Genomic DNA, 42,040 nt, shown 5'->3' with positions numbered 1-42,040 from the left:
AGTGAAGAAGGACTAGTATACGATGAATCACAATGTGATTTCGTTGGTGCTTGTGTCCAGGCATGTCCAAACGACGCAATTCGAGTGGTTACCAAAACTGGTATGAAACTCCCTCAGCAGGAAAAAGTGGACGAAGATCCATCCTTCGCCATGTGCACTCGATGTGGTGCATGTACCATGACTTGCCCAAAAGGTGCGCTATCTCTAGTGGAAATAGATAAAGTCATTGGGGAGGAAACGGTAAAGAGAAATAGGGTGGAATATAATCCTTCAATATGTGATGAGTGTGGTGACTGTGTAGATGTATGTCCGTATAATATGTTGAAAATCACTGAAGAGAAGGTACCACTCAAAGGGTTCTGCATCCTCTGTGATAAGTGCATACCAGTATGTCCTACCCATGCATTAAGTTTAAAATAAGTTTTGGTGGATTAAATCACCATTTCCTAACTTTTTTTTTAGATAGTATTTTTAATAAGTATCAATTTAAAAAATTTTTTATAATAATGATCCGTCTTTTTTCCAGTATTTCACGCGTAGTACATAGCCAATTACCAGAATTACTAACCCTATTATAACCAAATTTTCATATACTGCTATTTGATCTGCAATCTGTTCATAGAACCTTCCAAATTGCCAGCCTATAAATCCTAATATGAATGCACGGACCAGACTTCCTAAAAATGTTATCAGAATATAATTTTTGATTTTATATCTAACAATACCACAAAATGTGCTGATGGCGATACTGGGGATAATGGGGATGGCCCTTAAAGTTAATAATACCATATCGTCACTTTTACTTTCTTCAAATTTTTTCTGAGTTTTTTCCACATCATCCCAGGAAAAACCAAGATAATGACCCCACCGGTTAATGAATGGTTTGCCAATAGAATATCCAATCCCATAGAGGAATAGTGAGCCAAGGGTAAGACCTAAAGAAGCAGGAATACAAACATAAAAAAATAGTTGGAGTACTGTAATGGCATTAACTGGGGCGCCATGCATCATGAAAAAGCTACTTCCCATGATTATTAAAGTGGAGGGTATAGGGGCAATAATTTCTTCTATAAAACTTCCTAAAAATACACCTAATGATCCATAGATTGTGAAAAAATTTTGAAGAGATAACATTAGCTCGTTCAACACAGTCACACCATTAGATAAGAAAAAAAGTTTTAAAATTAGTTAATTTTTATATATATTTTATGGGCGTCTAGGTCTATTTCAACTATTGTGCCTTTTAAGTCCTTTCTTTGGTTTAATATGTCCACCATATGAATGTCCTCGCCTTCAATTTTGATGGATATTACATCTTCCATTAGAATGGAACCATCAGTAGAATAAGCATTAGATTCGCACATTTTATCACCGACTGCTTGTTTTGTACTTTCTATTTAAATAATGTTTTCATGGAATTAAAATTATTTTTCAAACTTATTGTTTTGTGACTATTCTATCATATATAAATAATTTTTTTATTTTTTAGTGAATATATTCCCAAAAATTAGATGCCTATATTTTAATAACGGAAATGTCAGTTTATACTACTTTATTGTAATATTTGTTCGTATAATTCATGTCACCTTGCGAAATAATGCGAACAAAATTAATCTATTTATAATAGGAATACTAATTAATAATTTGCATACTAATAAGCGAAAAAGGAGGTGAAAATATACGAGAAGATATGCAAAAATCATTAATTGCCATCATATTTACTTTATTATTCGCATTACTTATTTCTGGAACAGTAACAGCTGCAGATAATACTACAAACAACATATTGGACTTAAACAATGAAAGCTCGGTTTTTGAACAGCAAAATATGAGTTTAAATACCATTAATCACACTAATTCATCGAATACTAACACATCTTATGATGAACTCCTTTATAAGAAAAATAATAATTCTAATTCCAAAAATATTATTTCTGGAATAGTTTTAGATTGCATAACCTATAAACCATTCCCTAATGCCACGATAACAGTCAAAACAGTTAACAGCGTAAAAGTTGCAGAGACAACTACAGATGAAAATGGTCTGTACTACTTAATGTTTTACAGTAATGAAACCACATTTAATGTAATTGCCAGTGCTTTGGGGCACGTTTCACCTTCTAAACAGATTAATCTGAGTTTTAATCCAGATAATCAGATTTATCAGGGAACTGCCAACTTTACTTTAGGACAACCTGCAGTAACCATCTCTGTGCCTGAAGAGGTTTTCATAAATGAACTATTCACCCTCAACTTAACCTTCAATAACACTGGAACTAGCACGGGATTTGCTCCAGTGGTTGAGTTATTCTTACCGCCGGGTGTGAGTTTTGATTTTGCTACGTTCCTAGGTTCGGGTGTCACGGCAACAGATGTTGGGGTTTTTCCTGTGTCTGGCCAATTATATGATCCTGTACTCCGTCAAACCATAAATGGTCCTGTAGGATACAGATTAATTGTTTTAGAGTACCCTCTGGGAAGTTTCACTCCAGATCAAACACCAGTAACAATCAATGCTGCATTAAGGATGGGTACAGTTTCAATTGGAACTCCATTATCTATATATGCACAGCCATGGTTCAGATTAGGTAATACTCCCATAGATGATCCGTCTATAGATCCGCCAATTTCTGGTGTCAGGATAAATGATACTGTAACTCCAATAGTTATGAAATTGACGAAAAATGCGATTATCCATGAGGATGAAACAGCCACGGGACTAAATTATCCTGTAACATATGAACTATATCTGGATATAGCTAATGGGACAACAGTGACCAATATCAATGTCACGGATATTTTATCTGGTAACCTGCAGTTTTTAAATTTGATAACTGCTGATGGGGGATCTGTCATTGCACAGCCTTCCACATCCACTCCTGGTGGAAACTTAATAATTAATTTTGCTTCTGTTTTAGGATTATTTGGAGGACCAGAGAAAACCATAAGATATACCGTTTTTGCTCCAGAATTTAATAGTACTTCCAATGCAGTTTTGGATCCTATAACTGGTTACAGCCCAGATGGTGGAGTAAGAAATGCCATAAACAATGCTACAGCTAGTGGGACATATTTGGGAAACACTATAATTTCTGATGGCCCAGAATCTGATTATATTATCAGATTACTGTCATTGGCAACACAAAAAGGTGTAACTCTTCAAAATGACCCACAAGGCAATGGATACAGTCCCGGTGACTCTTTAGAGTACACTATAAATTTCCAGATTTCAGACTACTTTGCATTTAAGAACCTGGTCATTACTGATGTAGTGGGCGATGGTCAAACATTTAATAGTTCATTCGTACCTGTTTTACGCATTGTGGAAAACGGGACGGTGATAAATATTATTTTTGACCCCGCATATTATTCAGTAAACCATAACTCTGCTACTGGGGAGACTACCATAGTCTTTAATGTTTCAGGACAACTGGCAGCAAGAGGTATAGATAGTGTTTTAACTGGAGGATTATATGATAACCGGACAGATAATCGCGGTGCAACCACGGGTTATGTCGTATTCCGGACCATAATAGACACTATGTATGAAGGCCCTGTCCCTGGAGATAACCATATTGGTATGAGGGATACGACTTCCAATAATGTGGAAATAACAGGAGATATACTGGAAAGTGATTCTCAAGTTTCTGATGGGAGTGGTACCACAGTCACCATGACTGGACCATCCATCCTCAAGACAATCTACGCTATTGATGGGAACACAGCTTTTACAGACGTTAAAGTCAAAGCAGGGATGACGGTTACTTATTCTTTAGAGGCATATATTTACATATCCACTACAGAAGGTCTCTATATTGTTGATTATCTCCCAATTCCGTTCCTGAACGCTACTCAAGTTACAACTCAAATAGCTCAAGGAGATGGGGTGCCTGGTGCGGGACAATGGAGGCTGGCCGATGATGATACATTATCTGCATTTTTAGGGTCAGGTATACCGTGGTTAATGGTTAATGGTACTGAAAATTCCCTAATATTTTGTTATGGAAGTTTCAATGATACACTAAGTGAACCAAGAAAGATACATATTCTTTTCACGGTCACTGCTACCAATGAGCCATTCGCAGATTCACTTACTCTGGCCAATATGATGACTCAATGGTCCAATAACACTTTTGGTCAAATAGCCCAGCAGTCAGGAGTTGTTAATATAATAACTCAGACACCAAATCTGGTTATAACCAAAGGGGTGAATTCAACCACGGGGTCAGGAACTATCAACCCACCATCAACTGTTTTACCAGTTAATGGAAACCTTTCAGGTGCCGATGCAGGGGATGTAGTGACCTACATTATAACAGTGGAAAACCAGGGAAGTGCCGAAGCATACGATGTAAACATTAGAGATAGCTTACCTATCGGTCTTACCAATTTAGTACTGGTAAGTGTAAAAAATGGACTGGGGGCAGATCTATCATACACTGGAGATTTACTCTCTGGTTTAAGATTAACCAATCCATTAGCTGCTAATGATGGTAGTAAAGGATCTAATTTCTCTAATGACACAGCATTCATTATCTTCACCTGTACTATAGATAATACAGTTTATCCGAGACAGGTGATTAACAACCAGGCTAATATCACAAACTTCGCATCCACTCCAGGAGGTCCTAACTTTGTCCAGGACCAGAACCTGTTTACAGACAATGCAACAGTAACCATTGCCCCTCCAACAATAGTCAAAGCCTTAACTAATTCTTCAGACCCAAATACCTTAAATCGCAACCTCACCATAGGTGAAGTGGCAACTTTCAGGCTGAATATCACATTACCTGAAGGCCAAGTCACTAATCTCACGGTTAGAGATCTTTTACCTAATGGATTTGCCTATGTGCCGGGTAGTGTGGTGATAGATACTTCGGGGTTTGCAGGTACTTTAGCTACTTTAAATGTAGCTTACAATGATACAAGTAGAATTTTAACAGTTTTATTTGATGGATTAACTAATGTCAATCCAAACAACGACTTATCAGATAATTCTTTCTATGTGTACTTCAATGCAACAGTTCTAAACAGTACAGTCAATAACCGTGGGAACACTAAAAACAATAACGCCAACTTAACCTGGGTTAATAACCCTGATGGACAGGTTATATCAAACACAGTTAATATGCGAATCGTGGAACCAAATGTTACCATAACCAAATCATTCACTCCCAACCCTGCTGATGCAGGTGATACGGTAACTGTAACCTTTACAGTAAGGAATACGGGTAGTGATGTCTCATATGCTTATGATGTGTGCATTATAGATCCACTGGACAGCAATGTGTTTGATTTGAGTACAGTAAGTGAACTCTATACTCCTACAGGATTCACCTATAGTTTCACATCTCCAAATGTAATTTATATTGGAGGATCAATTGCCAACGGAGCAACTTTAACCTTTAATTTCACAGTTAAAGTTAGAGCAGACATAAGCCCCAACAGGATTTACCCAAACACGGCCTATGTAAATTCCACATCTATAAATGGAACGGATGCCAATGAGCGGAACTACACTACATCTGGAAGTTCCAACCTGCAGATAACTGTTCCAACCATAAATAAAATACTGGAAAGCTCATCTGAGCCAACAACCGCCGGTAATAATCTGACCATAGGTGAAGTTGCAACATTCAAGTTCAACATATACCTACCAGATGGTCAGACTACCAATCTAAAATTTATAGATATATTGCCTGTTGGATTCGCCTACATGGATAATACTGTAGTAGTAAATACCACAGGATTTAGTGGAACCTTAGGTTCTCCTATGGTAATTTTATATGATGCTGCAACAAGGACACTAAATATAACTTTCAATGGTACTACCATAGTACCTGAAGACTTTAACCCAAACAACAACAACTTCACCATAACATTCAATGCCACAGTACTAAATAACCCGGTTAATTCCTGGCTCAACCCATCCAAGACTAACCACGTAAATATGACCTGGGATGAAAATATCGCAGGCCCTATATCTGATAGTCTGAATCTAAATATAGTTGAACCACATTTAGTAATCACTAAAACACTCAACTCCTATGTGGTTGATGCTGGAGACCATATTACAGTTACAATGCGTGTTCAAAATACTGGAAACTCCACAGCATTTGATGTCAATGTAGTAGACATCTTAAACGGTGCACTATTTGACTTATCAAGTGTAAGTGAAGGAGCAACCCCTGCAGGATTCACATTTAACTATAATCCTGTTGGTGGAACAGTAAACTACACGGGTGGATCTGTAACTAATGGAACAAGTGTGGAATTCACATTCACCGTGAATATACGCTCTGATTTACATCCTGGTTTAAGCTACAACAATACGGCCAATGTAACTGGCTATTCACTACCTATCACCACTCTCCCTAATGACGAGAGACGCCAATACACCAACAACAGCACAGTAAATATAAACACAGTCCAAGCCACTATAGAAAAGACACTGGAGAGCTCTTCTGAGCCAACAACTACTAGTAATAATTTAACTATTGGCGAAGTTGGAACCTTCAAGTTTAATATAACCTTACCTGAAGGCCAACTAACCAATGTGGTACTGGTAGATTCACTACCAATCGGTTTTGAATACGTTCCAGGAAGTGTTACTGTAGATGTAACTGGATTTAATGGAACTTTGTCCACTTTAAACCCAACAATTAGCTATAATTCTGCTATAAGGATGCTTACAGTTGTATTCACTGGAGTTACAATAGTAAATCCTAATAATGACCCGCTAGACAACTCATTTGTCTTAAGACTTAATGCAACTGTACTAAACAGTACCAGTAATTCCTGGTTAACCCCACTCAAGGTCAACACTGTGAGCCTGGACTGGGATGAAAATGAAGGAAGCCCTGCTACTGACACTTTAAACCTCAATATAGTGGAACCGAGCCTAGTAGTCACAAAAACCATGACTCCAGACACAGTTCTAGCAGGAAACTATGTCAACATCAGATTTGATATTACCAATGTCGGAAACTCCACAGCATTTGACCTAATAGTTAAAGACATTCTAGATGGAAACATCTTTGATTTAACCACTGTAACTGAATTAAATACTCCAACAGGATTCACCTATGCCTTTACATCTCCAAGTGTAACTTACACAGGCGGATCACTGGCCAATGGATCAAGTATTTTCTTCACATTCACAGCCAAAATCAGACCAGATGTGGCAAACGGAGTAAACCATGAAAACACAGTCAATGTGACTTCATGCTCCATCCCACTCACCACAAACCCTAACAACGAAAGAAGAAGTTATGAAAATAACTCATCAGACATATTAAACATATTAACATCTGCGGATATTTATGTTCTTAAGTCTGGTGGTCCTGATCCGGTTGTTCCGGGTCGGAATGTGACTTATTCTATTGTTGTGGGTAATGTTGGTCCTTCTGATGCTCAGGATGTGACTTTGGTTGATGTGGTGCCTGGTGTGGTGTTGAGTCCGATGTTTTCGTTGGATGGTGGTGTTAGTTGGAGTTTGTGGAGTGGTTCGTATACTTGGTCTGGTGCTTTTGTGCCGGGTGCTAGTCGGACGGTTTTGATTACTGGTGTGGTTAATCCGTCTACTTTGAGTAGTTTTACCAATACTGCAACCGTTTCATCTACTACAACTGACCCATATCCTGAAAACAATACCAATTCTTCAACTATTGGTGTTGATCCACAAGCAGACATCTTTGTGATAAAATCAGATAGCCCCGACCCGGTTATTCCTGGAAGAAACATAACCTACACTATTGTTGTGGGTAATGTTGGTCCTTCTGATGCTCAGGATGTGACTTTAGTGGATGCAATACCTGGTGTGGTTGTGAATCCTTTGTATTCGTTGGATAATGGTATTAGCTGGAACTTTTGGACTGGGTTTTATCTTTGGTCTGGTGCATTTGCAGCAAATAGCAATGTAACCATTCTAATACAAGGTACCGTAGATCCAAGCGCTTCAGGATCCTTTACCAACACAGCAACAGTTTCCTCACAGACCATAGACCCTTATCCAGAAAACAACACATCCACTGCAGAAACCCTGATAAAAACAGCAGATATAGCAGTTACCAAATTGGTAAATCCAACCAAACCTAATTATTTAGGAAATGTAACCTACACCATAACTGTCACCAACAATGGTCCTGATAGTGCCACTGATGTAGAAATTACAGACATTTTACCTGTTGGATTAAAACTACTATCTATCAAAACTTCACAGGGAACCTACCACAATGGAGTATGGACCATTGGAACTATAGAAAACAAAAAATCTGCCACATTGACTATAATAGCTCAAGTGGTAAAATCAAATACAACTATTGAAAACACTGCAATAAAAACAGGTGAAAACGAATACGACCCTGACTTAACCAATAACAATGCAACAGCAAATATAACTGTTGCCAGCGCAGCTAATCTTTCTGTAGTTAAATCTGTAAACAACAAACGCCCAACGGTTGGTAAAATCATATACTTTACTATGATTGTGCAAAACCGCGGCCCGGATACAGCAACTAAAGTGAATGTTAGAGAAGTCATGCCAGATGGTTTGAGCTTCATATCATACACTGCTAACTACGGAACATACAATCCAAAAACAGGTATATGGACTATAGGTGATTTACCTGCAAACACTATTGCTAAATTAACTATAAAGTCCAAAGCCGTAAAATCTGGAAACTATGTAAACAAAGTACAGGTCGAATCATTAACCTATGATCCAATCATAGACGACAACACAGACAGCGTAAATATTACAGTCAAAGCAGCAGCTAACCACACAGTTCCAATGCAACAAACAGGAATGCCTGCCGCAGCAATGGTAATGGCATTATTAATGGTCTTTGCCGGTATGTTAATACCAAAATGGAAAAAATAAACCCTTTTTTCTTTTTTCTTTTTTTTTAAAATAATTAATTGTTTATTATTTAATCAAAGACGCAGTGGCCCTGATTTTTAAACACAATATTATCTTCCATAACCACATTCCCACGGACTATGGTCATTATAGGCATTCCTTTAACTTCAAATCCTTCGAATGGCGTGTATTCTGCTTTTGAATAGAAATTTTCAGGTTTTATTGTCCACTCTTTATCCATGTCCAGAACCACAAAATCAGCATCCATTCCTACACTAATTCTACCTTTATGGGCTAAATTAAATATCTGGGATGGTTTTTCGCATAATAACCATATTATGTCCTGAAAGCTCATTTGTCCATTATTTATCTGGTTTAAAAGTAGGGGGAGAGTGGTTTCTAGATTGGGTATCCCTGATGGTGCTTCCCAGAGATCCTTATTTTTTTCTTCCATAGAATGTGGTGCATGGTCAGTTCCAATAATATCAATTTTATTGAGGTAGCGCAGATCTAACCTATTGTTAATATCTCGTAGTGGGGGATTGGTTTTAACAAAGTTGCCGCAATTATCAAAGTAAGAATCACTTAAAAACAAATGATGGGGTGTTATCTCACAACTTACTGGATAATCATTAATTCGAGCCTGGTGGATTAGTTCCAAGGATTTTTTAGTACTCACGTGACATATATGAATTTTTTGATCATAATACTCTGAAAGGGCAATAGCTGCTGAGATAGAAACTACCTCTGCAATAGGTGGTCGTGCGTTAGCATAAATTTTAGGATCATTTTCATTTTTCAACTCTTCACTGCAGTGCTTTGTAATATGTTTATCTTCACAGTGTAGGGAAATAGTATATTGGTGGGGCAAATTAGCAAATCTCTTAAATACATCCACTAAAAAACTGTTTTCAAACAAATCCATAAATATCTTAAAAGAAGCAGGTTTTAAATCAGCAATCTTTTCAATTTCTTCTAAATCACTTACGCCGGCGTGCAGTCCAAAATCAACCACACTCTTTTTAGATGCAATATCCAATTTTTCCTTAAAAGCTTTAACTGTATTAGTAGGGGGAACTGTATTGGGCATGTCCAGCACGGTAGTGAACCCCCCATTAGCTGCAGCCTGTGATCCTGTTTTAAAATCTTCTTTATATGTTAATCCCGGGTCTCTAAAGTGGACGTGAGCATCAATTAATCCCGGTAGGATAATTTTATCATGGAGGTCAATGGTTTTTTCTGCAGTCATAGGGGATTTTTTTATTTCCACTATTTTTCCCTCATCCACTCCAATATAATAATTGTCATGTTTGGATGGAATTTTACAATTTGCAAGACATAGATCTATCATCATTAGCACCGATACTATACTTTCTCTTCTAGTACAATTTTTATGTAAAGATAAACAAATAATTTTTCATGGTGATGCCAGTTGTTGGTAAATAATTTACCACTACATTAAAATAATGATAGGATGACAGCAATGGAAAGTTTAGTTAGTGAGATTCTAAAACGCGACCGTAAAATCATCTTAAAAGATGCAACTATTAAACCTTCTTTTAAAGATAAAATTCTAGAAAAACCACCAATAATTGCCGATTTTACAGAATATTCTCCATTACACAATGGGCACTATCATTGCATGAGCGAGGCTAAAAAAAAGGTTCCGGATGGTATTTTTGTCGCCGTTGTGCCTGGTCCTTTGGAGAGAAGTGGCAGAGGCCTTCCTTATATCATGACTAGAGAAGCCAGAGCTGAATCAGCAGTTGCTGTAGGTGCCGATATTGTAGTGGAAGGGCCACCAATGGGGGTCATGGGTTCTGGCCAATATTCATTATGTTTGGCTAAGATGTTTCAAGCCCTTGGCGCGGACTTCATCCCAAGGGGATATAAACCAGTAAATGGGTTTAATCCTATAATGGACCGCATATCCCATGGCCATGGGGTAGCCCCTAAACCATACAAGATGGTGGATATGCAGACGAAGGAAGTTCTTTTAGAGGGGAAACTTGAAGAAGATAATTATGTCATTTCTTCACTTTCCAAATCACTTACAAAAATAGGTTTTGAATTTAAAGATAAATTCATCTTTATAAAACGAATCACTGGAGTAAGTGGAACTCTCATTAGACAGGCAGTCTTAGATGGAGATATTGCCATGGCAGAAGAAATGATTCCACCTGAAACTAGAATAATCTTAGAAGAAGAGATGGAAAATAGTAGGGCCCCTCTCCATGATGTTCGAGACGAAGATACTATATTAGAAACAGCAAATACCTATACTAAAGATGAACTCATGGCATTGTCACTTATAGATGAGAGGACTGCTGAAAATATAATTCAGGAGAGACCTTTCAGCGATTTAGTTCATCTTAAAAAATGCATCACCTGGGGTTTCAGCACCCATTACCAACAGAGGGTTTTATCTTCTCTGGAGGCAAAAGTTGATAAGGAAATAATTTATAAATATATAGAAAATTACCCTTCTCTTATTCGTGTATTAAATTATAATGATAAACACGTTTTACAAGAGTTTAAAAATAGAATACCTCACAGGAGGCTAGAGATATGGCAGTGAAAGAAGGAGATTTCATAAAATTAGAATTTACAGGACGAACCAAAGAGACCGGTGAGGTCTTTGACACTACTATTGAAGAAGTTGCTGAAGAAGCAGGAATCAAAGTAGAAAAGAAAACTTACGGTCCAATACCAGTTATTATTGGCGGAGGACACTTACTCAAAGGTTTAGACGAAGCAGTAGTGGGTATGGAAGAAGGTGAAAAGAAAACCGTAGAACTCTCACCAGAAGAAGCATTTGGGGAAAGAGATTCTAAATTAATCCAACTCATACCTATGAAAGAATTCAAAAAACAAGGCATCAAACCATACGTAGGTATGCCTTTAACAGTGGAAAACCACAACGGCCGAATCCAGAGCGTAACTGGTGGCCGAGTCAGAGTAGATTTCAACCACGAATTAGCTGGTAAAACTTTAGAATACGAAGTTGAACTGAAAGAAGTAACCATTGATGATCTAGAGAAGATCAAAAGCATGATCAAACTCCACTACCCTAACCCTAATCTTGATTTAGAAAAGACTGAAATCACCATTGAAGATGGTAAAGTAGTCATAGTCATGGATGAACTGGCACGATTTGACAACCAACCTTATATGGATGTCACTTTTGCCCGGTTCAGAATCGCCCGGGACATCTGGGAGAACATGGAAAACGTGGAAAAAGTAGAGTTTGCAGATATATTTGAGAAGAAAGAGGAAGAAGCTGCTCTTGCAGATGAAATAGCTGAAGAAGTTCTTCCAGAATCTTTAGAAGAAGAAAAAGAAGAATAATCTTCTAATTTTTTTTCTTTATTTTAATTATTTTTGATTTCTTAAATGGGATGGTTATATTAAATAACTAACCAACATTCGAGTTATAAAAACTATAAAACCCGCAACACCCATCCCTAAAAGAAAGCCTGTAACAATACGCAGCTCATTATCACTGTCTCTCCATTCCATAAACTGGGTTGTGGCATCTATGATGGATGGAGTAGATAATACTACGATATTTAGTAAGTTGGGCTGAATTAAACCTATGTGAAAAATCGGCAGGCTGAAAACACCAATTAAAACACCAGTACACCTTGCACAAAAGGGCAATGGCTTATTTTTAAAATAAATAGTTCTCTCTGGTAATTGGTGACATAAAGGAAAATAAAAAAAGGAATCTTTTTTGGGCAAAGTAACACACCTTTAATCTACTGTTGTGATAGATAGTCCAGAACCCTTTGAGGATCATTAAGTAGGATCTGTATGAGGTTCTGTATATCGCCGTATTGGGGTTCCAGGTAAATCACATATGCTGCATATAACACTATCCCAATAATTATGATGGCCACTACAAATGCTACACATAATAATAGGAATATATTGGTTCCCTTTTTAGATCGCCGCTGTGATTTTGATCTGGATCGTGAGGGTTCATATGGTTCCTCCATATATCTATCTGAAATTCGCTTAGATGCTAAAGGAGTGCCGGGCTCTTGAGTTTCAAATTCTTCCGACTTTCCACTTACCAGTTCATCGGCACATTCTTGACAGTAATTTTTCCCAGCCAGCTTTAAACGACAATCTTCACAGAGAACTTTACCGCAACTAACACATGCCGCTACTCCTTCTCTATCTGGATGGTTTTTGCAGTTCATAATAATGCACCTCAAAAAAATATGAAAAATATTTGAATTATGGCCAGGTCAATACCTGGGGCACATTCAATGATTCTATTCGTTCTTTAATTATGTCTGGCCACTTGTCCTGATTAAACCCTTTTTGAGCCAGAAAACCAATTATCCATCTGGAGACACCTATACCTGTACATCCAGTCCATATAGTATGTTTATGGGCTTCCTTAATGGAAAATCCTTCAGTAAAGTGAGTACCGTGCACATTTCCAGACACTACCGCCACACCTTTTTCCTGATTTGGAATTACCAGCCTCATTTCGTATTTAGGAATATCTGGAAACTCGATTCCGCGGTCTTCTATTTTACGACCTTCCAGGTAAAACGGATCATCCCCTACTTCAGTGTACCATTCCAATTCCATAGCATCAGCCAGTTTCTGGGATATTTCTACTGTAGCGTCCCTTATTTTTTCCACATCGTCTGGTTCGCCTAACCAGACCAGTTCCACACGTTGGAATTCATGGACTCTATCTAACCCTTTTGCGCCTCCTGCTTCCCAGCGGTAGGTCCATCCACTACGGTCAAAGAATTTTATAGGAAGTTCCTTTTCATCCACTACTTCATGGGAGAAGAATTCATAGAATGGTTCGCACTGTGCGGGGGCAAGTACATAGGAAGGGTCTTTTAGACCTTCTTTTAAACGATCGATAGGGACATCTTTTTTAATTACCAGTTCCTGTTTGAATTTTTCAAATACTTCTGGGTCTCTTTTAGGGGCGGAACAATAATACATGCCCTCAGGTAATCCTTCAAGGTATCTCATCTTGTTCATAACAGGTAGTGGAATAAGTTTTGGCCACATGCACTCCATAAAACCCAATTTATTGACCAATTCTTCAATGAATATGGATTCGATGACTCTTTGTAAATTGATGATTTGAGGACCATAGAACCACTGACCTTTGCCTGGGAACTTTTTAACCCATCCCAGTTTGGCTGCTTCCTCTGTGGGATCGCCTTCAAAGAAAATTTCCTGTTTTTGTCCCTGGGCTATGATGGTCCCGGGTTCTACCTTAGTGACCTGTCTGGTTAAAATATCAGTTGGAGTTTCAGCATCTATTTTATCCACAGCCATCTCCACTGCGGTGTTAACTTGTTTAACTACTCGATCCACCACGTGTTTTCTAAGGTCTGCTTCCTCCAGATCATGGAATTTAATGGTTATACCGTCTTCTCTGGAATCTATTTCACTTACAAATGGCATTTCACCCAGTTCCAACTTGCTGAATGTGGGGATGTCTATCTCGTAGAAATCCACAAGAATCTTCCTCACCCCCAAGTGGTATTTGCGGCCTAGTGCCTCACTTAATGGTTTTTTCATTCTTAAAAGCGCATCATGAGCTCTTGCTCGTCTTCCAGATGTGATAGTGAGTTTTAATTCGTTTCCTTCTAATTCCCAATTGGTAATTTTGGAAGCTTCATCTTTCTGGTCTTCTGGAACTCCCTTAACTAATAATTCATTGTTAGCATTTTCAATAAAACTTTTTATATCGTCAAGAGCTTCTGGAGCTTCTTTACTGAATATTATTCGTCCTTTTAATGTGAATTTCATTTAATCACCGGTTATTAATGTTTTCAAGGTAATGATTTAATTAAATTTATTATAATATGAGTCAAATTATCTTATTTTTAATAAGTTATTTACTCGACGGGGGCTTTTTGAGCTGACTTCGCGACAATTTTTCTATATTTTCCACGGTAATTTCTGAAAATAGTAAATCATCAGCAGTTGCCAAAATAGTCCGGAGTGATTCGCCTTGAATTTTGCAAATTAATTTATTGTCTTCTAGTTTGGTCTTCACAAAACCCATGTTATCTGGATTTAAAGATTCAGAAGCAATTTTGGCCTGATTTTTATCATGGTATTCCAGAGTGATTCTAGTTTTAATATGCATATTAATATCTCACTTTTGGATTGTTAATTATACAATAATCTATTCTAAAATATTTAAGATACCTGGAGTATATTATCTGCGATTTTTTCTATGGATTTTAATGCAGCGGAATCCCCATAACTTTTAAGAGGTTTACCTTCCATATCAGCTTTAACAACAGTTGAATCACGGGGTATGCTTCCTAAAATTCCGACACCAAGTTCTTTTAGTTTATTTTCCACAAAATCCTCTTCTTCGCGGTTGGATACTTTATTAATCACGGCCAGAATATTTTCTATTCCAATGTCTTTAGCTAAGTTTTTGATTCTCTGGGCGGTTTCCAATGATTTTAAACCAGGTTCAACTACTACAATCATCATATCTACAGATTCTGCCGTTTTACGCCCTAAGTGTTCAATTCCTGCTTCCATATCTAAAATCACTATTTCATCCTTTTTAACAATCATGTGCCTTAAAATAGCTTTTAAAAGGACTGAAGCTGGACAAACACATCCTTCTCCTCCTTTATCCACGGTACCCATTACCAAGAGTTTTAAATTTTTATCTGGCCCGTAATCAATTGATAGTGTTTCAGGCAGGTCACTTATTTTGGGATTTATTTTAAAAACTTCACCAAAAGATGATCCTGGCTCTGCCCCAGTACGATCCTTTATTAAATCCCTCATTTTTGAAATAGGAGTTATCTGATCATGAATTCCCAGGCTGGATGCCAGGTTCATATCTGGATCTGCATCTATGGCGAATACTTTATAAGTCTCGGAGAATATACAAGATAAAGTACTTGAAAGGGTTGTTTTACCGACCCCTCCTTTCCCGGTTACAGCAATTTTCATCTTAAAACACCTACCAATGATTTAAATTATAAATTAAATGTTAAATTATCATTTGAAGTAATATTCACTTTTGATTGATTACAGTATTGATTTAGAATGTTTAATAGTGTTGTTATCAGGTTTCGTTTGGAGTTCAAATTAATTTCATGTACTATAAAACTTATTTCATAATTGTCTTATTATAAGATATGGTATATATTGACCAGAATCTTTATAATTATATTGACCATAAATATGGTCTAAAGGTAACGTTTATTAATGGTTACCAAGATATTGAAATTTACTTTATCTATAGTTAGTTTTACTATAGTCATCATTCTCAATATTTTCAATATTGCTTTGATAGAAATTTTTTAAGGAGGATTATTATTATGGTTCGAGCGTACACAAGAAGAGAGTACATTAGAAAAATCCCCGGTTCAAGGATTGTTCAATATGATATGGGTAACTTATCAGCAGAATTCCCTATATCTGTAAGTTTAGCAGTAAAAAATCACGCCCAGATTAAGCACAATGCATTGGAAGCTGCAAGGATTGCTTCTAACAGATTCATGCAGAGAAAAGCTGGTAGGATGGGTTATCATTTAAAAATAAGGGTTTACCCACACCACATAGTCCGAGAAAATCCAATGGCAACTGGAGCGGGTGCTGACCGGGTACAAGATGGTATGAGGAAGGCTTTTGGTAAAGCAGTAAGTTCTGTTGCATTAGTAAAACCAGGCCAAAAAATACTAACTGTTGAAACCAATAAGAAAAACTTCCAGGACTCTAAAGAAGCCCTAAGAAGAGCTGCTATGAAATTCCCTGTCCCTTGTAGGATTGTTGTTGACAAGGGAGAAGAATTAATAAAATAAATTGGTTTCACCAATTTAACCTTATCTTTTATTATTATAATTCCAATAGATCTAGAATTAACTATACTAATTATTAACTCATTAATTAAGATTTAAATATTTAGGAAGAGGTTTAGGGGATAATATGAAATACGTGGCGTTTTTTGAGGAACTAAACAAAGAAGATGTGGACATTGCTGGTGGAAAGGGAGCAAATCTTGGAGAATTAACTCAAGCGGAGATACCTGTTCCTCCGGGATTTGTAGTTACATCGGAAACTTACGATAGATTTATGAAAGATACAGGGATTTATGGTGACGTAATGGCGTTACTGGAATCTCTGGATGTTAATGACAATAAAAAACTCCAAAAAGCGTCTAAAGATATAAAAGAAGTTATCATCTCTACAGAAATACCTGAAGATATTAAAACTTTTATAATTGAAGCTTACAACGCTCTTTGTCAAAGGATCAACAAAGAAGATGCTTTTGTAGCAATACGTTCCTCTGCTACAGCAGAAGACTTACCTGAAGCATCATTCGCTGGCCAACAGGATACTTTTCTTAATATAAAAGGTGCCGAAGATGTTTTAGAATATGTTCAGAAATGTTGGGCATCTCTTTTCGAAGCAAGGGCTATTTTTTATAGGGAAGAAAACGATTTTGACCATTCTAAAGTTTACATAGCCGTTGTTGTCCAGGAAATGGTGGATGCTGAAAAAGCAGGTGTAATGTTTACAGTTCACCCCTCAACTGGAGAGGAAAAAATTCTCATAGAAGGATCATGGGGATTAGGAGAAGCAGTTGTATCTGGTTCAGTAACTCCTGATACTTACTGGGTAGATAAAGCCACAGGTGAAATACTGGATATGACTATCAGTGAAAAGAATGTAATGTTCGTCAAAGATCCAGAACAAGGAAAAACCATTAAAACTGAAGTTCCTGAAGATCTTAAAAATAAAAGAGTTCTCAGTGGTGATGAATTAAAATCCCTTATAAAATTAGGCAAAAGGATTCAAAATCACTATGACTTCCCTCAAGACACTGAATGGGCTATTGTAAACAACGAAGTATTCATGCTACAATCCCGACCAGTCACCACATTAGGCAATAATAATGGTGGGTCTGAAGTGGCCGAAGAAGGTGAAAGAAAGGTTATAACTAAAGGGTTAGGTGCCAGTCCGGGAATGGCTTCTGGTGCTGTTAAAATCGTTAATGAAATCGATGAATTGGATAAAATCAAGGAAGGAGACGTTTTAGTAACTATAATGACTACTCCTGATATGGTTCCTGCTATGAAAAGGGCCAGTGGTATCATCACCGATGAGGGCGGAGTAACCTGCCACGCAGCAATCGTATCCCGTGAGCTGGGAATACCTTGTGTTGTGGGAACCTCTGATGCATCGCGGATTCTGGATGAAAACCAGATAGTTACCTTGGATGGTAACAAGGGAATGGTTTATGAAGGAAAACTCGCAATTGAAGATAAAAAAGCAGAAGCAGTTGAAAACGTAGCATCCCAAGCACCAATACTCACAGTAACCGAAGTAAAAGTTAATGTCAGCATGTCTGAAGCTGCACAAAAGGCAGCTGCCACGGGAGCAGATGGTGTGGGATTACTGCGGACGGAACACATGATGTTAACTTCTGGTGTGCACCCTAAAAAATTCATAACTGACAATAGGGAAGATGAATTGGTTAAAATATTGGTGGAAAATATTTTAAAAGTAGTGGATGCTTTCTATCCTCGACCAGTATGGTATCGTACATTAGATGCCCCTACTGATGAATTCAAGACATTAGATGGTGGTCATGATGAACCTTACGAACACAACCCTATGCTGGGCTGGAGAGGTATCAGAAGAGAACTTGACGAGCCAGAAATCTTAAAAGCAGAGTATAAAGCAATTAAAAAACTCCATGATCAGGGTTATACCAATGTGGGTATTATGATCCCCCTAGTACAGCACCCTGATGAGCTGAAAAAAGCCAAACAAATAGCTGAAGAAGTGGGACTCAGACCACAAAAAGATATTGAGTTTGGTATAATGGTAGAAACTCCGGCAGCGGCTTTAATAATCGAAGACTTCATTGATGTAGGTATAGACTTTGTAAGTTTCGGAACCAATGATTTAACTCAGTACACATTGGCTATTGATCGAAACAATGAACATGTAGCGGGGATGTATACTGAAGGCCACCCTGCAGTCTTAAAACTTATTGAAAGAGTTATCTTAAAATGTAATGAAGCAGGAGTTAAAACCAGTATCTGTGGCCAGGCAGGAAGCATACCTAAAATTGTAGAAAAACTGGTGGAACTTGGAATCAGTAGTGTATCTGCTAACACCGATGCAGTGGCCGAGGTAAGAAAAACTGTAGCGCGCGGGGAACAGAAATTACTGTTAAGGGCCGCTAGAAAACTGGTTAATGAATAAACAATCGTTTATTCAATTTATTTCTTTTTAAAATTAATTTGTTTTTAATCATAGTTTTTTTAGGGTCGTCAAATGGAAAGAAAAGGATTAGAAAAACGCCAAATATTTGAAAAACTTGATGAATTTCAGAAAAATGACCTTGAATATAGTTCTGGAAGGATATTAGGTTCTATGTGTACTTGCGCGCATCCTGTAGCAAAAGAAGCATACTGTAAATTTTTAGAATCTAATCTTGGAGATCCTGGACTATTTGAAGGTACTAAAACTCTGGAAGATGCAGTAATAACCATGCTGGGAGAACTTTTAGGCAAAAAAGACATCCATGGGCATGTGATTACTGGTGGAACCGAAGCGAACTTAATGGCCATGCGGGCAGCTAAAAACTATGCTCGCCAAGAAAAATCCATAATTCACGGGGAAATAATCGCCCCAAAATCAGCCCATTTTTCATTTAAAAAAGCAGAAGATATTTTAGGATTAAAACTAAAAGAAGCGGAACTGGATGAAAACTATTGCATAGATTTAAATTCAGTTAAATCTTTAATTACAGATAAGACCGTGGCCATTGTGGGTGTAGCTGGAACCACAGAGCTAGGTAAAATAGATCCTATTAAAGAATTATCTGAAATCTGTCTGGAAGAAAATATCTATTTGCATGTTGATGCAGCATTTGGAGGATTCTTGATCCCATTTTTACAGGATATAGGTTTTAAAATCAACGATTTTGGTTTTAATTTACCTGGAGTTTCTTCAATTACGATAGATCCCCATAAAATGGGATTGGCCCCCATACCTACGGGATGCATCTTATTTAGGGATGAAAAGTTCCTGGATGTTATGAGCATTGAAACACCGTACCTCACTGAAAAACAGCAGTCCACTATTGTAGGGACCCGGACTGGTGCATCAGCTGCTGCCACCTGGGCTATAATGAAATACATGGGGTGGGAAGGATACACTAAACTTGCCAAAAATGCAATGGAAATCACCAACCTCCTGGCTCGGGGATTAGTTCAAAATGGCTTTGATTTAGTTAGTGAACCTGAGTTGAATATAGTTGCATTTAACTTGTCGGGGTTGACAGCAAAAGAACTGGCTAAATATCTTGATGATAAAGGATGGGCAGTATCTGTTTCGTCATGTCCTCCAGCCATAAGGATTGTGCTAATGCCTCACATCCGCCGGGAACATATCGAGGAACTTTTAGAAGACCTGAAAGAAATTAAAGAAACCTTAATTTAAATAAAGACTAAATCTTTTTTTTTTAAAGATATTAATTAGCACACTATTGAAAGAAATTACGTATTTTTATTTAACTATTTGGAAGTATGATTATGAAAAAGGTTAACACTCCTGTTGATGAAAAAACTATTCAAGAACTCCAAGTAGGAGACCAGATACTTTTGAACGGCCCTATGCTAACTGGAAGAGACGCTGCACTACCTCAGCTGGTGAATTCCCTAAAAAAAGGCAAGAAATTACTTAATTTAAAGGGTTCTGCTATCATGCACACTGCAGTAAGTGGTGCAGGTATTGCCCCAACCACCAGTAACAAGGAAGAAATAGAGGGAAGTATGGGATATCTTGCAAAAGCAGGAGTTCTAATCCACATTGGAAAAGGAAACTTAAGTGAAGATACAGTTAAATCTTTAAATGAAGCAGGAGCCATATTTGTTGTGACGCCGCCGGTTGCTGCACTTTTAACTAGCAAAGTGAAATCTAAAAAAATAGCGGCCTTTGAAAAAGAAGGAATGGAGGCCATGTTTGAACTGGAAGTTGAAGACATCCCTGGAATTGTGGCCATTGCCCATGGAGAGTCTATTTATTAATTTTCATTTAAATGGTTTTCCAAAAGCAATATCGCCTGCATCTCCCAGTCCCGGGACAATATACCCCTCATTATTTAATTCTTTTTCCACAGAGCAAGTATAAATTTCCAGCTCATTATGTGTTTCCATTATTTTTTCTATTCCCACTTTTGAACTAATCACTGTAAAAAGAACCATCCTTTTAGGATTACCAAAATTTTGAAGTTTTTTAAGAATCAATTCCATGGTATTTCCGGTGGCCAGCATGGGATCTGCCACAATCACAATTTTATCTGTTAAATCCGGTATCTTAAGGTAATCCATGCACACATCAAAAGGAGGATTATCTTTTCTCCAGGCACCCACAACACCATATTGGGCTTCTGGAAAAACCTTTAATATCCCATTGGTTAATGGTAGCGATGCTCTTAATATGGTTATAATTACAATCTCTTTTCTAGATTTGATTTTTATACCATCAGCCATACCCAGTGGAGTTTCAACTTCAGTATCCTCTTTTTCAAGAGTATTAACAAATTCATAGGCCAGGAGTCTACCAATCTCAATAATCCCCCTTCTAAATTTAGCAGAAGCGATTCCTTTTTTCCTGATTTTTGTTAATTCTTCCTGGACAAGTAAATGGTCAATAATTTTTAGCATGAATTTATTATAATTTTATTACAGTTTATTTTTTTTCTATCATTAAAACCAGGAGTTATATCAAATAGGGGACACATATAATAACACAGGGATTATGGGGGAAATATTTGTGAATAAAAAATTGGTCTTATTTTTAATTATAATAATTGCTGTTGCTGCAGCAGTTTTGTATTTAATTTGGCCGCAGCCAGTTAATGAAGAGGGATTCCAATCCCAAGTAGTTGTAACAGGACTTAATTCTCCATGGGCTATTGATTTTTTACCCAACGGAACCATGATTTTCACAGAACGCGGCGGCGAGGTTAGTGTGTGGGAGGGGAACTCCGTTCACTCAGTTGGGAATATATCTGTAAAAGCAGAGGGTGAATCCGGTCTTTTGGGGATAGCTGTTGATCCGGAATTTGATAAAAATAATTACATTTATCTTTATTATACTGCACAAAATTCCAACAGAATATCCCGCTTTGTTTTAAATCAAAAACTGGAAAATGAGACTATTTTACTGGATGATATTCCCAGTTCCGTGGTTCATGACGGTGGACGTTTAAAATTCGGCCCAGATGGTAAATTATATGCCACTACGGGGGATGCCAGTCAAAAACCTTTATCTCAAGATATAAATTCCCTTGCTGGGAAAATACTGCGCTTAAATAAAGATGGATCTGTACCTGCGGATAATCCATTTAATAATTATGTATGGTCATATGGACACCGTAACCCTCAGGGCATAACATGGAATAGTGAAAACGGTATAATGTATGCAGCAGAACACGGTCAAACCCGTAATGATGAAGTGAACATAATTATAAAAGGAGGAAACTATGGCTGGCCATTAGAACAAGGTGACAACGCCACAGGAAAATATGTAAATCCTCTAATTTACTATGATGATTTCACATTAGCCCCATCGGGGATTGCCTATTTAAATGGGGATTTATACGTGACCGGTCTACGAGGCAATCAATTAAGACGACTAGCATTATCCTCTGATGGACGGAGTGTCACCGATCAAAATGCACTATTTACTAATCTTGGCAGGATAAGGGATGTGGTGTCCCATGATGGTTATCTATTTATTTGCACCTCTAACCTGGATGGAAGAGGGGTTCCTAAAGTAGATGATGATAAAATCATCAGGATTAAGATCAATATCTGATTTTTTGATCATAGCATTATCCTATTTTTAAATTTTACTCATAAACATTTTTGAGTATTATGTGCTTTTCCTAAAGTATTAAATAGGGCTTGATCACTATATCTTCATAATCCTTAATTTGTGGTGTTCATCATGGGCTTATTTACTATTTATAAGAAAAAATCATTGCTTAAAAAGTGTAATAGATTTTTGGGAGATTTTGAATATATTAAAGCTTTAAATTGCTGTGATGAAATCTTAAAATTTGATTCTGAAGACATTAATGTATTAAATAATAAAAATATCATCTTAAATCTCATGGGAAGACATGAAGAAGCAGCAAAATGTTACATGAATGTAATAAACTTATCTCCCAAATCCAGCAAGCAGTGGGAATTTAAAGGAGATGCTTTTAAACACTTAAAAAAATATGACGATGCTCTTAATTGTTATGAAGAATCACTAAAACTCGACCCTGAAAAATATGAATCATGGAATAATAAAGGCATGGTTCTTAAAAAGAAAGGCCAGTATAAAGAATCTCTTTATTGTTTTAACAAAGCAATAAAACTGTTCCCACAACTCTCTGTGCACTGGACCAATAAAGGCAAGGTTCTTTTAGAACTCAAAGATCATAATAATGCTTTAAAATGTTTTGATCGTGCTATAGAACTTGACCAAAGCGATGAAAGCGCATGGCATTATAAAGATTGGGCTATTGTTCAACTTGAAAAAGACAATGAAAATCTTAAAAAAGTTAGGGAAGAATTATTGTCCCAATTAGATTAATTATTTTTTTTAATAGTTTTTTTATAACTTTTATTTATTGGACTGGTTTTGATTAGTGCATAATATCTGGAAATTTCACAGAAAGTTAGGCTGACTTTAATTTTTTATTTTATGTATCACTTTTTTGTTTTTTGGTTATATGTTTAGTATTAAGAATTTTTTTTTAGAAAGTATTAAATATTATTTTGTTTTATTATGTTATGAGGTTGATTATTATGGGGTGGAGTAAGGGGTTGTTCTGGTTTTCAGTGTTTTTGTTAGTATTTTTTATGATGAGTACTGTTTCTGCGGCGTCTAATAGTTCTTTTACTTGGGATGAGGTTGAGAATAGTTCTTATGAGGTTCAGAGTTTTACTGAGGGTCATGGTGATATTCCCAGCACGGTTTCAGTTTCAGGTAAGACGGTCACTGATAATGCGTATTTAGAGGTTTTATGTAAGTCTGTGGTAAAAGCAAATTCTAATAATAAAACTTCAGTGAGTGTTGTTGGACGGGGTAATGCTGCCAGCCCATCTGGCTCTGCACATGGGACTTTGACCAAGTCGGAGTATGTTCAAAAGGCTATTGATATTAACTCTTTTTATGCGAATAATAATCGTGCTCCAAGTTATGGTGTGACTTCTATAGGGAATGTAAGGTATGAAACTTTGGTTTACATGTATTCAAAGATAATGAATTATTACAGGGTACATGATGCATTGCCTAATTCAGTAACATTTAATTATGTTGCGGGTGTGTCATCTAGTGGGGCAGTATTTGATAAAACCGCACCAACTATCTCTAATAATTTAGCGGCTGGTACGTATAATACGGTTAAGACTTTGACTTTAACAGCTAGTGATAATGCTGATCCCAATCCCACAATTTATTATAAATTGAACCAGGGTACTTGGAATTCAGCAACTAAAACGGTTAGTTTAAACCTTAATGAAGGACAAACTGCTCTTTATTATTATTGTAAAGATTATAAAGGCAATGCCGGGTCAACCTATAGTCGCAGTTATATTATTGATACGCATAATCCCACAGTAACAGTTAATCCTGTGGGTGGGTTGTATAATGTTTCTAAGTCTGTAACTTTAAGTATTAGTGATAATCTGGATCCAAATCCTGCAATTTATTATACTCTTGATGGAAGTAATCCTACTACTTCTAGTTCACATTACACGAGTCCGATTAATATTGATAGTAGCACTATTTTGAAGTTTATTGGTGTTGATTGGGCGAATAATCAAGCAAGTATTCAAACTCAAAGCTATACTATTGATAATATTGCCCCAACAGTAACTGCCAGTCCCTCTGAGGGCATTTACAATAACGATTTGAATGTGACTTTAACAGCCAACGATAATTTGGATCCGAACCCATTATTGTTTTATAGCTTAAATAATGGAATTACTTGGAATCAGAGCATAAAAAACATTACATTAACTATTAATCAAAATTTAACGAATTTACTTTACTATGCTGTTGATTCTGCGGGCAATAAGGGATTAACAAAAACTTCAACATATATCATTGGCACTACATTACATAATGTTACGAATATCAATTCTGGAATAATTTATTCAACTATTCAGGAAGCAGTTGATGGTGCTTCTGCAGGGGATATTATTGATGTGTTTTCTGGGGTTTATTGTGAAAATATAATAATTAATAAGAATTTGACTATTAGGTCAAATGGTGCTGTGGTATATGCGTCAAATAGTTCAAGACCAGTTTTTAGCATATTAGTTGGTGGTGGTGGATCTACTATTAGTGGTTTTAATATTACGGGCGCTATAAATTCTTCTGGTATCTTTTTAGATTCAGGTTATCCTTTGAACTGTTCTATTATCAATAATTCTATATTTGGTAATGAGTAGGTATAAATGACGAAAATGCTTGTATTATTCTTAAGTTTAACAGGATAACTGGAAATACAAAAATGGGGTTAAGATTATATCCTGATGATCTTTGGTTTGATACCGAAAATAATTGGTGGGGTACAAATAATGCAATTATAGATTGGGAATATTATGATCCATCTAAATATTATGATATATTCTATTTCGGTAGTCTTGATCCTTTTTATTATAATGAGGTTTTTTATAAGGCTCGATTGGTTTTAGATACTAATATTGAAGATATGGAGAATAATAATTACATAATAACTGCAGATTTAACCCACAATACTAGGGGTGAAGATACTTCTCCATGGGGTCATATACCGGACGGTATTCCAGTATACTTTTTCACGGATTTGGGAACCATTACTAATATCAGTTATACAAATAATGGTAAAGCTACTGCTGTTTTAAATTCTCTAGTTAATAGGTATGGAATGGCAAATATTACTATTTCATTGGATAGTCAGTATATGCATACTTGTATTGATGTTAAGCCTGTGGTTTTTATAAACTATCCTAGTGGTTCATATAATGTTTCTTCTTTGAATGTAACTTTACAAACAGTGAATAATCTAGATTGCTTAGTTTATAGTTTTGATAATGGAACAACCTGGTATAATTCCACAGGAAATGTAACCTGGAGCCTCTATGAGGATAACTGGGATATATTATATTATAGTATTGATTCAGAAGGATATAACTCACCTATTCAGAATGTGTCCTATGTGATTGATGGTACCGGTCCATATGTTTGGGCGGATAATGGCACTGGTTTATATGATCAGTCAGTACTGGTGAATTTAACAGTTACTGACAATGTGGATACAAATCCCGTGATTTATTACACATTAGATGGTTCCACTCCAACTAATTTAAGTACAATTTACACAGGATCCTTAAACATCATTAACTCCACTACTTTAAAGTTCGTTGGCATAGATAACTTTGGCAATATAGGTTTGATTAGCACAGAATATTATATCTTTTCACCAATTGGTAATTTGAATACTGGAAAAGGTTATTCAAACATTCAGGCAGCTATAGATGATCCCTTAACTTTGAATAGTCATGTTATTATGGTGGATACTGGTAATTACTCTGAAAATATAGTGGTTAATAAAAATTTAACTATTGAATCGGTTTATGGATCAAATGTTATTGTTCAAGCATTGACTTCAGCTCTTCCTGTTTTCAAAATTTTGTTAAATGGTAGTGGATCGACAATTCAAGGTTTTAATATAAAAGGGAGTAGTGTGGGCGGAATTCAATTAGATTATGCAAATTATTGTAATATTATTGGAAATAATATAACAAACAATGAGAATGGAATATATCTTGAAAATTCGTATAATAATAAAATATTATCAAATAGAATAGTTAATAACCGTTTTGGGGTTAATTTTTTCCTTTCTGATAGTAATGTGATTATGGGAAATATAATATCTGTTAATTCAGATAGTGGGGTTTATTTCACTTATGCAAGGTATAATACTGTTTCTTTGAATAATATAACTAATAATAAGTATGGTGTACATAGTTATGTGGCATATAATAACACTATTTTTGAAAATAATATTGCATATAATGGATATGATGGGATTTATCTTGAAGAACATTCTTCCGCATTAATCCATTTTAATAGAATATGTGGTAATGGTTGGTATGGTTTAAATATTAATAATGCAACTGTTAATGCAACTAATAATTGGTGGGGATCTAACTATTTAACTAATAAAGATATACACATAATAAATGGGGGATCAGTAGATTATAATACTTGGATCATTCTCACACTAAGCCCTACATCATATAAAATATCAGACGGGAAAGTATCTGAAGCAGTAATAACTATTACTTTAAATTATAATAGTGATGGGCGTGATGTATCCTATGACGGTTGCCTCCCTGATTACACGCCTATTTTTTTCAGTGCAGACAACGGATCAATTATATCTTCAAGTTTCACAAAAAATGGTAAAGCATCAACAACTTTAAGTTTGGACCAGAATTTTCAGTCCGAATGGGTGAATGTTACATTGAGTTTAGATGATCAAGAAATATCAACTCGAATTGATCGTGCTGCAAAAGCTATTATAACTGTTTTAAGTTCAGCTATAGATCTCTCTACTAATCAAACACTTTACTTAAATTATGAACTTCCTTTAAATGAATCTGTAAGTTGGGTTAGTGTAATATGGAAACAACCTTCCAATTTAAATGGAACTCACATGTTTACTATTAATGGAACTACTTCTGAGAATATAATTGGGCGTTTTCAAAACGAGATAAATATTATTATTAATGGTAACGTTGTTTTAAATAGAACTGTGTGTAATTCAAATTATTTGCAGTACAAAACCATTTATTCTCAGAAAGTTTTCGATGCTTTACATTTTATTAATTACCTATTTTCGAATTCATCAGGTTCTCAACCTTCTTTAATACTATTTATAAAAAATAATATAGATCAAACTATTTCGGAGAATATACCGTATACTGAGCTTACAGAGAACATATGGGAAGATAAAATATTATCTGCTTATAAACGTCTGGATAATCTAACTGATAATGATATTGCATTCATTAAAAATAATCGCCATTCATTCCAAGATATTTTGATTGTGGATCTAAATTATATGGGTTCTACTGAAGATGTACAAATAAGATATGATAATAAAACATTATATTTTAATGAGTGGGGGAATGACGTTCTCAGAGTTTCTAAGATGATATGTTGATGGTGCTTATGTTCATTTAAATTCGTCTACTAATGAATCATTTTATAGGTATGCGGGATATGAGGGTGTTAGAAGTTTTGCTATAGTCACAACTAATGTTACTAATAGTATTTTGCAGTATTGGTGTGATAAAGAATCTTTGTATCCTGCAGGACCTATGAAGGCTGCTTATGGTACATTTCTCACATCTTTGGTTATGATCAAGTGTCATGATATGGTGGCTGATCAAGTAGCTGCTAAATTTAATGTTACTTGGTGTCGTACCAGTCCAATTGTGGTTTCAGTTTGTGATGAAGTTGATTCATATTATATGACATTGGAGTGCGATCATGGTTTTGGTATGAATGTGACGGGTGATCCTAGCAATGTTATGGCTTTCAGGTTTGCTTGTTCTGCAGCTATTAATCCTATAGAACATTGGGTTATGGAAACATTGTTCCCGGGGAGCAATGGTTCTTCTATTACTATTGATCTGGGTAATAATATTTTGAATGGTGAAGCTGTGGATATGTTTTGGAGTAATGGTTATTTGGTGTTGAAATCTGCAGAAAATGATAAGTTCTTGGTTATGGATCCTGAAACTGGAATTCTAAGGGACGTAATGCTATCTGAAATTGAATACTTTAGTGGAGGTTATTGCTTCTCTGACCAACAAACTGAATGGTGTCTCGATATGATTAATGATTTACTTTCAGATGAAACTCCTATCTGGATGAAGATTATCGTTAGTTCATTAATAACGGGGTCAGTGTTTGAGGCAGGAACAGCTGCACTTCCTGAAATAGCCGCAGCTTGTTTTGAAGTGCCAGTGGTGGGTTGGGCTATAGGTGCAGCTATTGTAGATATTTATCTACTTGTTGAATATCCTGAAATTGCAGTGCCCGCCAATTTAAAAGCAATACCTATAATTGGGACTGTGTTCACTATTTATTCAACACAATCTATGTTATGGGGGCAAGGAGAACCATTAACGCCTGAAAGAATACAAAAATCCATTTCAGACACCACAAAATTTTTTATATCAATATCTGAAAAGGAATATGCAGAAATTTATAATACGTTTGTTCCACAAGATGAACACAATAAACGTAATGCCCAATGGTATTCCGAACAAATACGTAAATTAAAGAAACTAGCAACGGCCTTGACTGCTATAAGTGGTGGGGATGATGGGGATTATGATGAACCCGGTAAAGTTATTGAAGCTCTTGTGACTGATGCTGGAAAAAGAATTACAAGGGGGATAAGCAAATACCAGGCGGGGGATGTTGCGGGAGGATCAGTAGACATAGCTATAGCTATAACTGAAATCCATATGTCTTTCACAATAAAAATAGCTTTTCCTTAAGTAGTAACAACATTTAATTATAAATCATTCAAAAGTATGCTATGTTTAAAGCCGTAGGTGATGTTAGCATGGGTTTATTTAATAGGTCTAATAAGAAATCTTTGTTTGAAAAAGCTCAGGATTTATTTGATCAGGGTAAATATTTAGATGCATTGGATTGTTATGATGAATTATTAAAAACGAATTCTGAGCATGTTAAAGCTTGGTATGGTAAGGGTATGGCTTTGGGGGAGTTGGGTAGGATTAAAGAGGCATTAGATGCTAATGATGAGGCTTTGAAATTGGATCCGGGGTATGTTAGTGCGTGGTATAATAAAGGTGTGTTTTTAGGAAATTTGGAAATGTTTGATGAAGCTTTGGAAGCTTATGATAAATGCATTGAGCTTGATCCTAAACGTGTTGATGCTTGGAACAATAAAGGAGCGCTATTAGAATTTTTTGGAAGGCATCGGGAGGCTTTAAAAGCTTTAAATATGGCGTTAGAATTGCGTCCTAATTATGTTAATGCATTGGTTACTAAAGGAGCAATATTCAAAGAATTAGGGAATGATAGGGAATCCCTAGAATATTTCAACAGAGCTTTGGAAGTGGATCCCAAAAATGTCTTTGCATGGGAAAATAAAGGAATAATCCAAGAGGAACAGGGAAACCTTGAAGATGCTTTAAAATGTTTTAATAAGGTTTTAAAATTAGATCCTAAGGATATGGATGTTTTGGATCGTAAAGGAGTTATTTTGGGAAAAATGGGTTGTGTTAAAGATGCTTTAAAATACTTTGACAAAGCATTAGAATTAAATCCAGATGATTCTAAATACTGGTTTGACAAGGGTTTAACACTTGGAAAGTTGGGTAAAACTCAAAAAGCATTAGAATCATACAACAAAGCCTTGGAAGTGGATCCCAAAAATGTTCATGCATTATTAAATAGGGGAATTATTTTAGAAGAGATGGGAAAATACCATGAGGCATTAAAATCTTATGAAAAAGCTACAAAATTAGATCCAAGTAATATTGACATCTGGTTAAACAAAGGGAATGTTTTTGATAGTTTGGGAAGATTTCAAGACTCGCTTAACTCTTATGATGAAGGCTTAAAACTTGATTATATGGATGGACAAATATGGTATAATAAAGGAGTTACATATTCAAAAATGGGGATGAAGGAAGAAGCATTAAAATGCTATGATAATGCCTTAAAAACAGATGGTAGTCCAAGTGTATGGATTGCTAGGGGAAACGCTCTTAATATGCTTGGAAAATATCATGAGGCATTAGAATCTTATGAAAAAGCTACAAAATTAGATCCAAACAATATTAATGCATGGAACAATAAAGGTGATGCATTGGAAAAGATGGGGCAATATATTGAGGCAATGAAATGTTTTGATAAAGCTTTAGGACTTAATCAAAATTATTTTTGGGCTTGGCTTAATAAAGGTAATACTTTGGAAAAAATGGGACAATACGAGGATGCAATAAAGTGTTTAAACAAAGCTTTAAAATTAGAGCCTGATAATGAGGAAGCACAAAAACTTAAAAAAGAATTATTAACTAAAATGGAATGATTATTTTTTTAATAGTATTTTTTCCTAAAATCTTTATTCATCACCCCTTTCATGAGTAATGACTTGTTTACCATGTGAAGTGGGCACCACTTCTAATTCTCCACCTTCAAAGTCCAGATCAAATTCGCTACCGTCCATGAGCATGTGCATGGCTACTCCCAGTGAGGATACTTCCGAGTGGGGTTGGGTGGTCACAGATACATTCCACTCCGCGGTTTTATAGACCTTGGTGGGTACGCGGGCACCGCCCACTACGATTAGTTTATCTTTTCCCGTTTTTTGAATTTCTGGAACGGCTTCTTGAACTGGTGTGCCGTACATGGTGAGGTGTACTAGTTCTCCACCTTTTTTCTGCCATTCTTCCATGAAATTGTCCCAGTTCTTCTGGTAGGATACCTTGAATGATCCGCCCCATCGTTTCACCACATCTTCCACATTGGCCATGAGTTTCTTGTCATGTTCTCCACTGAGGATTACTTCTGATGCCCCAAATGCTCGAGCAGTTAGACATACGTGGGTGGTAATCCGGGCATCTCTTCTTCTCCTGTGATCTAATCGTAAAACACTGATATTCATATTTACATGTCCTTAAAAGGTTATATCCTATTTTAGTCAATCCTGCTAAATTATCATTATTTTTCAATTTTTGATTAGTTTATTCCAATCTAGTTAAATTTTGATTCTTATTCAACCTAACTAAATTATACTTTATTTTATAATTTGATTATTTCATCCAATCCAAATAAAACTAATTATCATTATTAAAAGCCCCAACATACGTCCTACTTCATTAGAGGCCCCTAAAACGTCCCCGGTAGCCAGCCCAAATTCTCTTTTTGCAAGGATGGCCATTACAATCCCGGCAATTATTCCACCAAGTATCCCTAAAATTCCAGTAATATTTAGGGCTAAAAAACCAATTAATCCGGTTATAATGGATATAAATGCCAGTTTGGGAACACTCATGGACATTATGAAGTGTCGGCCGGTACCATTATCTATTGATTTAGAGAAGGTGCAGCAGCTCACCAGACTCAACTTAGCTGCAATCTCTGAGAGAAATAGTGCGGCGAAAATATTTACGAGGGGTAAGGAGTCTATGCAGGCCACGGTGGTAATGGCCACCATGAAAAAGAGAGCTATGCCTCCGGTCCCGATACGGGGATCCCGCATGATTTCTATTTTCCTCGTATGGGTTCCGTGAGCCATTACGGCATCTCCAATATCAATTAAACCGTCCAGGTGGTGGAAACCAGTAAACCATATGGCGAAACTATAGGTCACTGCTGCGGTGATGATTAGAGGTAAGAGTAAAACATTCGTCAAGAGGTAACCCAGAGCACCTACTAATACTCCAATTAACCCCCCAATTAATGGCCACATCCAGGTGTAACTTGCCATTTCCTCAATGCTTGTGTGAATATTTAGGGGTAGTATGGTTGAGAATGATATTAATCCGGGAATGCCTCTATACCATGTATACTTTTCTTGCTTAAATTCCCCTTCAGTATTTGTGGTTTCCTCTTGTTGCAAGGTAATGTATCTCCTATAATGAATCTATAATGGTTTTTTTAATTAGTTAAATATAAATTATTTTTTTTTTAAAAGTTGGCTTTAAATTAGAAACACCCTATATTATTCCTCAAATATTTTGGACATACAACCTGCTACCAGACCGGCAAAGATATCATCCACCATGGGGCCTAAAGTGCTGATTATACCTGGTTTTTCCTCATCATATCTTTTGAAATTAAATGTAGCCTTGGTACCGGCAATTTGGTTGGATATGGCGATTCCCAACACTTCATCTGTGTAAAGATAAGCTGGATCATCATCCACATTTACTTCCCGGACCCGATGGTTTTCAAAATCGTACTCCACCCTTATAGCCGCCATTAGAAGTGCAATAACATTTAAATCTTCTAATGATTTTAAGATCTGATTTTTTAGTTTCAATTTTAAATCAGAATCAACTTCCACACCTACACACAATTCCATCCCGGCATCCACCAGATCATCTATAGTTATGCCCTGTGCTTCAATGTAATCTAGTATTCCTAATGAAACTTCAGATTTTCTAAGGGCCTGCTGGCAGGTTTCTTCCACGGAATATAATATGGTGGGAATTATATCAGTTATCTCAGAGGGGTTTACTTTTGAATCTTCATAGTAAGGACAGGCAATAATTACTGCATCTTCGCGAGGGGTATTGAATGTTCTTCTACTTCTTGAAATTCCTATTTTTTCTAAAGCCCGGTATTTGGAATCAATAACTGTTTTAAAGCACTGTAGTAAATTTTCATCACTCAGGGGTTGGTTAACGAGCAGTATGATGTCTAAGGGTGAAAATTCAGTGGAAGGATCTATTTTTTCAAGAGTGTCTGTGATTTTTTCCAGTTTAATTGCACTAAAACCAGCTATTATGCAGATCTTATCATGTGAATTTATAATTAAATCATCCATGTCCAGGCCATTTAAAAGACCGGTTGTGCCTGTGGAAAAATCCGCATCTTCTATTAGAAGACCTATTTTTTCCAGGATCCGATTATTATCGCCTTCAGAGTTTAAAGAGGAATATACTATATTTTCAACTTTTCCCATTCCGCCCTTAACATTACAGAGTCCTAGAGTTTTTAAACCGTTTTTATATTGAATTACTAATGAATGTGAATTTTTATGAATAAATGCGCCAGGGATACATGTTTCTAATTCGCTTTCCATTCCATCACCAACATTATTATAATGTGACCAACATATTAAATAAAAAGGGTGGTGCTTATGAAAGTTCATCTTAGGGTTTTTGTAGAAGTAGAGAACCTTGGAAAAATAATGAATATATTATCTGATTCAGGGGTCACAGGATTTTATATTGTAGAATATAAAGGTATTTCTCCACAGGAATGGCAGGGATTTTCCATTAAAGAGGATCCAGCATCTGCCATATCAGTAATCCATGACTCTGCAAGAGATGCTATTTTAGTCTGTAGTGTAGTGGATGAAGAGAAAGTAGATAATATAATATCTGAAGTGTCAAAATCTCTAAAAAACGAAAGATACACTATTGTCGAGGTTCCTATTCGTAGAATAATTGTGAATTCTCCTAAAGAGGTTTAATATTTATTTTTTTATTTCAGGTTATGTCTTTTTTAATTAGTTCTTTAAATATAAAATAACTGATTATTCATTTTATTCTGATAAAAATTAAAAATTCACGGCGAAACCATGGTAGTAATAATTGATCCTCAAAGCGCAGGAATATCTGGAAACATGATTGTGGGTGCTTTAATTGATTTAGGTGCCCATATGGAAAAGACCAAGGAAGTAATGGAGTACGCTGCTTCTTATTTTGGTGAGATCGAAGTGAATGTTTCTTCTGTCAATAAATCCGGTATCCAATCTACTTATGTGAATGTAAAGTGTGATGATGTTTCATCAATACACTATCTGGAGTTTTTGGATAGGTTAGAAAAAATTAATCACGAACTCCTTGATTCCAATGCTATGGAAATGGCAAGGGGAGTTTTCCATCACATGGCTCAAGCAGAATCTCAGATACATGGATATTCGCTGGAAAATGTTCACTTTCACGAGGTAGGTGCTGCAGATGCTGTGGCGGATGTTATAGGTTCTGTTTTTGCATATTTTAATTTGAACTTAGATAAAGAAACTGTTTATGGACTCCCCGTAGCATTGGGTGGGGGCATAATTGAAAAATCCCATGGTAGATTATCCGTACCTGCACCTGCAACATTAAATATTTTAACAGGGGCCCCAAGTTTTGGGGGTCCGGTAAATAAAGAATTGACCACACCTACAGGGGCCGCATTGTTAATGAGTATGGTGGACAATTTTCAGGAATTTTACCCTCCGTTCCAGCACCAGAATACCGGATATGGTGCAGGAAAAATGGATTTAGATTTTCCTAATGTTTTAAGAATCAGCAGAGGAACAAGTCCTATAAAACAAGATAAAATAGTTCTCTTAGAAACTAATATTGATCACCTCTCCGGAGAAGTCATGGGGCACATATTCAAGAAACTAATGGGGGAAGGTGCACTTGATGTTACATTGATACCAACCATTATGAAGAAAAACAGGCCAGGGCAATTAATGAGGGTTATATGTAAAAATAAAGATAGTGAGAAAGTTTTAGATGCAATTTTTCGAGAAACCGGGACTCTTGGAATCAGGACTTTTCCACAAGTTCATCGCAGTATTCTAAATAGAAAAATCATTCCATTAGATGTGGATATCCAGGGTAAGAGGAAAATACGATTCAAAGTTGGTCTTTTAGCAGAACAGGTTATCAGCGCTAGGATTGAGTATGACGACGCACGTCGAGTATCTGAGGAGACTGGAATCCCACTAAAAGATGTTATGGAAAAAGCCGATGATGAATTTAAAAAGTACTTAAACCAGTTGGAATAAAATCCACTCTCAAGTAAAAACTCTATTTCTTTTCATGGAGAATCATAAAATGTCAAAACAAAAGAAGGCCATCTCAGTATTATCTGGTGGACTGGATTCCACAGTGTCCACGGCATATTTCAGCAAAAACTATGATATACATGCTTTAACCTTTGACTATGGTCAAAGAAGCGCTATACGGGAAATTGATTCATCAAAGAAGATATGTGATAATCTGGGTATTGGGCTCACGATCATGGATCTTAAATGGTTAGGCAAACTGGGCAAGTCTGCTTTAACTACTGATGCTGCAGTACCTCAACTTGAAAGTGATAAACTGGACAATAAAGAAATCTGCGATGAAACAGCACGAAAAGTATGGGTGCCGGGTCGAAATGTAGTCTTCACAGCAATTGCCACGGCATTTGCCGAAGCGGAAGACGCAGATATAATAATTGTGGGGTGGGACCTGGAAGAAGCAGTGACTTTTCCTGATAACTCCCGGGAATTTTTAGAGGCATTTAACCAGACACTATCCATTGGGACGCTGGAAGGTGTTCAAATAGAAGCCCCGGTCATTGATTTAAATAAAAATGAGATTGTAAAGTTAGGTGAAAAAGTAGAAGCCCCCATGCATTTAAGTTACTCTTGCTATATGGGCGAGGAAGAACACTGTGGTGTATGTGAGTCTTGTATGAGGCGCAAGAGGGCATTTGAAATGGCCCATATAGAAGACAATACCGTTTATAAATCATAAACGGGCATTAATGAGGATATTTCCCGAGCCATTTTCTTTAACCTCAATTTCAAAACCGGATTCTTCTAACTTTGATTTTGTTTTTTCAATATCAAAGATGGATGAATGCAGCAACTGAACGCGGCCTTTATTTTTAAGATGATATGGTGCCTCTTCTAAAAACTGATGAAGAGTATTGATACATTCTATTTTTTCTGTATTGTTGCATGTGCTGTTAAATAATATGAGATCGTATTTTTCTCCATTTAAGGGTTCAAAAAGATTGCCCTGTTTTAATTCAATGTTGTAAGTTTTGTTGTTAATGGTGTTTTTTAAAGCACATCTTACAGCTTCTTCAGATATATCTGTAGCAACCACATTTTTTGTTCTTTGGGCAGTATATATTGCGATTAGACCAGTTCCGGCCCCTATTTCAAGTACTTCATCTTTTCTTTGAATATCTAAGTTTTCTAAGAATAAAAAAGTGTCTTTTGAGGGTTTGTAAACTTCAGGATGAGTTTCAATAAGTATTCCTTTGTATTCAATCATATTATTACCTTTACATGGAATGGTTAGGGAAATATAAGATGTTATTTTAGAGAATATAATTTAGTAGTTATAATATTTAGTTAATAAATTTTTTAAAAAAAGAAGGGAGGGCCAAAAAAAATCATTGCCCCTTAGCAACTTAATTATACATTTTTCGAGGGTTCAAATATTTGAAATAGTATTTTCTAAGACTTAGCGAACTTTTAGAATATATGTATTGTTTGTTCACAATTTTTATGACGCGCGGCAATTTCATAATACTCGGCATCCTCTGAGTAAGGGTCACAAGTATTATTTTTTTCTTAAATCTCTGGATTTTAATGGAGGAAGTTCCCCATAATTTGCCATTATTATATATTTTCTGCTTTGATAGGATATAATTCTTGTACTGGTATGTTCTCCAGGTTATTTTATCGCCATCGACTTTTTTTTGACCACTGTCAATTAATTTAGCGGCATTTGTTGTTTCAGCTATCTGAAGGCCTATAAATGCCATAAATATTATCGCAATTGCGATATATCTTTTTTTAACCAACTTTTCACCCCGATTTAATTATTGATTTATTAAAACCTTTTATTAATTATGTTATGCAGAATATATAAAAATAGTCCTCAGTAAATTTCAAAAAGAAATAACTCCATTTTCAGATACTTTTAGATTAAAATATAATGAAATAAAAAATCAGTAAAATTAGGGCAATCTATATTTCACGGCTCATTGTGCCCTTAATTAGAAGTTCAGCAAATAGTGGGTAAACTGATTCTTTTTGCTTTTCCTTGACATTAAAAAACAATAGTATTTTAAAAAATAAAATATGAGGATTATCTAATAAGTCCTTTAAACTTTATTAAAAAGTCTTAGCACTATTTGATAACCATTATGGTGTCACCAGAATCCACGGTTTCACCTTCGGCTGTGAAGATTTCTTCTACAGTTCCAGACTCAGTGGACTGAATATCATTTTCCATTTTCATGGCTTCAACAACAGCCACCACGTCTCCTTCATTGACCTTATCCCCCACATTGACCTTCAATTTAAGAATCATTCCCTGCATGGTGGAGGCAATCCCTCCCTCCACGGGACCTGCTGGCGTGGCCTTACTTGCTTCTTCAATACTCATGTAACCGGTAGGAACTACCTTTACGTCGAAAACGTCCCCATCTACTTCTACACTGTATTCAGTAGGGATAGATGTGTTATCCATGTTTCCATTATTTTCCTGTGGCGGCGCCAGTGTTTCTTCTTCAGCTTCACCTTTTAAAAATTTAGGGGCAACAGCAGGATATAAAGCGAAGGTAAGGATGTCCTCTTCTTGGTGGATGATACCCATTTCTTCCCCTTCTTTTTTATATCGTTCATACTGTGGTTCTAAGATATCAGCAGGTCTGCAGTCAATAGGTTTTTCGTCCCCAATAATCTGCCGGGCAATATCCTCATTAACTGGTGCCGGCGGACGACCATAAAATCCTTTGAAGTATTCTTTTACTTCGTTGGAGACCATTTTATATCTTTGCCCACTTAAAACATTGGTTACTGCTTGAATACCCACGATCTGGCTGGTAGGCGTTACCAAGGGCGGATAACCCATGTCTTTTCTCACATGAGGCATTTCTTTTAAGACGTCCTCATAACGGTCCATAGCATTCTGTTGTTTCAGTTGAGATACCAGGTTAGATAACATTCCACCGGGTATTTGATATATTAAAACATCAGTATCAATATTTTCCACAATAGGATCCAGTATGCTACTATATTTTTTCTTTATTTCTTCAAAGTATTTTTTGATATGGGTTAAAGTTTTCAAGTTTAATCCAGTATCGTAGGGTGTATCTTTAAGTGCAGCCACTATACTCTCTGTTGGGGGTTGAGATGCTCCCCAGGCAAGTGGTGAGATGGCTGTATCTAAAATATCTACTCCTGCCTCGCAGGCCGCGTAATAACTCATAGGAGTCATACCGCTTGTACAATGGCAGTGTAGGTTAACCATTAAATCAGTCTCTTCTTTAAGGGTTTTAACTAATTCGTAAGTATCATGCGGGGAGATCAATCCTGCCATGTCTTTTATAGCAATAGAATCACATTCTAATGCTTCTAATTCTTGTGCAAATTCTACGAATTTTTCTAAGGTATGGTATGGGCTAGTGGTATAACTCAATACTCCTTGAACATGGGCTCCTTGATCTTTTGCTATTTTCATAGCATATTGCATATTTCTTACATCATTTAATGCATCGAAAATACGGAAAACATCAATTCCATTTTCATATGATTTTTCCACGAAGTTTTTAACTATATCATCAGGGTAGTGTTTGTAACCGACTAAATTCTGTCCCCGAAGAAGCATTTGGAGAGGAGTCTTAGTCACATATTCCTTGAGGCTACGTAGCCTTTCCCATGGATCTTCATTCAGATATCTTATACAAGTGTCAAAGGTGGCACCACCCCAAGCTTCCAGGGAAAAGAACCCTACTTTATCCATTTCTTCTGCTATTGGTAGCATGTCCCGGGTTCTCATCCGGGTAGCAAGGAGAGACTGATGTGCGTCCCTAAATGCAGTCTCTACGATTTTTATTTTTTTCATCATGACCCTCACAAATCATTAAGTTGTGATATATGATTATTAGATTATCTCTATATTGAATAGTCAAAACTAACATATATACTTCTCAAATAGTATGCTAAACAATGAAAAAAATAGTATTAATCGGGGACGTGTTAATCTCCGCTTTTCCCCAATCCTATGATTATAATACTTTATAGACTACAAATTCTCTGTTTTCATATTCTTTATTTAAATAGGGGAATGAAATTTGGGAGAGATTAACTAAATTTTCATTGTAGAAATAGAAACTATTAGCTGATTCGCTGATGAATTTGGTGTTATTATTTGATGAGAATACTAATCTTTTATCATAAACTAGATAACCTACTTTGTTGTTTTTTAATTCTGCACGTGATGAGCTTCCATTAAGGAATTGTGTATTCAAGTTGGTCAGTGGCTGATTGGTATAAGCTAGGTTAAAAATAGATGCATAATAATTTGAAAAAGTAATTGATTGATTATTAGGGTTATTCTCTTCAAACCACCGGGCCAGGTTAAGTTGGGATTCTGTGGGTGGGGCAATGGATATGGTCTCAAAAGTGGTAACGGTTCCATAGTCAGATATTTTTTCTGTGTTAAATGTGGCAAAACCTTGAGAAATTGCAAGAAACAGGATTATTGCTGATATTGAATAAGCAATTATGGTAGTATAAGGCCTGTAATCTTTTTTAGATTCTTTAACAAAGCAAAAAATCCGTTTTACTGCATAACCTGCTAGTATACTCATGGGGATCAGGGCATATATTAAAACCCGGTAAGTTATCACATTGATTCCAAATAGATATATTTTAGAGAGTATCAGCATGGAAATAAGCCAGCTTAAAATGAATATATCTTCCATTTTTCTTCTAATCAGTGCCAGGGCGCCACCTAATGTGGCCAATATGATGATGTAGTAACCAAAAGTTTGGGGATAATTGAAAATACTCATGGGAACTGATTTAATAAGTGAAGTCATTACTTCCCCTGAGGTGCTTGTGGGGGTGAAGGTGTTCCATATAGCAGGACCCCACCAGATTACCCCGATCATACCTGCAACCACCATGCAAATTATATAAAATGGTATGCAATCTTTAAGAGATTTTTTAACCACATTTAAAGATATTCCGTTTATATTAATAACTATTAATGCTAGAGTTATGGTGCTTATGCTGATTAAAAGGCATAATGTTGCTGCTTGATGAATGAGGGATATCAAACCCAGTATTAATCCAGATATCACTGCATTTTTGTATTTTTTATCTTGCAGGGATTTATAATAGAAATAAATAGATAATGGGAAAAAAATTAATGCTAAGTTTTCAGGGATGCTTATAAAAATACGGTTGGCCAGTGAACTGGATAACAATAAAATCCCGGAAAACAAGCCAGTAATTTTATCATAGAATTTACAGGAAACAAATGAAATTGATAAGACTATAAAACCTGCTAGGAATGGTTGCATAAAACGGGCAATCTGAAAATAGTCCATTCCAGAATAACCCAGAACTACTATTAAAAGATGAAATAGCGGCGGATAATTAATATTATTGCCCCAGGGGACATTCACCAGAGAATCAACAAATACTATCCCCTGTGTGCTGTAAAGTTTAGCCATGTGGATGTGGTAAAATATGTCCCATCCTAAGGGCCATGAATATTTTAGAGTAGGGATCATCACCAGTAGGACTGCTAAAATTGTTGGAATAACAATCATGATCCGACTAGAGGAGGATATTGTTTTAATGAGGTCCAGTTTCATTTGATCACATTAATTGTATCTTTTCTGCTTATACTTGTTTTTGTTAAATCTTTAGATTCTATTGAGTGGGACTATTGAATATACTTGTTTAAAAGTAATAGTTTTTAGGGAAGATTGATGTTAGAAACATTTATAAATAATATCGCCCCTACTTTAATAAGGAAATAGGATTCCTATTTCCGATTAATCACAAATTATTCCCCATGAAGTACTAGCCCCGTACTATTAATTATGAATAAATGGGCTTGCTTGATCTGATATTGATTTATCAGATGCGGCTTTAATCAGCAAGTCCATTATTTGTAATTAATCCTTAGAAAATAAGGGATGATATTGGTTGTAACTATTTTAAAAAATTTAAAAAAATGACAATAGTTATATTGGATATAGTCTTATTCTTATAATATTCAACCAATAATTGAAGATGTAATATTATTCTTTAAGTATAATATTAATCAATGATTGGAAATGAAATATGATTTTTAGATGAGTACAAAAAAAATAAGGAAGATTATTATGGCAAAAATTATAATAGACCATGAAAACTGTGACGGAGCGGAATGTGGAGAATGCGTCGATGTATGTCCCATGGAAATCCTGGTTATTGACGGAGAAAAAATAAAGGTGCAAAATGCTGAAGAATGTAATGAATGCGAAGTTTGCATCGATGTTTGTCCTAATGACTGTATTGAAGTTGATGAATAAATAATATTTACTAGTTATTTTTAACTAGTTCTATTTTTTTTAAAATTATCCCTAAAAGACAGGTTGAAAATAAATTTACGGGTTATGAGTTAAATTTTCTATTGAAAAAATAGTATTAAAAATAAAAAATTATTTTTGAAGATAAATGGATTATCTTTCTAATTTTCCTTCTATAAATCCATCCACTTTTTCTGCTGCTATATCATCAGTGAATTGTTCTGGAGGATGCTTCATGGTGTATGAAGAAATGGATATTAATGGGCCTCC

The 42,040-nt window shown here is 36.0% G+C and carries 35 protein-coding genes (1 of these 35 cut by a window edge); 18 read left to right on the top strand and 17 right to left on the bottom strand.

The window, feature by feature from the left end:
* On the top strand, positions 1–420 hold a 420-nt coding region (locus tag MXE27_RS01340), incomplete at its 5' end, for a 4Fe-4S binding protein (protein WP_248610589.1).
* 78 nt (positions 421–498) lie between these two features.
* On the opposite strand, the gene MXE27_RS01335 is transcribed toward MXE27_RS01340, so the two are convergent.
* A complete protein-coding gene (locus tag MXE27_RS01335) occupies positions 499–1,149 on the bottom strand; it encodes a DedA family protein (RefSeq protein WP_248610588.1) in 651 nt (216 codons plus the stop codon).
* A 35-nt stretch (positions 1,150–1,184) separates the two neighbouring features.
* Entirely contained in the window at positions 1,185–1,364 is a 180-nt protein-coding gene (locus tag MXE27_RS01330) for a CooT family nickel-binding protein (RefSeq protein WP_248610587.1), read from the bottom strand.
* 326 nt (positions 1,365–1,690) lie between these two features.
* On the opposite strand from MXE27_RS01330, the gene MXE27_RS01325 reads away from it, so the two are divergent.
* The gene (locus MXE27_RS01325; RefSeq protein ID WP_248610586.1) at positions 1,691–8,881 is read left to right on the top strand and encodes a COG1361 S-layer family protein; all 7,191 of its coding nucleotides are present in this window, start codon (positions 1,691–1,693) and stop codon (positions 8,879–8,881) included.
* Positions 8,882–8,930: 49 nt separating this feature from the next.
* Here MXE27_RS01325 and MXE27_RS01320 read toward each other — a convergent pair whose 3' ends face one another.
* Positions 8,931–10,211, bottom strand: coding sequence for a dihydroorotase (locus tag MXE27_RS01320; RefSeq protein WP_248610585.1), 1,281 nt, complete (start codon positions 10,209–10,211; stop codon positions 8,931–8,933).
* 123 nt (positions 10,212–10,334) lie between these two features.
* Here MXE27_RS01320 and MXE27_RS01315 point away from each other — a divergent pair, with 123 nt between their 5' ends.
* On the top strand, positions 10,335–11,438 hold the full coding sequence (locus MXE27_RS01315) for a nucleotidyltransferase family protein (protein ID WP_248610584.1): 1,104 nt from the start codon (positions 10,335–10,337) through the stop codon (positions 11,436–11,438).
* The gene (locus MXE27_RS01310; RefSeq protein WP_248610583.1) at positions 11,429–12,208 is read left to right on the top strand and encodes a peptidylprolyl isomerase; all 780 of its coding nucleotides are present in this window, start codon (positions 11,429–11,431) and stop codon (positions 12,206–12,208) included. The genes MXE27_RS01315 and MXE27_RS01310 overlap by 10 nt, the downstream gene beginning before the upstream one ends.
* Before the next feature lie 54 nt (positions 12,209–12,262).
* On the opposite strand, the gene MXE27_RS01305 is transcribed toward MXE27_RS01310, so the two are convergent.
* The 5 genes from MXE27_RS01305 to MXE27_RS01285 all read right to left on the bottom strand — a co-directional run bounded on the left by MXE27_RS01305 (position 12,263) and on the right by MXE27_RS01285 (position 15,832).
* A complete protein-coding gene (locus tag MXE27_RS01305; protein WP_248610582.1) occupies positions 12,263–12,601 on the bottom strand; it encodes a DUF2085 domain-containing protein in 339 nt (112 codons plus the stop codon).
* A 17-nt stretch (positions 12,602–12,618) separates the two neighbouring features.
* Entirely contained in the window at positions 12,619–13,065 is a 447-nt protein-coding gene (locus MXE27_RS01300) for a hypothetical protein (RefSeq protein ID WP_248610581.1), read from the bottom strand.
* Between the two features lie 37 nt (positions 13,066–13,102).
* The gene (gene serS / locus MXE27_RS01295) at positions 13,103–14,656 is read right to left on the bottom strand and encodes a serine--tRNA ligase (RefSeq protein WP_248610580.1); all 1,554 of its coding nucleotides are present in this window, start codon (positions 14,654–14,656) and stop codon (positions 13,103–13,105) included.
* Positions 14,657–14,741: 85 nt separating this feature from the next.
* Positions 14,742–14,999: a KEOPS complex subunit Pcc1 gene (locus tag MXE27_RS01290; protein WP_248610579.1), complete on the bottom strand. Its 258-nt coding sequence runs from the start codon at positions 14,997–14,999 to the stop codon at positions 14,742–14,744.
* Positions 15,000–15,052: 53 nt separating this feature from the next.
* Positions 15,053–15,832 carry an ATP-binding protein gene (locus MXE27_RS01285; RefSeq protein WP_248610578.1) on the bottom strand — a complete coding sequence of 260 codons (780 nt, stop codon included), beginning with the start codon at positions 15,830–15,832 and terminating at the stop codon, positions 15,053–15,055.
* Positions 15,833–16,203: 371 nt separating this feature from the next.
* Between MXE27_RS01285 and rplJ the strand changes: the two genes are divergently transcribed.
* The 4 genes from rplJ to MXE27_RS01265 all read left to right on the top strand — a co-directional run bounded on the left by rplJ (position 16,204) and on the right by MXE27_RS01265 (position 20,928).
* On the top strand, positions 16,204–16,686 hold the full coding sequence (gene rplJ / locus MXE27_RS01280; RefSeq protein ID WP_248610577.1) for a 50S ribosomal protein L16: 483 nt from the start codon (positions 16,204–16,206) through the stop codon (positions 16,684–16,686).
* Between the two features lie 124 nt (positions 16,687–16,810).
* Entirely contained in the window at positions 16,811–19,099 is a 2,289-nt protein-coding gene (ppsA, locus tag MXE27_RS01275; protein WP_248610576.1) for a phosphoenolpyruvate synthase, read from the top strand.
* Positions 19,100–19,171: 72 nt separating this feature from the next.
* On the top strand, positions 19,172–20,341 hold the full coding sequence (gene mfnA / locus MXE27_RS01270; protein WP_248610575.1) for a tyrosine decarboxylase MfnA: 1,170 nt from the start codon (positions 19,172–19,174) through the stop codon (positions 20,339–20,341).
* Positions 20,342–20,433: 92 nt separating this feature from the next.
* A complete protein-coding gene (locus tag MXE27_RS01265) occupies positions 20,434–20,928 on the top strand; it encodes a fumarate hydratase C-terminal domain-containing protein (protein ID WP_248610574.1) in 495 nt (164 codons plus the stop codon).
* Positions 20,929–20,931: 3 nt separating this feature from the next.
* On the opposite strand, the gene upp is transcribed toward MXE27_RS01265, so the two are convergent.
* A complete protein-coding gene (gene upp, locus MXE27_RS01260; protein ID WP_248610573.1) occupies positions 20,932–21,567 on the bottom strand; it encodes a uracil phosphoribosyltransferase in 636 nt (211 codons plus the stop codon).
* Between the two features lie 109 nt (positions 21,568–21,676).
* On the opposite strand from upp, the gene MXE27_RS01255 reads away from it, so the two are divergent.
* From MXE27_RS01255 to MXE27_RS01230, 6 genes are all read left to right on the top strand, one after another.
* Positions 21,677–22,723, top strand: a complete 1,047-nt coding sequence (locus MXE27_RS01255) for a PQQ-dependent sugar dehydrogenase (RefSeq protein ID WP_248610572.1) — start codon at positions 21,677–21,679, stop codon at positions 22,721–22,723.
* A gap of 132 nt (positions 22,724–22,855) precedes the next feature.
* Positions 22,856–23,491, top strand: coding sequence for a tetratricopeptide repeat protein (locus MXE27_RS01250; RefSeq protein ID WP_248610571.1), 636 nt, complete (start codon positions 22,856–22,858; stop codon positions 23,489–23,491).
* Positions 23,492–23,706: 215 nt separating this feature from the next.
* Entirely contained in the window at positions 23,707–25,356 is a 1,650-nt protein-coding gene (locus tag MXE27_RS01245) for a chitobiase/beta-hexosaminidase C-terminal domain-containing protein (protein ID WP_248610570.1), read from the top strand.
* Positions 25,357–25,418: 62 nt separating this feature from the next.
* Complete coding sequence (locus tag MXE27_RS01240) at positions 25,419–28,118, top strand: NosD domain-containing protein (protein WP_248610569.1); 2,700 nt, start codon at positions 25,419–25,421, stop codon at positions 28,116–28,118.
* 112 nt (positions 28,119–28,230) lie between these two features.
* Complete coding sequence (locus MXE27_RS01235; protein WP_248610568.1) at positions 28,231–29,466, top strand: hypothetical protein; 1,236 nt, start codon at positions 28,231–28,233, stop codon at positions 29,464–29,466.
* Positions 29,467–29,534: 68 nt separating this feature from the next.
* Complete coding sequence (locus MXE27_RS01230; RefSeq protein ID WP_248610567.1) at positions 29,535–31,031, top strand: tetratricopeptide repeat protein; 1,497 nt, start codon at positions 29,535–29,537, stop codon at positions 31,029–31,031.
* Between the two features lie 33 nt (positions 31,032–31,064).
* Here the strand turns inward: MXE27_RS01230 and MXE27_RS01225 are convergent, their stop codons facing one another.
* The 3 genes from MXE27_RS01225 to MXE27_RS01215 form a co-directional block, all read right to left on the bottom strand.
* A complete protein-coding gene (locus tag MXE27_RS01225) occupies positions 31,065–31,607 on the bottom strand; it encodes an RNA methyltransferase (RefSeq protein WP_248610566.1) in 543 nt (180 codons plus the stop codon).
* Between the two features lie 153 nt (positions 31,608–31,760).
* On the bottom strand, positions 31,761–32,564 hold the full coding sequence (gene cobS / locus MXE27_RS01220) for an adenosylcobinamide-GDP ribazoletransferase (RefSeq protein ID WP_248610565.1): 804 nt from the start codon (positions 32,562–32,564) through the stop codon (positions 31,761–31,763).
* Between the two features lie 102 nt (positions 32,565–32,666).
* Positions 32,667–33,752 carry a phosphatidylglycerophosphatase A gene (locus tag MXE27_RS01215; protein ID WP_248610564.1) on the bottom strand — a complete coding sequence of 362 codons (1,086 nt, stop codon included), beginning with the start codon at positions 33,750–33,752 and terminating at the stop codon, positions 32,667–32,669.
* 57 nt (positions 33,753–33,809) lie between these two features.
* Here MXE27_RS01215 and MXE27_RS01210 point away from each other — a divergent pair, with 57 nt between their 5' ends.
* The 3 genes from MXE27_RS01210 to queC all read left to right on the top strand — a co-directional run bounded on the left by MXE27_RS01210 (position 33,810) and on the right by queC (position 36,195).
* Entirely contained in the window at positions 33,810–34,145 is a 336-nt protein-coding gene (locus MXE27_RS01210) for an MJ1244 family protein (RefSeq protein WP_248610563.1), read from the top strand.
* Positions 34,146–34,253: 108 nt separating this feature from the next.
* Positions 34,254–35,459: a nickel pincer cofactor biosynthesis protein LarC gene (larC, locus tag MXE27_RS01205; protein WP_248610562.1), complete on the top strand. Its 1,206-nt coding sequence runs from the start codon at positions 34,254–34,256 to the stop codon at positions 35,457–35,459.
* 49 nt (positions 35,460–35,508) lie between these two features.
* Positions 35,509–36,195, top strand: coding sequence for a 7-cyano-7-deazaguanine synthase QueC (queC, locus tag MXE27_RS01200; RefSeq protein ID WP_248610561.1), 687 nt, complete (start codon positions 35,509–35,511; stop codon positions 36,193–36,195).
* On the opposite strand, the gene MXE27_RS01195 is transcribed toward queC, so the two are convergent.
* From MXE27_RS01195 to MXE27_RS01180, 4 genes are all read right to left on the bottom strand, one after another.
* Positions 36,190–36,723: a methyltransferase gene (locus MXE27_RS01195; RefSeq protein WP_248610560.1), complete on the bottom strand. Its 534-nt coding sequence runs from the start codon at positions 36,721–36,723 to the stop codon at positions 36,190–36,192. The genes queC and MXE27_RS01195 overlap by 6 nt on opposite strands.
* 139 nt (positions 36,724–36,862) lie before the next feature.
* A complete protein-coding gene (locus MXE27_RS01190) occupies positions 36,863–37,258 on the bottom strand; it encodes a hypothetical protein (protein WP_248610559.1) in 396 nt (131 codons plus the stop codon).
* Positions 37,259–37,587: 329 nt separating this feature from the next.
* Positions 37,588–39,306: a sodium-extruding oxaloacetate decarboxylase subunit alpha gene (gene oadA / locus MXE27_RS01185; RefSeq protein ID WP_248610558.1), complete on the bottom strand. Its 1,719-nt coding sequence runs from the start codon at positions 39,304–39,306 to the stop codon at positions 37,588–37,590.
* A gap of 163 nt (positions 39,307–39,469) precedes the next feature.
* A complete protein-coding gene (locus tag MXE27_RS01180) occupies positions 39,470–41,068 on the bottom strand; it encodes a hypothetical protein (protein ID WP_248610557.1) in 1,599 nt (532 codons plus the stop codon).
* Between the two features lie 516 nt (positions 41,069–41,584).
* On the opposite strand from MXE27_RS01180, the gene MXE27_RS01175 reads away from it, so the two are divergent.
* Positions 41,585–41,773, top strand: coding sequence for a 4Fe-4S dicluster domain-containing protein (locus MXE27_RS01175; RefSeq protein WP_248610556.1), 189 nt, complete (start codon positions 41,585–41,587; stop codon positions 41,771–41,773).
* A gap of 150 nt (positions 41,774–41,923) precedes the next feature.
* Here the strand turns inward: MXE27_RS01175 and MXE27_RS01170 are convergent, their stop codons facing one another.
* Positions 41,924–42,040, bottom strand: the final stretch of a protein-coding gene (locus MXE27_RS01170; protein WP_248610555.1) for an inositol-3-phosphate synthase. It continues 978 nt past the right edge of the window; 117 of the gene's 1,095 nt are visible here — the last part of the coding sequence; its start codon lies beyond the right edge, outside the window; the stop codon is at positions 41,924–41,926.

Origin of the sequence: Methanobacterium alcaliphilum (assembly GCF_023227715.1) — an archaeon.
GTDB lineage: Archaea > Methanobacteriota > Methanobacteria > Methanobacteriales > Methanobacteriaceae > Methanobacterium_E > Methanobacterium_E alcaliphilum.
Note: the sequence above shows the minus strand (reverse complement) of the source record. Positions and strands in the feature narration are given on the sequence as shown.

Bases quoted from the DNA above. Each gene is read 5' to 3' on its own strand.
- MXE27_RS01330 (WP_248610587.1), bottom strand. From the start codon at position 1,364: ATGTGCGAATCTAATGCTTATTCTACTGATGGTTCCATTCTAATGGAA.
- MXE27_RS01325 (WP_248610586.1), top strand. From the start codon at position 1,691: ATGCAAAAATCATTAATTGCCATCATATTTACTTTATTATTCGCATTA.
- MXE27_RS01320 (WP_248610585.1), bottom strand. From the start codon at position 10,211: ATGATAGATCTATGTCTTGCAAATTGTAAAATTCCATCCAAACATGAC.
- MXE27_RS01315 (WP_248610584.1), top strand. From the start codon at position 10,335: ATGACAGCAATGGAAAGTTTAGTTAGTGAGATTCTAAAACGCGACCGT.
- MXE27_RS01310 (WP_248610583.1), top strand. From the start codon at position 11,429: ATGGCAGTGAAAGAAGGAGATTTCATAAAATTAGAATTTACAGGACGA.
- MXE27_RS01300 (WP_248610581.1), bottom strand. From the start codon at position 13,065: ATGAACTGCAAAAACCATCCAGATAGAGAAGGAGTAGCGGCATGTGTT.
- serS (WP_248610580.1), bottom strand. From the start codon at position 14,656: ATGAAATTCACATTAAAAGGACGAATAATATTCAGTAAAGAAGCTCCA.
- MXE27_RS01290 (WP_248610579.1), bottom strand. From the start codon at position 14,999: ATGCATATTAAAACTAGAATCACTCTGGAATACCATGATAAAAATCAG.
- MXE27_RS01285 (WP_248610578.1), bottom strand. From the start codon at position 15,832: ATGAAAATTGCTGTAACCGGGAAAGGAGGGGTCGGTAAAACAACCCTT.
- rplJ (WP_248610577.1), top strand. From the start codon at position 16,204: ATGGTTCGAGCGTACACAAGAAGAGAGTACATTAGAAAAATCCCCGGT.
- ppsA (WP_248610576.1), top strand. From the start codon at position 16,811: ATGAAATACGTGGCGTTTTTTGAGGAACTAAACAAAGAAGATGTGGAC.
- mfnA (WP_248610575.1), top strand. From the start codon at position 19,172: ATGGAAAGAAAAGGATTAGAAAAACGCCAAATATTTGAAAAACTTGAT.
- MXE27_RS01265 (WP_248610574.1), top strand. From the start codon at position 20,434: ATGAAAAAGGTTAACACTCCTGTTGATGAAAAAACTATTCAAGAACTC.
- upp (WP_248610573.1), bottom strand. From the start codon at position 21,567: ATGCTAAAAATTATTGACCATTTACTTGTCCAGGAAGAATTAACAAAA.
- MXE27_RS01250 (WP_248610571.1), top strand. From the start codon at position 22,856: ATGGGCTTATTTACTATTTATAAGAAAAAATCATTGCTTAAAAAGTGT.
- MXE27_RS01245 (WP_248610570.1), top strand. From the start codon at position 23,707: ATGGGGTGGAGTAAGGGGTTGTTCTGGTTTTCAGTGTTTTTGTTAGTA.
- MXE27_RS01240 (WP_248610569.1), top strand. From the start codon at position 25,419: ATGGGGTTAAGATTATATCCTGATGATCTTTGGTTTGATACCGAAAAT.
- MXE27_RS01230 (WP_248610567.1), top strand. From the start codon at position 29,535: ATGGGTTTATTTAATAGGTCTAATAAGAAATCTTTGTTTGAAAAAGCT.
- MXE27_RS01225 (WP_248610566.1), bottom strand. From the start codon at position 31,607: ATGAATATCAGTGTTTTACGATTAGATCACAGGAGAAGAAGAGATGCC.
- MXE27_RS01215 (WP_248610564.1), bottom strand. From the start codon at position 33,752: ATGGAAAGCGAATTAGAAACATGTATCCCTGGCGCATTTATTCATAAA.
- MXE27_RS01210 (WP_248610563.1), top strand. From the start codon at position 33,810: ATGAAAGTTCATCTTAGGGTTTTTGTAGAAGTAGAGAACCTTGGAAAA.
- larC (WP_248610562.1), top strand. From the start codon at position 34,254: ATGGTAGTAATAATTGATCCTCAAAGCGCAGGAATATCTGGAAACATG.
- queC (WP_248610561.1), top strand. From the start codon at position 35,509: ATGTCAAAACAAAAGAAGGCCATCTCAGTATTATCTGGTGGACTGGAT.
- MXE27_RS01195 (WP_248610560.1), bottom strand. From the start codon at position 36,723: ATGATTGAATACAAAGGAATACTTATTGAAACTCATCCTGAAGTTTAC.
- oadA (WP_248610558.1), bottom strand. From the start codon at position 39,306: ATGAAAAAAATAAAAATCGTAGAGACTGCATTTAGGGACGCACATCAG.
- MXE27_RS01180 (WP_248610557.1), bottom strand. From the start codon at position 41,068: ATGAAACTGGACCTCATTAAAACAATATCCTCCTCTAGTCGGATCATG.
- MXE27_RS01175 (WP_248610556.1), top strand. From the start codon at position 41,585: ATGGCAAAAATTATAATAGACCATGAAAACTGTGACGGAGCGGAATGT.